The sequence below is a fragment of the Thioclava sp. SK-1 genome (assembly GCF_001705665.1).
Classification (GTDB): Bacteria; Pseudomonadota; Alphaproteobacteria; order Rhodobacterales; family Rhodobacteraceae; genus Thioclava.
The window spans coordinates 115,344-171,764 of sequence record NZ_MDHA01000025.1 but is presented as its reverse complement, the minus strand read 5'-3'; the positions used below and the strand labels follow the sequence as shown (position 1 = coordinate 171,764).

The window sequence follows — 56,421 nt, the reverse complement described above, 5'->3', positions numbered from 1 at the left end:
ACAGCACTGCGACCTCGGTCGTGCCGCCGCCGATATCGACCACCATTGACCCGGTGGGGTCCGTGATCGGCATCCCGGCACCAATCGCGGCAGCGATCGGTTCAGCAATCAGCCCAGCACGGCGCGCCCCGGCAGAGATAACGGATTGACGGATTGCACGTTTTTCTACTGGCGTGGCGCCATGTGGCACGCAGACGATGATTTTGGGTTTGGACAGGGTCGACCGACGATGCACCTTGCGAATGAAATGTTTGATCATCTCTTCCGCACTGTCGAAATCCGCGATCACACCATCACGCATTGGACGGATGGCTTCAATAGAGCCGGGCGTGCGGCCCAGCATCAGTTTTGCGTCCTCGCCCACGGCCAGAACTTGTTTCTTGCCGTCCTTGACATGGTAGGCCACCACCGAGGGCTCGTTCAAGACGATCCCTTTGCCCTTTACATAGACCAGCGTATTCGCCGTGCCGAGGTCGATCGCCATGTCCGAGGAAAAGATCCCGCCGAATGTTACCATGTCCTATCCCACAATATTTAGTCGTTCCACGACTCGAAAACCGGGCCGCAGTTGAGTTTGTTCTATAGTGCGTGGGGTTCCAACGGGAAAGGTGATTTCCCTATGGTTCTGGGCCTCCTGCGGCATTCCGCCAGTCACAACCCGGTGACATTTCATTTTTCAACTTATTTCTGACTATGCCGGTGATTGAACCGCAAAATATGTCATTTTTACGATATGCACGATTTTCCTCTTCGAAAAGAATTTCCTGAGCTGACAGCGCGAGGCGGTCAGAGCGGGCCGGCAAGCACCCATTTGTCGCAGGCCGCCGGGCGGCCAAATCGGGTCTCGAATCGCGGGATCGGTGTGGAGGGCGTAAAAAAGCGGCCCGGTTTGGGCCGCTTTGATGTCATGGAAACGGTCTCGTTACTCTTTGAAAGAGACCGTTTTCATATCTGCGTCGGGTGCGGTTTTTGTGCGCCGCACGATCAGGCGGTTCAACGCCCCAACATAGGCTTTGACCGAGGCAAGGATGGTATCTGTATCGGCCGCCGACCCGGTGACGATACGGCCATCTTCTTCCAGACGAACCGAAACAGTGGCCTGCGCATCGGTGCCATCGGTGACAGCTTGCACCTGATACAGCTTCAACCGGGCGCCATGCGGAAAGATTTCTTTGACGGCGTTAAAGCAGGCATCGACAGGGCCGTCGCCTTCACATGTGGCGGAAATTTCTTCGCCACCAACGCTCATGGTCAGGGCGGCTTCCTGACCGCCGGTGCCACAGATGACACGCAGCTTTTTCACCTGCAACTGATCTTCGCCAGTGTTCGCGGCGCTGTCGGTCATCAAGGCGATGATATCTTCGTCATAGACCTCTTTTTTGCGATCCGCCAACGCCTTGAAGCGCACGAACACATCTTGCAGCTGGTTGTCGGCCAGCTCATAGCCCAGATCTTTCAGCTTGGAGCGCAGCGCGGCACGGCCTGAATGTTTGCCCATCGCGATATTGCTATCGGTGATGCCGATATCGGAGGGGCGCATGATTTCAAATGTCTCGACATTTTTCAAAACGCCGTCCTGGTGAATGCCGGATTCATGCAAGAATGCGTTTTTGCCGACGATGGCTTTGTTAAACTGCACAGGAAAACCTGAAACCTGCGCGACGCGGCGCGACAAGTTCATGATCTTGGTCGTATCGATCTGGGTGGCATAGGGCATCAGATCGCGGCGCACACGCATGGCCATCACGACCTCTTCCAAGGCGGTATTCCCGGCACGTTCGCCCAAGCCATTGATTGTGCATTCGATCTGGCGTGCGCCCGCATTGACCGCGGCCAAGGAATTCGCGGTCGCCATGCCAAGGTCGTTGTGGCAATGGGTTGCGAAGATCACCTGATCTGCACCGGGGACACGTTCCACCAGTTCGCGGATAATCTCGGCCGATTCTTCGGGCAGCGTATAGCCGACCGTATCAGGGATATTGATCGTCGTCGCGCCGGCTTTGATCGCACATTCCACCACACGGGCCAGATAGTCGCGCTCTGTCCTGATCGCATCCATTGCGGACCATTGCACATCTTCACACAGGTTGCGCGCATGGGTCACGGTCTCGTGGATCCGCTCGATCATTTCTTCTTGTGTCAGCTTGGTAATTTCGCGGTGGCTGGGCGAGGTGCCGATGAATGTGTGGATCCGTGGTTTGGCGGCGTGTTTAACCGCCTCCCAGCAGCGGTCGATATCTTTGAAATTGGCGCGGCTTAGTCCACAGATCACCGAATTCTTAGAATTTTTTGCGATTTCAGAGACAGCGGCGAAATCGCCCTCGGATGCGATCGGAAAGCCTGCTTCGATTACATCAACGCCCATGTCATCCAGCAGCGTGGCGATTTCCAGCTTTTCAGCATGGGTCATGGTGGCGCCGGGCGATTGTTCGCCATCACGCAGGGTTGTGTCAAAAATCAATACGCGGGATGTGTCGGTCATGTTCGCAGCCATTTTGGAAATTCCTTACGTCGGGCTCTTAGCGTGATTGGACACCAGATTCCAGCAATCGCGTGGAGATCCGGGGAATGGGCGCTGTCTACCTCCGAGCGGTCGCGCCCGTAAGGCACGCTCAGAGGAGGCTAAGAAGGAGGAGGCCACGAAGCGACAGGCCGCGCGCCGTGGCGTGGGCAGTCAGCTGAACATATGCAGGGCTTCGTGTCATGGCGGTGACTATACGGGCGCAATCGTGAATGAAAAGTAGAAAATGACCACATCGGCCCTTTTTTCTGATGCAAGCTGCAGGGGAAGGTACAGGAGGACAGTCAGATGCGATCATTGGTGATCGGAGATAGCGGCGGCATTGGTGCGGCGTTGCGCAATCGGTTGGCCGCACAGGGGGAGGTGATTGGCTTGTCGCGCTCACGCGATGGTCTGGAGATCACCTCTGAGGAAAGTGTGGCGCAGGCTTTGGGTGCGCTGAGCGGTGAATTTCAGATGGTTTTTATCGCTACCGGGCAGTTGGGGCAGCCAGAAAAGTCACTTTTGCAACTTTCGTCGGAAAGCTTGTTGGCGCAATTTTCGGTGAATGCCATCGGGCCGGCACTGGTGCTGAAGCATCTGTCGCGGTTATTGCCACGTGCTGAGCCATGTCATGTTGGGGTGCTGTCAGCGCGGGTCGGCTCTATCGGGGATAATGGGCTTGGCGGGTGGTACAGCTATCGAACGTCGAAAGCCGCGTTGAATCAGCTGGTGCATACAGCGGCGGTTGAGCTGAAACGCAAACACCCGCATGGCGTCATGGCCTGTTTGCATCCCGGCACGGTGGATACCGAGTTTACCGCAGGCTACACGCGCGACAAGATTGCGCCCAATGTGGTGGCGCAGATGTTGATTGATGTTCTATCGGGTTTGTCTGCGGCGCAGTCGGGTGGGTTTTTCGATTACCAAGGTAAGCGGGTGATGTGGTGAGATGGCAATGGGGCGCTGCCCCACCCCGATCCACGGGGCAAAGCCCCTCGGTTCGGGGCTCCCCGGGATATTTTTGGCAAGATGAAAAGGGATCACAGCCCCAAGACATCCATCATGTCATATTGACCCGGTGTGCGGTCTTGTCCCCAGAGTGCGGCCTTGAGCGCGCCACGGGCGAAGATGGCGCGGTCGGTCGCGACATGGCGTAGCACGATGCGTTCACCCAGACCCGCGAAGAGCACATCATGTTCGCCCACGATATCGCCGCCGCGAATGGCGGAGAAACCGATGGCGCCGGGGGCGCGCGCCCCGGTGATGCCATCGCGGCCCGATTCCGTATTTTCAGCCAAGGCAATGCCGCGCCCCTCGGCGGCCGCTTCGCCCAGCATCAAGGCCGTACCTGATGGCGCGTCGACCTTGCGGTTGTGATGGGCCTCGATCACTTCGATATCCCAGTCGGCATCAAGGGCCTGTGCGACCTTTTTGGTGAGCTGGGTGAGCAGGTTCACGCCCAGGCTCATGTTGCCGGCGCGGATCTGCACCGAGTGGCGTGCGGCGGGTTTGAGCGCCTCCAGTTGCGCATCGCTGAAGCCTGTGGTGCCGATGACATGGGCGGCGCGGGCCTGCGCGGCCAGCTCGGCAAAGCCAAGTGTGGCTTCGGGGGCGGTAAAGTCGATGACAGCTTGCGCGGTTGAGAAGGCTTCGAGCGGGTCATCGGTGACTGTTACGCCGCGTGCACATCCCATGATATCGGCCAGATCCTGTCCCACCCACGCATGTGCGCTGCGTTCAACGGCACCGACCAATCGGGCCTTGTCGGAGGCTGCAATCGTGCTGATAAGCATTTGTCCCATCCGGCCAGAGGCCCCGACGATGACGATTCCGGGCAGGTTGCTCATTGTTTTACTCCTTCGTGATCGGGATCTGCTTATATTGGGTCAGTGGGGCGGGTAAAGCCCGTTGCAGTGTGCATTGGGAAGGACTATGTGCAGCCTATGTCAAAGAACCATTCTTCTTCGGGCCGCGGGCCCACTCAGCGGCAGCTTCGTGTAGGCGAATTGATCCGTCGGACTTTGTCCGATGTATTGGTGCGTGGCGATGTGCATGATCCGGATTTGGCGCGCGTGTCGGTGACCGTGGGCGAGGTGCGATGCTCCAATGACCTGAAGGTCGCAACGGTTTACGTTGCGCCACTGGGCGGGGGCGATGCCGAAGGGCTGATTAAGGCCCTGGCGCGCAACAAGGGGGAGCTGCGCCATGTTGTGGCCAAAAACCTGACGCTGAAATTCGCCCCCGATCTGCGGTTCCGTATCGATGAGACCTTTGATCGAATGGATGAGACACGGCGTTTGTTTGCCAATGAGACTGTGCAGCGCGATATCGCCCAACCCGATGACGACAGCCCGTCAGATGATGATCTGGGCGCCTAAGCTGCGGTTGATAACCAGCGCAATTGTGGCGCTTTTCTTGGGTGCTGCGGCATGGGCGCAAGATGCACCGTGCCACGATATGGTCTTTGATGACGCAACGTTCACGGTGTGTCAGGTTCAGGCAGGTGACGATGTGCAATTGTGGTTGGATGATCCCAATGGTGCCGTGATCGGCACCTTTGAGCGATTACAACAACAAATCCCGCAGGGGCAGCATTTGGTCTTTGCGATGAATGCAGGGATGTATCATGCGGATCGGGCCCCGGTTGGGTTGTTCGCGGAAGATGGGATTGAGCAGCACAGGCTTGTGACCTCGGCAGGGCCGGGAAATTTCGGCCTGTTGCCCAATGGTGTGTTTTGTATCTCTGATCGTTTGCGGGTGATCGAATCGCGCGCCTTTGCCGCCGATCCACCCATGTGTCGCTATGCCACGCAATCTGGTCCGATGTTGGTGATCGACGGCGCGCTCCATCCGAAATTCATGCATGACAGCGATTCGGTTCACATCCGCAATGGTGTTGGCGTATCACCCGATGGGCAGGTTGCGTGGTTTGCAATTTCCGATCAACCGGTTAATTTCCACTTGTTTGCACGATTGTTCCGCGATGGCTTAGGGGCGCAAAACGCGCTGTATTTCGATGGAAAAATATCGCGGTTGACGGTTCCCGCCCTAGGCCGGGCGGATTTGGGTCTGCCGATGGGACCGATTGTTGGTTTGGTTGCGCCTGACGTGCCCTAAGTGGCTGGCTCATTGATTGACCGCAGCCACGGTTTTGGGTAGCAGGCCCGCCAGACATACCCAAGACACCAAGCATCTGGAAAAGGAGCGCTGGCCGATGGCACGCAAAAAAGGTCGTGATATTTCTGGTTGGTTGATCGTGGATAAGCCAGCGGACATGACTTCGACATCCGTGGTCAATAAAGTGCGCTGGGCGTTTGGGGCGAAAAAGGCAGGTCATGCGGGGACATTGGATCCGGCTGCTACCGGGGTGTTGGCCATCGCATTAGGGGAGGCGACGAAGACCGTTCCCTATATTACCGACGCATTGAAATGTTACCGGTTTCAGGTCCGCTTAGGGGCTGCAACCAATACCGATGATGCCGAGGGAGAGGTGATCGAAACCGCCGATGCGCGTCCGTCAGATGACGATATTCGCGCCGCGCTTGGGGCGTTCACGGGGGATATCATGCAGGTTCCGCCGCAATTTTCAGCGGTGAAGGTGGATGGTGAACGCGCCTATAAGCTGGCGCGTGCGGGCGAGGAGATGGAGCTGGCGGCGCGAGAGCTGTGGGTCGATAGCCTGGAGATGATCGCACGCCCTGATGCTGATACGGTGGAACTGGAAATGGTGTGCGGGAAAGGCGGCTATGTGCGGTCTATCGCGCGGGATCTGGGGCAGACGCTGGGGTGTTTGGGCCATGTTCTGTGGCTGCGGCGCACATGGTCTGGCCCGTTTGAGGCAGAGGATGGTTTGACAATGGCGCAGGTGGAGGAGCTGGCAAAGACGCCAGAGCTGGACGCCAAACTGCTGCCGCTTGAACTGGGGTTGGAGGATCTGCCAGAGCTGAAATGCACACCTGAGGGGGCGGTTCGGTTGAAAAACGGCAATCCGGGGATGGTTTTGGCCTCTGACGTTGAATATGGCGATGAGGCATGGGTGTCTTATCAAGGTCAGCCGATCGCCGTGGGCATCTATAAATCCGGAGAGGTGCATCCCAGCCGTGTGTTCAACCTGTAACACCTGTCTGCGGCGGGCTGGCACGGAGGTTAGCCGATGATCACGCGTGAACATCTGAAGGGGGATGCAGCGTCCATCGCGGTCTATTCAGACTGCGAGTCCTATCGTTATCTTCTGACACGTGTCTGGGACGGGGATCTGCCGCGGGCGTTGTTTATCATGCTTAACCCCTCTACCGCGACAGAGGTGCAAAATGATCCTACCGTGGAACGCTGCGAGCGGCGGGCGCGGGCGTTGGGATTTGGTGGTTTCCGTGTAACCAATATTTTTGCTTATCGTGCAACTGATCCCAAGGTGATGCGCGCGCAGGCCGATCCGGTTGGGCCTGAAAATGATCAGGCGATTTTGGACAGTTTGGATTGGGTCAACGGGACACAGGACCGTGTAATCTGTGCGTGGGGGGCGCATGGGGCGCATGGGGCGCGTGGCGCGACGGTCGAGGCACTTTTGCGTGCTTCCGGACATCGGCTGTATCACTTGGGGCTGACCAAGGCCGGCGCGCCCAAGCATCCGCTGTATATTGGCTATGAAACGCAGCCGCAGATCTGGGCCTGACCTATATTGAAATTTGCACCATAAATTGGCGCAGATGTTTCCGAAGCGTCAACAATGTTCATGTAATGTCCTGTTTGTCGAAAGGGGCATTACATGTTGTTGCTATCTGGTCTGTTGGGGCTTTTGGTTGCTGGCGTCTCATTGGGGCTGGTGTTTGACCGTGTCATTGGCGATGGCGATGGCGACGACGCCGATGCGATGTTGCAACGCGATGCGCCTTTGGACACGTCCGAAGCGGACGACACCGGCGACAGCGATGCGCAAAACGATGCAACCGCCGCCATTTTCGCTGGGCCGCCTCGTGGCGCCTCTGATGCCACCAGTGATGCAGGCGATGTGCTGTGGGGGGATGAGGGCGCCGATACACTGGCCGGCGGGGCAGGCGGTGATCAGATAAACGGATATGCGGGGGATGATCTGATTGCGGGCGAAGATGGTGGCGACAGCCTGTGGGGCGATACCGGGGACGACACGTTGATTGGCGCGCAAGATGCTGACTTGCTACAGGGTGAGGATGGCGATGACATGGTGTTGGGCGGTGCGGCCAATGACACGCTATCGGGTGGCTTTGGGGGCGATGTTTTGCACGGTGGCAAGGGTGATGACAGCGTCCTGGGTGGGGCCGGGGTCGACAGGCTTTTGGGCGACGAGGGGGACGACAGCCTATGCGGTGGCGACGGCGATGATATCTTGATCGGCGGGCTTGGCGCGGATGAATTGGACGGCAATGCGGGCGACGATTTTTTGGTCGGGCTTGTGCGGGGTGCGGAAACTGGCGAAAGTGACGTAGATCAGGCGGATTATTTGAACGGCGGCAGGGGTGCGGACACGTTAATGGTGGGGACGGGGGATTGGGCGTCCGGGGGCGAAGGTGGTGATCTGTTTGCCCTGGGGGAGTGGACAGACCCGGACAACCCACCGGTCATTGTGGATTATGATAGGGCGGTTGACCAGATTGCGGTGATCTATGACCCTGATGAAGGGGCTGCGCCCGATCTTACAATAGAGCCGTCGCAGGAAACAGAAAACGCTGCGTGGATTGTGCTGAACGGGCTGCGCATGGCGCAGGTTTTGAACGCTGCGGATCTAACGATCAAGGATGTGATGTTGGTCACACCAGCAGATTTTGCCTATTTGTGAACAGGGGAGCGGGGCGCATTTAGGCTTGCTTTTTTATCCAATTTGCCGTAGCTGCGCGCATCCGCACTTGTGGCGGTGCTTATGGACCTTGCTGGACGACATCCCGGCTTGTGCCCCAACCCTTTATCTAAGGAGATCCCGATGTCGATCACCGTTGAAGACAAAAATGCCCTGATCAAAGAATACGCAACCAAAGAAGGCGACACCGGCTCGCCCGAAGTTCAGGTTGCGATCTTGACCAAGCGCATCACCAACCTGACAGAGCATTTCAAAACCCACAAAAAAGACAACCACTCGCGTCGTGGTCTTTTGATGTTGGTTGCTCAGCGTCGTAAGCTGTTGGACTACACGAAAAACAAAAACGAAGCGCGCTACCAGTCGCTGATCCAGCGTCTTGGCATCCGCCGCTAAGCTATTCGGCCTGGCCGATTGAAACGCCCGCCTTCAGCAGAAGGCGGGCGTTTTTATATCTGCCTCTATTATGCGCATCACATCCTTGCTTAGTCGTCTTGCACATGGATGAATTCATGATGTTTCAGATCAGCGATTGGTTGCAAATTTTGAAAATGCCGCCGCGAGCATCTGTCACAGTGCCGATTGCGGTGCGTGGGCAATCGCTGCTTCCCTACAGCGCCGTTTTCGTGTATGGCCAGCCCTTATCTGAGACATGCGGCCCAAGCCCCCGGGCACATGCAAGAGGATAAGGGGGGCGGCGGCAATGGGGCCGCCATTCAAACGGGAGGCACGGGATACGCCTGTGACCTTCCAGACAGGATACGCTGAATGTTCAACGTTACGAAAAAATCCATCCAGTGGGGCGAAGAGACGCTTACGCTGGAAACCGGCAAGGTTGCACGTCAGGCCGACGGCTCTGTGATCGCCACTCTGGGCGAAACGAGCGTTATGGCCAACGTGACATTTGCCAAGGCACCGAAGCCGGGACAAGATTTCTTCCCGCTGACGGTCCACTACCAAGAGAAATATTACGCCGCCGGTAAAATTCCAGGCGGTTTCTTCAAGCGTGAAGCCCGCCCGACCGAAAAAGAAACACTGACGGCGCGTCTGATCGACCGTCCTTGCCGTCCGCTGTTCGTTCCGGGCTTCAAACATGAAGTGCTGGTGATGTGCACCGTGTTAAGCCACGATCTGGTCAATGAGCCGGACGTTGTTGCAATGATCGCCGCATCGGCTGCGCTGACGATTTCGGGCGTGCCTTTCATGGGCCCAATCGCCGCGGCCCGCGTTGGTTTTGCCGATGGTGAATATATCCTCAACCCTGAAGTTGAAGATATGACACAGCTGCGCAACAACCCTGAGCAGCGTCTTGATCTGGTCGTTGCCGGCACCAAAGACGCCGTGATGATGGTTGAATCCGAAGCCTATGAGCTGTCGGAAGAAGAGATGCTGGGCGCGGTCAAATTTGGCCATGACGCGATGCAGCCCGTTTTGGACCTGATCATCGATCTGGCCGAAGCCTGTGCAAAAGAGCCCTTTGATTTCCAGCCGCCAGAATATTCGGCGCTGTTTGATAAGGTCAAAGCAGCAGGTGAGACGCAGATGCGTGCAGCCTTTGCTTTGAAAGACAAGCAAGAGCGTTCGAACGCAATTTCGGCTGCGGTTGACACGATCAAAGCGGCGTTGTCCGAAGACGATCTGGCAGATGCGAACCTGGGTTCGGCTATCAAAAAGCTGGAATCGGGCATCTTGCGCGGTGACATCATCAATGGTGGCGCGCGTATCGACGGCCGTGACAATACGACCGTACGTCCGATCCTGTCGGAAGTTGGCATTTTGCCACGCACCCACGGATCGGCGCTGTTCACCCGTGGTGAAACGCAGGGCTTGGTCGTGACCACGTTGGGCACGGGCGATGATGAACAATTCATCGACGCGCTGGATGGCAACTACAAATCCAACTTCATGCTGCATTACAACTTCCCTCCCTATTCGGTGGGTGAGGTTGGTCGCGTAAGCGGTCCGGGTCGTCGTGAAATCGGTCATGGTAAATTGGCATGGCGTGCGCTGCAGGCTGTATTGCCAGCCGCGACCGACTTCCCCTACACCATCCGCGTTGTCTCTGAGATCACCGAGTCGAACGGCTCGTCCTCGATGGCATCGGTTTGCGGTGGCTCCTTGGCGATGATGGATGCGGGCGTTCCGCTGAAAGCACCGGTAGCGGGTGTCGCGATGGGCCTGATCTTGGAAGATGATGGCCGCTATGCCGTCTTGACCGATATCTTGGGTGACGAAGATCACCTTGGCGATATGGACTTCAAGGTAGCAGGCACCGAAGCCGGGATCACCTCGTTGCAGATGGATATCAAGGTTGCAGGCATCACGCCGTCGATCATGGAGCAGGCGCTTGCGCAGGCGAAAGACGGTCGTTTGCACATCTTGGGCGAGATGAACAAGGCGCTGGCCGCTGGCCGGACCGAATTCTCAGAGCACGCTCCGCGTATCGAAACCATGCAGATCCCAACCGACAAGATCCGTGAAGTGATCGGTTCGGGCGGTAAAGTCATCCGTGAGATCGTGGAAGTGTCGGGCGCGAAAGTCGACATCAACGACGATGGTGTCATCAAGATTGCCTCCGCCAATGGTGAAGCGATCAAGAAGGCCTATGAGATGATCCACTCGATCGTCGCAGAGCCGGAAGAAGGCGCGATCTACACCGGTAAAGTCGTGAAACTCGTCGATTTCGGCGCGTTCGTGAACTTCTTCGGTAAGCGTGATGGTCTGGTCCATGTGTCGCAAATCGCAAACAAGCGTCTGAACCACCCGTCCGATCTGCTGAAAGAAGGCCAGGAAGTGAAAGTCAAGCTGCTGGGCTTTGACGATCGCGGCAAGGTCCGCTTGGGCATGAAAATGGTCGATCAGGAAACTGGCGAAGAAGTCGTTGCTGAAAAAGCCGAATAATTTTCGCTAGAACTGACTGTTGAGGGGCCCTTCGGGGCCCTTTTTCCTGACCAGAGGTCCGCTTTCGGGATTGCTCTGGCGCGGGCCGCCGGGCAGAAGGTTTAAAACGTCACATAAATCTTTGCCCTGGAATGTTGCCTATGATCCCTGCCTGGAAAGTCAAACGCGAGATCCTTCGGTTCGGAAAGCAATTCAAAGCTGTAGTCCCCATACTGAAGGGGTGGCCGGACCGAGTTCGCTATGATGTGCAGATGCGCCCTCAGGTGATCCGCACAGAGGGAAAGCTGGTGTTGGGCGATCATGTCGCGATCGTTCTGATGTATCAGCCCAGCGGGCTGCTGCCGTCATTCCTGCGTCACCTAGACCATCTGCGCGACAAGGGTTTCAACCCGCTGATCGTGTCAAATGCGCCAATTGCGCCAAGTGATCTTGAACGGCTTAAGGATCACGCGGCATTGATCGTTCAACGCCCCAATTTCGGTTATGATTTCGGCGGTTATCGCGAGGGGGTCATGACCCTTGCGGACCGCGGGCCAATGCCTTCTACGCTGATCATTATGAATGACAGTAATTGGTTTCCGCTGCGTGATAATTGCACCTTGATCGAGACCGCGATGGCTGATCCGGCCGATCTATATGGCATTTTCTATAATACCAAGCACATCAAGGTTAATCACCGCCATGTGCAGTCCTATTTTTATCGTTTTGGGGAGAGGGTTCTGCACTCACCTAATTTCCTGACCTATTGGCGACGTATGCCGTTGTATAACGACAAGTTTCTGGTGGTGCGGCGCGGCGAGGTCAGGCTGAGCGGCTGGTTTGCAGAGCGAGGTTTCACGATCAACACTTTGCTCAAGCCCGAGGCAATCCGTGATGCAGCCATTCAAATGTCCGATGATGAGGTGCGCCGGGTTATTGATATGTCGATGAAGAGCGATCTGCGCGAGGCTCATATTTTTGCGGGGGTCATAGCTAGGATTGAGGCAGGGCAACCTTGGCGCGAAGAAGCTGATCGTGTTTTGCAAAACAGTCGCTTTGCATATTATCTGATGAATGCGCACCCGGCGTTGTTCCTTGGTCGGCTGAACATGCCTGTGATGAAAAAAAGCCGTGAGCTGGTCTTTTGGAACCAGCGCCGTGTGGTGATTGAAGAAGGTTGGCTTTCGCAGATTTCACCGATGCTGCGAGACGAGGTTCTCCATTGGGATGACGATTTTGTGCCGCCCGAACTGTCGGCGCAAGAGGTGGTCAAAGGACAGCACGGTGTCATTTCGTCAAGGACTTGACCTTGGCTGCAATCTGCTGGCCCAGATCATCGGGCAGATCATCGTAGCGCCCGTGGACCAGATAGTCATTCCATAGGTAGCCGATGAATTGCCGCGCCAGCTCGGGGTCGGGCTGCCAGTTGGCCCGCAGTGTGGCATCCAGCGCGGCCGGGGTCTCTGCGTGCTGCACCAGCCCGTCAATATTGTAGCAGGCATGGCCCAGCGTGATTACCGGGGTGCCGATCAGCAGCGCCTCAATCCCGACGGTGGAATTAAGGGTGATGACGGCGCGGGCGTCGCGGATCAGGTCAGAGGTGGTGTTGCCATTGGCAAAAATAACCCGCGGATGATCGGGGCGGGTCCCAATGACCGAGCGTTTGAAGCTGGGATGTTCCTTGATCACAAAGGTCTGGTCGGGGTTGCGCTGTGCAGCGGCCAGGATCGCGTCATAGAACTGTGCCATGTCACGGATCCACGGGCTATGCAGCGTGACCTGCATATCTGAAGGCACCTGAAACGGAACAAAAACATAATCAGTTGGCAAGGTGACGGGCGCAAAGCTGGATTTGGACGGGCGGTTGTTCACAGCCTGTGGCAGGCCATTTGCTGCAAAATCACGGCTTGGGTCCAGATAGAATTGTGGATCACGCGGCACCGAATTGGCACCATTCAATCCGTTGGGGTCAATCTGCAATGTGGCGGGGAAAAAACCGCCCTCTACGAACACGCGGGGCAGATCATGTGACACATCTGCCAACACGGATTCTGGAAAATTGGAGCCATTGAAAATGATAACAATCGGTGGGTCTTGGGCCAGTCGCAGGCGAAGGTAGCGATGTAAAAGTGCGGCCTGTACCAGCTTGACCCAGCCATAGATACCGCTGACGACGGGGTTGCCAAACAGGCCGGGCAGGCGAATGCGTTTGCGGGTCAAATTGCCTGCTATCATCGCGCGGTAACGGGTTTTGTCGCCCAGCACGGCGCAGCCCAATGCCTGTATCGCGGTGCTGATGCTGCGGTATTTGGCGATCCCCTTCAGTACGGCCAATGTGCCCGTGTGAACGGTTTCCACCTGGTCTTCCAAGACGGTATCAAACTGTCCGATGACGCCAGTGTCGAGCTTTAGAAACATGGGCCACCCCGCAGGTCAAATAAAGGCGGCGCGCGCGATCCCGCGCGCGCCATAGATCATCTAGGCGCGATCAGGCGGGTTTCTTGGCAAACCGCAGATAGGGCAGTTTGATGTCCAGGTCGCCGTATTTCGCCTTGGCGTCTTCATCTGACACAGACAGTGCAACGATGACATCCTGGCCCGGCACCCAGTTTGCGGGTGTCGCAAATGGGGCGCCATCTGTGGCCTGAACCGCGTCCAGCGCGCGCAAGATCTCTGCGAAATTGCGGCCCACGGACATTGGATATGTCATGGTCAGGCGCACTTTTTTGTCCGGGCCGATGATATAGACCGTGCGCACTGTCGCGGTATTCGCAGGGGTGCGCCCTTCGGGCAAATAGGCCTCTGCGGGAAGCATATCAAAAGCCTTGGACACGTTGAGTGATGTGTCATCAATGATCGGAAAGCCGGCAGGTTTCCCGGCAAAGCTTTGGATGTCCTCTTTCCATTTCGTATGCTCTGCCACAGTGTCGACGGACACGCCCAGAACCTTGGTGTTGCGGCTGGCCCATTCGTCCGCCAACTGCGCGACCGCGCCAAATTCGGTCGTGCAGACCGGGGTAAAATCTTTGGGGTGCGAGAACAACACCACATAGCTGTCACCGATCCAGTCATGAAACTTGATCTGGCCTTCGGTGGAGTCGGCGGTGAAATCGGGTGCAATATCGTTGATGCGCAGGCCCATGGGTCCCTCCTTTGAAAACTGTCCCAACCGATATAGGCCGCGTCAGCGCGGTTCGCCAGTGGGGGCGGGGGCGTTTTCCGTCTCTGCACAGCTGTCTGGTCTGTGGGCTGTGCTGCGGTCAAGCCGTGGGTTCAGCCGGATCATGGCCCATGCCATCAGCAATGCAATCAACCCTGCGCCCAGCCAGGCAAGCGGCTGATCGCTGAAATTGGCGATCAACTGCGTGACCAGATGCAATGCGCCGAAGGTCAATGCGATGTTGAATTGGACCCGGTCTCCCAAGCGCGCAGTTACGAAACCGCTTAGTGCCAATACCAAGGCCCAGACCACCGATGCGACCCATGCTGGCACAAACAAGATTATGTCTGTGCCAAGCAATGTCGCCGCCCATGCCCCGATATGCGCCGCAATACAGCCCATGATGCGCAGGGTTTGGGCGTGGCGTTGCACCTTTGGCGGCGCATGGCGTGTAAAAGCCGACGCGATCACGATCAATGCCAACGCCGGCGCGATAATCCGAAGCGGGTCGAATTCGGCAAATATTTGCGCAGCGGGCGGCGCACATGCGATCAGCAGCGGGACAATTGCCAAGGCGGTGACAAACCGAATATCGGTGGCCAGCCCGGCGGCAATCGCGATCCCAGTACCATAGAACCAGATTACGCCTGTAAGTTCGGTGTTTTCGGCGCTAAGCCCCAGCCCCAACAGATGCACGGCCACCCCGATCAGCAAACACAGCGATGCGATCAGACGATTGGGCCATGCCACACGGCGCGCGCCATAGGCCAACGCTGCAAATATTGCACCAGCGATCAAAAATCGTGGCGCGACCAGTTGCGACGGCAGATCACGCTGCGCCGCCATGACCCCGCCCACGCAGGTCATAATCCCCACGCAAATAAGGGACGTTGCCAAAAAGCCGCCCCTGGGCCGAGAGCGGACAAAGATCATCGCGCCAAGGGCGATAAGAACCGCGCCCAATCCGGCCACTGCCGTGGCATCTTTCATCCAGGCGACAATGCCACCTCCGACTGCCAAAATACCGGCGAATGTCACAACATTGATCGCCAGCCGGACCATCTCGGCGCGGGCCCTGACGCGGATCTCTTCGGCCTGTACGCGCGTTATAACCTTGTCTTGAACAAGCTTCTGGGTATCGATCAAAACGCGCATAGGGCCCTCAATACTGCCTTGCTCTATGTAGCTACTGAACCGCGCGGCGATGTAAAAGCATAATCTGCCGCAAAGCGGGATTGGATCAATCACGACTGCTGTGATCCCCGCCGAGTCTCACTTGCCCCAGCGCGGGGAACCTGTCACGCTCTCGCGCAAATCAGGAGGTCGACCATGATCGAGAAACGCGAATTTTATATTGATGGCCAGTGGGTCGCACCGCAGATGGCGCGTGACCATGCAGTGATTGATCCCGCCACGGAAGAACCCTGTGCGACCATCAGCCTTGGCACCGAAGCCGATGCAAATGCTGCAGTTGCCGCAGCCAAGGCAGCATTACCCGCATGGCGTGCCACCCCGCCGGCCGCCCGTTTGGCAATGGTTGAAAAGCTGTTGGAAATTTACCAGGCACGCGCCGAAGATATGGCGCAGGCGATTTCTCTGGAGATGGGCGCACCGATAGATTTCGCGTTGAAAAATCAGGTGGCCTCTGGGACTTGGCATATCACCAATTTCATCACTGCAGCGCGGGATTTTGAATGGATTCACCCGCTGGGCGATGGCACGCCGGGTGCGATGATTGCCTATGAACCGATTGGCGTTGTCGGGTTGATCACACCTTGGAACTGGCCGATGAACCAGATCACGCTGAAGGTCACGCCAGCATTGTTGGCGGGCTGTACCATGGTGCTGAAACCGTCCGAAGAATCGCCGCTTTCAGCCATGCTATTTGCGGAAATGGTGCATGAGGCGGGCATTCCAGCGGGCGTGTTCAACCTTGTGAATGGCGATGGTATGGGCGTTGGGTCAACCTTGTCTGGTCATGAAGATATTGAAATGATCTCGTTTACCGGCTCAACGCGGGCGGGGCGCGCAATCTCGAAGAATGCAGCGGAAACGTTAAAACGTGTGACGCTGGAACTGGGAGGCAAAGGGGCCAATCTGATCTTTGCTGATGCGGATGACGATGCCGTGGCGCGGGGCGTGAAACATTGCTTCAACAACTCGGGTCAAAGCTGCAACGCGCCAACGCGGATGTTGGTTGAACGCGCGATCTACCCTAAAGCGTTGGAAATCGCCAAAGCCACGGCGCAGGCCACAAAGGTTGGCAATCCGCGCGAACATGGTGCCTTTATCGGCCCGGTGATCAACAAGGCGCAGTTCGACAAAATCCAAGGCCTGATTGAAGCCGGGATCAAAGATGGCGCGACACTTCTGGCCGGCGGGCCGGGCTTGCCAGAGAATATGAACCGTGGCTATTTCGTGCGCCCGACCATCTTTGCTGATTGCACGCCGGACATGACCACAATGCGGGAAGAAATCTTTGGCCCTGTTTTGTCGATCATGCCATTCGATACCGAAGAAGAGGCAGTCGCAATCGCCAATGACACCGATTATGGTCTGACAAACTATGCGCAGACCCAGGACCCGGAGCGTTTGCGCCGGCTCGGGCGCGCTTTACATGCGGGGATGGTGGAACTGAATGGCGCGCCACGTGGAGCCGGGGCGCCATTTGGCGGGGTAAAGGCCTCGGGGCGTGCGCGTGAAGGTGGGCGTTTCGGGATCGAAGAATTCTGCGACATCAAATCCATCAGCGGCTGGGCACAAGAGGCCTGATCACAGCCACTGTCACGGTGAAATACAGCCAGCCCGGTGCGTTTGTCGCGCCGGGTTTTTTCTGGCGTGGATTGGTCGGCACCCCCCCCTAAAACAGTGATTCTTTTGCCCGTTTTTATGTCTGAACTAGGGTTGTTTGGGTAAGCGTTGTGGGCTGATCGTCCTATTTGCCTTGTGGATAACTATGCAAGCCGGGGTAGGCCTAGGGGTTATCCCCAGATATCGTGTTTAACTACAAAGTTATCCCCTACAATTTGCTTTACAGCCCTGCACAGCCATATCACGATATATGGTAGAGGACGGTCAGCAGAACGCCGTTAGTAGTAAGAAGACCAAATCTTGGGGCTCCGCCCGGGGTGCGGCAAATGCGAGCAAGGGACAGATCATGGCACTCAGCGACGATTATTTTGGCGGAGATGCGCACCCAATTGATGTGGTGGAGGATCTGGCCGAAGCTCATGCGTGGGAATTCAACCGTGTTGCTGATGATCAAATTGCGATGATGGTGGAAGGCCAGTGGCGCAGCTATTCTATCACGCTGGTATGGTCGGACCGTGATGAGATGCTGCGGCTGATCATGACCTTTGAAATGGATCCGCCAAGCGAACGTCTGCCCGTGCTTTATGACATGATGAACCGCGCCAATGATCAGGTCTGGTCTGGTGCATTCACCTATTGGCCCGATCAGCGATTGATGGCATGGCGCTATGGTCTGACGCTGACCGGCGGACAATGCGCGACGATTGAACAGCTGGACCATATGATTGGCGAAGCATTGATGTCGGCCGAACGCTATTACCCGGCGTTTCAGGTGGGATGCTGGGGCGACCAATCTGCGGAATCTGCGATCCGGGTGGCCATTGCGGATGCTGTCGGCCACGCTTAATCTGCACCCGAAACTGATCTGACGATCCGGTCAATAGGGGTGCCAATGACATTTTCCGATATTTCCGAGCGCGGGCTTGTTCTGCTGGGTTGTGGCAAGATGGGCTCTGCAATGCTGGCGGGCTGGCTGTCGGGTGGATTGGCGCCATCAGCGGTGCATGTGATTGACCCGAATCCCTCCGATTGGCTGAAATCGACCAATGTGAATATCAATGGCGACTTACCTGCAGCCCCGGCTGTGGTGTTGGTGGCGGTCAAGCCGCAGATGATGGCGCAGGCCTTGCCCGCATTGCAGGCGATGGGGCAGGGGAAGACCCTGTTCGTGTCTGTCGCGGCAGGGACCACACTGGCCCGATTTGAGGCGATGCTGGGCAACACCACACCGATCATCCGCGCAATGCCCAACACTCCGGCGGCCATTGGCCGTGGGATCACCGCGATTTGCGGCAACGCGGCCAGTGACTGTGATGATCTGGACACGGCGGAAGGCTTGCTTTCGGCGGTTGGGCAGGTGGTCCGGTTAACTGCCGAGGATCAGATGGACGCTGTGACCGCGGTGTCTGGCTCTGGCCCGGCTTATGTGTTCCATTTGATCGAATGTCTGGCACAGGCGGGCGTGGCCCAGGGCCTGCCAGCGGATCTGGCGCTGACCTTGGCGAAGGCTACAGTGGGCGGCGCCGGGCAATTGGCCGAAGATGCGACGGAAGATCCTGCGCAATTGCGGGTCAATGTGACCTCCCCCGGGGGCACAACGGCCGCGGCTTTGGCCGTGCTGATGGATCCTAATATCGGGTTCCCGGCGTTGCTGAACAAGGCGGTGAAGGCGGCTGCGGATCGCGGAAAGGAGCTGGGAAAATGACAATTGGATTTGATGATTTTTTGAAGGTTGATATTCGGGTGGGCGAGATTGTCCGCGCCGAACCCTTTCCCGAGGCACGCAAACCCGCAATCAAGCTTTGGGTGGATTTCGGCGCAGAGCTGGGGGTCAAGAAATCCTCGGCGCAGATCACCAAACATTATACGCCCGATGTGCTGATTGGTCGTCAGGTAATGGCTGTTGTGAATTTCCCCCCGCGTCAGATCGGCCCCGTGATGTCAGAGGTGCTGGTGCTGGGCGTGCCAGATGCGGATGGCGAGGTCGTGCTTTTAGGACCTGGGCATGATGTGCCGATCGGCGGTCGGCTGTTCTGACGTATCGTTTTCTTGCAGCAGGGGTTGACCCCTGTCGTTGCGGTCTTTGATAGTGATGGACCGCAGCGGAGGATGATTATGCACAGGCCAGCACTTACCGGCAGCGGGGTTTTTACCCCAGCCGACACGATCACCAATGATGAGCTGGTTACAAGCTTCAACGCCTATGTGGAGCGGTTCAACACAGATAACGCGGCCGAAATTACTGCGGGCCGCGCCACCGCACTGCAGCCTTCCAGTTCGGAGTTCATCCATAAGGCATCTGGCATCGAACAACGCTATGTCATGGATAAGGCCGGGGTTCTAGATCCGGCCCGCATGTATCCCCGGCTGGATCAACGCGGCGATGATCAACCGTCTATCATGGCGGAAATGTCTTTGGATGCGGCCAATAAGGCATTGTTGCAGGCTGGACGACGCGGGGCAGAGGTTGACCTGATCATCTGTGCGGCGTCGAATATGGAACGCGCTTATCCGGCAATCTCCATCGAGGTGCAGCAGCTTTTGGGGGCCACGGGTTTTGCCTTTGATATGCAGGTGGCCTGTTCCTCTGCGACATTTGGCATTCAGGCAGCGGCGGATATGATCCGCTCGGGGTCGGCACGGCGTGCGCTGGTGATCTCGCCCGAAATCACCTCGGGCCATTTGGAATGGCGCGACCGCGACTGCCATTTCATTTTTGGCGATGTCTGCACTGCCGTGTTGATTGAACCGCTGGACACGGCAATGGGCCGTGGGTTTGAGATCGTATCAACCAAATGTGCCACGCAATATTCCAATAATATCCGCAATAACGAAGGGTATCTACGCAAGACCCGACCTGATGGCTTGGCCGATCGCCGGGATATGCAATTTATGCAAAACGGGCGTCGGGTGTTCAAAGAGGTGCTGCCGATGGTCTGTGATCATATCCTGACGCATTTGAGCGACAGCGAGCTGTCGGCGTCGCAGATAAAACGTCTGTGGCTGCATCAGGCAAATAAGACCATGAATGATTTCATCGGACGCAAGGTTCTGGGCCGCGACCCGCTGCCCGGCGAGCAGCCAAATATTTTGCAAGATTATGCCAATACGTCATCGGCCGGGTCGATCATTGCTTTTGACGCTTTTCACGCGGATTTACAGGCCGGAGATCTGGGGCTGATCTGTTCCTTTGGCGCGGGATATTCCGTGGGGTCTGTGATCACACGCGCGTTTTAATGCCTTGCTATACCGTTCGCACAGATCGGGGCGCGCGGGGTTCACGGTGCATGTCATCAATTCGGACCAGGCATTCAAACGGATGAGCCAACACCGGATATCGCGTGATTTTCAATACGGAAAGATACAAGAACCTGCGCTGTGTTCCTTGCGGAGAACCTGAGCGACCCCATTCACCCAAGCGCAGGCCCTGAACAGAATCGACCGCAAAGGGGGAGGTGGCCGATCACTCATCTAACCTTAATTTACACGATTTTTGACTGACTCGCAAATTTTTAAATCTATCTGATGAATTCGGATATTTCACAACTATTGCGGGTATTTAGTTGCGATCCGCAGTATCAAGCCAAATTGTGATCGGCCCGTCATTGGTTAAATTCACCGCCATATCGGCTGCAAAAATACCGGTTTCGACGGGCAGCGACAGTTCACGCAGGGCCTGGGCGAAATGCTCGTAAAGATGTTTGCCCTGTTCCGGTGGGGCGGCGGTGGAAAACCCCGGACGATTCCCACTGGATGTATCGGCGGCCAAGGTGAATTGGCTGACCACAAGGCAGGCCCCGCCCACATCGGTAACAGAGCGGTTCATCTTACCTAGGTCATCTTCAAAAATGCGTAGCTTGGCGACACGCGCGGCGAGTTTCTCTGCCTGCTGCTCGCCGTCTCCGCGCATGGCACATATAAGTACCAACAGCCCGTGATCGATCTCACCGCAGACACTGCCGTCCACGGTGACCTTGGCATGGGTGACACGTTGTAAAAGGGCGCGCATCGCAGATATGTCCTGACAGTTGAAATGGGGGGGCAGCGTTTCACGCGGCATCGAGCCCCGTAAAACGCTGAAGCCTGGCCGGTGCGGCCATGCTTCGGGTGCGGGTGTTCAGCGGCTTACATAGAAGATCAGGGCGCCGATGACTGCGGCTGCGCCAATCGCCAAGGCAATTTTCCATGCTGACCACGGGCGGTCGCCTGAAACTTGGCCAGTTTGCGCATTGATAATGAAGCGGTAGCTTTGGCCGCGGAATTTATAGGCGGCGGTCCATAGCGGAAGCAGCACATGTTTGAACGTTTCCGCGGCGAAATGTGGATCAATCTGCGCGATCCTTTGTGTATCGCCGCCGATATCGCGGCGCACATCGCTTTGGATCACCCGCAGCATTTCGGCACGGGCCAATGTGTGGCCTTCCGGCAGTTCGACTGTGTAGCTTTCGGCGGAAAAGCCGGACAAGTAGTCGCTGCGATAGGGTTTCAGTGCGGCCAGATCCCACGGTTGCAGTCGCGTGATATGATCAGGGGGCAACGAGCGGGAGGCATAGATCAACACGTCATCAAACATGCGCGACACACGCCCTGTTACATGGGACCAGCGTGTTTTGCGCACGCGTTCCGTCCGGCTGCTGTCGCCCCTGCCGACACGGCGTGTTTCGTAATAGTAATCTCCGCGTTGCCCGACATATCGGGTTTGGCTTTGGGCGTCGAAGGTCCAGAACGGCGCATAGACCCCCGTCATCCGACGTCCCTTACGGGCAAATTGCGCAAGGCCATTTGGCGCGAACCAACGTGTTTTTAACCATAGTGCAAGGGCCTCGCGCGCGGCATTTTCGTCGATCATGAACGGGATGACGCCCTGTGGCTTCAACGCCCGCTGAGTGCCGGTGTCGATCACAACCGGCGTGGCGCAAAACGGGCATTGTGTGGCATGCTCATTGGGCGCAAGTTCAATTGAGGCCGCACAATTGGGGCATGTCAGGCTGTGGCCATCGGCTGTGGCTTGTGTTGGCGCCTCTGGACTGGGCTGTGCTAGGCCTTGGGCCAATGGCAGCTCTTGCAGTTGGGCGGCTCCGCGATGGGTTGCAGCGGGAATATCCTGCACATGTCCGCAGTGGTCACACACCAAGCGTGTTTGACCAGGGGCAAAGCGCAAGTCACCCCCGCAGGCATCACAAGGATAATGATGGTCTGTGTGTGCGACGGCGACCCGCTTGCGGGGCACTTTGGGCAATTGCATCAGCTTAGCTCATCGGTGGTGGGGGTGGTGGGGCAACGGTGAACAGGCGCGCAAGCTCTGGCACATCATCTGCGGGCACCCAACCTGCATATCCTGGCGCCCAGACCAATGTTGCGCGACTGAATTGACCGTTTGTTACCATCCGACCCAGATCGCCACGACCAAATGGGCCCTGCGTCTGACCGTTCACGGCGAGATGCCACACTGTTTCGACCGGAGGAGCGGGAGGAGGCACAGGCGCGCCGGCGCCCGCCGGCGCGCCTGTGCCTCCGGGCGCGTGGCGCATGCCAGGCGCAACCCCTGCCTGTGCAGGGGCCTGGCCCCATGGGCCAGTCATCTGACCGCCCATTGCCATGCCCATACCTGCACCTATACCGACCCCCATCGCCGCGCCCATACCAGAGGTGGCAGCCGAACCGGGCTGACCCATTGCCTGTGCGGCATTGAACTGCAAGAAAGCGTTCAGATCGCCCACAATTCCCATGGATGTGCGTTTATCCAACACCGCCTCTACCGCTTCGGGCAGGGACACGTTTTCAATGTAAAACTCTGCGATAGACAGCCCGTATTCAGCCACGGTTGGCGCAATCGCGGTGCTGACCAATTTGCCCAGATCCGCTGTGTTCGCCGCCATATCCAGTATGGGCAGGCCAGAGCTGGCAATCACGCGGGAAAATTCCTGCACAATGATATTTCGCAGCTGAAAACTGATCTCATCGGCGGTGAATTCCCCGTCTGTGCCAACAATTTCGGTCAGGAACAAGGCGGGATCCGCGACCCTCATCGCATAGGTGCCAAAGGCGCGCAGGCGCACCGGGCCAAATTCAGGATCACGCGCGATCACCGGATTCTTGGTGCCCCATTTCAAATCGCCCATACGGGTGGTGTTCACGAAATAGACTTCGGATTTGAACGGCGAGCGGAAGCCGTGATCCCAATGCTGCAAAGTGGTCAGAATCGGCATATTGTTAGTTTCCAACATATACAGACCCGGCCCAAACACATCGGCCACCTGACCTTCATGGACGAAAACAGCCGCTTGGCCCTCGCGTACCGTCAGCTTGGCGCCATATTTAATCGCATGGCCTTCACGTTCAAACCGCCAGACCATGGTGTCGCGCGTGTCATCCACCCAATGAATAACGTCAATGAATTCGCCGCTAAGAAAATCCAAAATGCCCATGTTGCGCTCCGCCTAATTCGTCAGTTCAACCCGTTGCTTCGGGTAATTCGGTGTCAATGAACCGCCGGTCATCGCGGCGTCCTGCAATATCAATCAACAGCCCGCTCAGCGCACCATCTTCGTCATAAAGTGGCACGGCCGCAAATCCACCATCCGTCCCGGTCGAGGCCAGAAACATCTGCGGTTGCTCCGGGTCGGTGATTCCCACCCAGCGGGCAAAATTAGGCATGTCAGGATCCAGATGCGAGGCCAGCCAGCTCCAGCTGTCTTTGCCTCCCTGATCTTGAAGCTGTGTATCAAAGGCCACGAAATCGCGGGCAACATCCAGATCGCATAGCGCAAAACATCCGGCATCCACGTTGAAATCCAGTTGCGGCCCTTTCAACGAGGGGCGCGTACCGCGCAGTTCCAGCCAGATGCACAGGTTGGTCTGGGCAAAATGCATCTCGGTCTCATCTGCGACGGTGAAGGACCAGATATCGATACTGCCCACCGGGAGGGGCAGGGGGTATCGGATCAGGTAATCATGGCCATTGGACGGATCATCACAGATCAATTCGCCCGATGGTAACGCCAAAGCGCCGTGATGGACCCATTGGGCCATGTGGCCAGAAACTTGCGCGATCCAGTCCCGCGCGCCTGTGCCATCACCATTCGCGCTGTCGGGGGGGGCGTCTTGCGCGGGCTGGGGCTGTTGATCGGGCGCTTGTTGCGTTTCAATGTCTTCGGCGGTTTCTGCTGGGGGGGGCAGATCCTGTGCCCCCTCATCGCCTCGCATGTTGTGGCGCCGGCCGATCAGACCGCTTAAACGTGATAGAAACCCGCTCATAATGTACCTGCTGCAATCTTTGCTGGTGCCTCGCCCATCAGCTCTTTCGCGATTTGTGACACGATGGGCCGCGCCTGCGCTTCATTCATGCCTGGCCGCAACCGGGGATCATATAGAATTTGCAGCAACAGCTCATCATGGCGTGTCAAAAGCGCAAACTCTTCATCATCATTGAAGATCGACGGACGGGCACGCGGATAATCATTGGCCAACCCAAGCCCCTGTGCCAGCTCTTCATGCAAGCAGCTTAAGCGCAGCGCGTCAGGGTGTTCGCCGCGGATCACGGCCACCGCGCGCGAATAGGTGGGCGCCGCGCCTTCGCTAAAGGCAAAGACCACGCAAAACGTGGTGGGCGGCAGATCTGTGATTGCCCGAACCGAGGTCGAATCGATCCCCGGCACCAGTTCTTGTAGCAAAGGGCCGGCGGCGCGGCGTTCATCTTCATTCATCACCAAGACGGTGAAATTCCCGCCGCGATTTACTGCAGTGACGGGGAAGTGGCTAGCGCGGGCCAATTGTCCGGCATATGCGGAAATAGTGGCACGGTCTTGTGCCTGGCGCTGCGATGGGATCGATGCGCTGAACTGCACGTCGATTTTCACCGGCTCGGCCCAGCGACGCAGATGCGACGGGCTTGCAGTGGCTACAAAAGCGCCGCCACGGTTCGAATACTCATCATAAAGCGCAATGTGAATGAAGTCTTCTGTCAATTGCCGCGCTGTATAGGGGGCATCGCGGGGGGCGACATCACGGCGCAACAAGCCTTGACCAACAAGCGATTGCTCAACTTGCATGAAATAAGCTTCCATTGCCACGCTTTCCGCCGAACGCGGTGCGGTTGTTGCCAAATCCTGTGGCGCGGATTGTGGACGCGGGCTGCTCAATGGTCCCAGGCCCGCCCCAAGCGTGGGCAGCCCACCCTGGCAGGCCGCCAGGGCAAGCATCGCGGTGCTTGCCAACGCAATAGCCCCGCCACGTCCACGCGTCATGCGCATCTTCAGGACGCCTTATCCGCAGCAGCAGAGCGGCTGGATCGGGATGCGGCCAATGTTTCGCGCAATTTGCCCTCCATTTCGGCCAGCTCTTTCTCGGCCTCGACCCGGCGGCGCTTACCCTCATCCGCGATTTGCAGACTGTCTTCGATTGTGGCGATCAATGTCGCATTGGCGGTTTTCACAGCCGCGATATCGAAGATGCCGCGTTCCATCTCGGTGCGGACCATTGTATTGGCTTCACGCAGATTTTCGGCATTCGCGGTCAATAGGTCATTGGTCAGATCATTGGCGGCTTTGACCGCTTGCGCGGCCTCGGCCGACCGCTGGATGGTCACGGCTTGCGCCAGCTGCGTTTCCCACAGTGGGACGGTGTTGACCAAAGTCGAATTGATTTTCGACACCAAGGATTTGTCGTTTTCCTGCACCAACCGGATAGAGGGCAAAGACTGCATCGTGACTTGACGGGTCAGTTTCAGATCATGCACCCGGCGTTCCAGGTCATCGCGTGCGGCACGCAGATCGCGCAGCTCTTGGGCGCGCAAAACCTTGTCATTTTCGCTGGCGGCTTCCACTTCGGCCTCTTTGGCGGGGATCAGTTGCGTATCAGCCTGACCCAACTTCTCTTCTCCCGCCGCGATATACAGGCCCAGCTCGTCGTAAAACTTCAGGGTTTTATCATACAGCAGGTCCAGCGATTTGATGTCCTTGAGCAGCTTTGTCTCATGCGACAAAAGCTGATCGGTGATTTTGTCGATCTGGCCTTGGACCTCTTCGTAACGTGCCAGAAACTTAGCAAAAGGCGCGACGCGGCCGGTCAGCTTTTCCCACCATTTCTGATCGCGCCGCACATCGAGTTCGGATACGGAAAACCCGCGCAATGCCGTCACGATAGAGCGCAAACTGTCGCCTGCTGGCCCAACATCCTTATTCTTCACATCGACCAGCATCGCTTGCGAGATCTGCTGCAGCTCCCCTTGGGCGCGTGAGCCAAACCGGATGATTGAACCCGCGTCGCTCAATTCAATTTCTTCCATCCGCGACCTGATCTCTATCGCCGTTGGCGTTGCTGCGTCAGCCAGTGGCGTGACAGCCTCTTGTGGATCGACCAACACGACCGAGGCAACGGTCTCGATCTCGGCGACATTATTCGCAGCAGCTTCACGCACGGTATCGTTCATTCATTCCTCCTGGGCGCAGTGCAATCATGCACATGCTACCGACTGTCCTTTTGTTGCGCGGCTGGTGCAAGCCCTTCGCGCGCTAATCTCTCACGTAATACGTCAATTTCAATCTCAAGCCCTTCGCGGCCATTTTCAATCAGGCTTCGCGTGCGCGCTGTGAAATTTGCCTCCAGATCGGTCAAAAGCGCGTCATAAGCGGTCAATGCCTGTGGATCATGCGTTTGCGCCCAATGATCGGCGAATTTCACCGTGGCATCGCGCGCACCCTCTAAATACACACCCATATATCGCCGCGCGGCCGTCAGATCATTGGGATCGTCTTCGACCGCGCGAAACAGGTCACGGGCGTGGGTGGCAAACACCTCGATACGGCTGTTCATACGCGGCAGGTTGGCGCGAGTGATCGCGTCTTGCATGGCGCGCAGATGATCTTCGCCGATTTCAACCGCGCGTGCGACACGATCTTGTTGGAACGGATCAATCCCTTCCATCCCCTTGTCGCGCATCGGATCTGTGCCAAAGGCCAACAGAGCCAACGCCGTGCCGATCACTCCGGTCAGTCCTACGCCGACCATTCCCATAGACGGATCCTGCGCCCCGGCGGCAAGCCCACACCCCATCAGCACAGCGCCCAAGATTTTACGCGGCAAGACAGGCCTGCGTGCCACGCGGCGGGCATTAAATTCCGCTTGTGCGCGCAGGCCCTCGCGCAGGGTATAGGCCCCTCCCGCCACCAAAGCGAAGGAGATCAATGACAATGCTAGTGCGGTGGCACCATCGCCAAACGCGCCCAGCAGCAATGGTGCCGAACACAGCATGATCCAAAACGGGCGCCCCTCCAACGGATGTTCGGGTCGTGGCAGGCGCTCCGCAGGAATGTCGGCCTGTGTGGCGTCGCGGCGCGGTGCTGTTTGGGCATTGGGACTGAATTTGCCACCAAAACGCTTTGCCATAGGTCAGACCCCGCCCGTGAATGCGACCGAGAGTGTCAGCGCCAAAAGAAGGTAAAACGCGATACGTTGGACGGTCTTACTGGACATGAGGCCTCTTGAATTATCCCAGGCGGGCATCCGTAAAGGACCCCGCCTGGGACAAAGAATAGGCATTCACCACGCCCTATGCCAGTGGCTGTGATGTAGATTTCCGCGAATGGCGCGTTTCTTGCCGATGATTTACCGGCGAGGGGACGCGTTTTGATCAGTCGCGGCCGCGATAGGGCTTGCCTGATGGTTTGCCACCCGGCTTGCCGCCGGGCTTTGCGCGGAAGTTGCCGCCGGGGCCACCGCGCGGTTTAAATCCGCCATCACGATTTCCGCCAAAGGATTTTCCCTCGCCGCGTGGCTTGTCACCATCGCGTCCGCGATATCCTCCGCTGTCACCGTCACGGCGCGGTTTGAACCCGCCGTCGCGGTTTCCGCCAAAGGATTTTCCCTCGCCGCGTGGCTTGTCACCATCGCGCCCACGATATCCGCCGCTGTCACCGTCACGGCGCGGTTTGAACCCGCCATCACGGTTTCCGCCAAAGGATTTTCCCTCGCCGCGTGGCTTGTCACCATCGCGCCCACGATATCCGCCGCTGTCACCGTCACGGCGCGGTTTGAACCCGCCATCACGGTTTCCGCCAAAGGATTTCCCCTCGCCAAAGGGTTTCCGAGGGGCACGGTCTGGGCGTTCCCCGCGATCCGGACGTTCCCCATAGGACGGTTTGCGATCATCGCGCCCAGCGAACCGTCCACCCGGACGCTCGCTACGAAAACGGTCACCGCGGGGCTGATCGCGCCCAGAGCGGTCATACCGGCCGCGGTCATCATCCGCATCTGTGCCGGTCGGTGTCTCTTCCAGCAGCGTACCAAGTTGATCACGCAAGACGCGGCGTCGAATTTCGGTCACGTCACCCGCAATCATGTCATTTAAACGGAACGGGCCATAGCTCAAACGGATCAGCCGGTTTACCGTCATGCCAACTTCAGACATGGCGCGGCGAATTTCGCGATTTTTGCCTTCACGTAACCCAACCGTCAGCCAGGCATTCGCGCCTTGCTGACGGTCCAGCGTGACCTCCATCGGTTGAAAATCCTCACCATCAATGGTGATGCCACGGCGCAGCGGATCAAACGTAGCCTCATTCGGGCGCCCGTTGACGCGCACGCGATATTTACGCAGCCAGCCGGTTTCGGGCAGCTCCAATCGGCGTTTTAATCCGCCGTCGTTGGTCAACAGCAACAACCCTTCGGAATTCATATCTAGTCGGCCGATGTTTAGAACGCGCGGCATTCCTTCGGGCAGTTCGTCGAAGATTGTGCGACGGCCCTGCTCGTCCTTCTCTGTCGTTACTAGACCCAGCGGTTTGTAATACAGCCACAGTCGGGTTTCCTGCGGCGCGTCAATGGGCTGTCCGTCGATCGTGATCTTGTCTTTGATGCCGACATCCAGCGCGGGACTATTGATGGTCTTGCCATTCACCGCAACGCGGCCGGCAATGATCATCTTTTCAGCGTCACGGCGCGAGGCAACACCAGAGCGCGCAATGGTTTTCGCAATGCGCTCGGAAATAAGCGCCGGTTTGGCGGGGCTGTCGCTCATATGTCTGGTCCTTCTGGGGGAATGGCGCGCGAGAATCTCGGGCGCAAGGACAAATCTATACAGCGCGCTCCTCGTCAAATAAAGTGCCTAGCGAAGAATTGATTTACAGATTGGCCAAGAATGCAGTTCACATCCTTCATGGCGCAAGCTCTGGAAGAAGCCCGCGCCGCAGGCACGCGCGGAGAAGTGCCCGTCGGGGCGGTTATTGTCGGCCCTGATGGGACAATCTTAGCGCGTGCCGGAAACCGTACCCGCGAATTGAAAGACCCAACTGCACATGCGGAAATACTTGCATTGCGTGCGGCGTGCAAAACCATGCAGTCAGAGCGTCTGCCGGCATGTGATGTCTATGTGACGCTCGAACCTTGCCCAATGTGCGCCTCAGCCCTTTCCCAGGCGCGGATCGCTCGGATCTACTATGGTGCCGCAGACCCGAAATCGGGAGGGATTGCACAAGGTCCGCAAATTTTTGTACATCCTCAGTGCCATCATCGCCCCGAGGTCTATGATGAAATCTCTGCGTCAGAGAGCCGGCATCTCCTGGAAATGTTTTTCAAAGCGCGACGCTGAAATCAAGTGGGCGGGGGCCAGCCCCCGCAGGCCTCCGGCCTTGCCCCCGGGATATTTTGGGCAAGCTGAATAAGTGGCCAGTTTCATCTTGCGATAAATATCCCAGGGTGAATTTCGGCCTTGCCGAAAGAGGGGCAGCGCCCCTTTTTTCTAAGCCTTACAAATCTATCGCGGTTAGTATTTTCGGTTCGACAACTCTTATGTGTGGTAACGCTGCGATCATTGTTTGTGCACTTTGTTCAAGAAGAGGGAAGGTTTTGTAATGGCATGGGATCACTACCTTGAAGTCGAAATATTTTTTGGCTGCGAAGGCTGCGCGTTTCATGTCCATCGTGAAATGGCCACCAGCGCACAGGATGCCGATGTCGGGCTGATGGTATTCCGCCATCCATTCCATATCTGCCATGATATCTGTGTCGCCTGACGCATAAATCACATGACCATCACCGGCAATCATAAAGCCTGCCGGTTGCCCAGCATAGATAGGTGTGCCGCCCTGGTAGTCGATCGACGAAGAATGGGTCGCATTCACCATCGTCACCTGCGCACCATTTAGCTCAACCGTGCCGCCTTTTCCAAATCCGACAACCTCCAGCCCCTCTTCTGCCAGCAGGAGGGAAAGCTCGTGGATGCAGTAGATCGGGATCGATAGCTCGCGGGCAATGGCAACCGCGTCAGCGCAATGATCGCCATGTCCGTGGCTGATCAAGAGATGTGTCGCGCCTTGTATTGCCTCGGCGCGGCGATCATCGGGAAAGCTTGGATTTCCAGATAAAAACGGGTCCAGCAAAATGACAGCATTTTCGATTTCGATCCGAAAGCCGGAATGGCCAAGCCAAGTGAGTTTCATGTCGTAGGTCCCATCTTCAGTTCCGTTGAAGTCAGCTCAAAAGCTAGGGCGTGGTGCCGTGTCCTTCAAGCCGAGTATAGTCTTAAGGCCACAGCTTCTTGAAAGCCTGCGCGACAGCCGCTAAACCAACCTCAAAGTCAGCGGAGACACATATGTCCATCGACATCGATACCGCCCGTAAGGTGGCACATCTTGCCCGGATCAACGTGGCAGACGAAAAACTTCCAGAGCTCGCATCAGAGCTGTCGGGGATTTTGAATTTCATGGAACAATTGAGCGAGGTTGATGTCGACGGCATTGAGCCGATGACATCTGTCACGCCCATGCGTTTGAAGCGCCGCAAAGACATCGTTACGGATGGCGGGTATCAAGATAAAGTCTTGAAAAACGCGCCCGATGCCCGTGAAGGGTTCTTTGCTGTGCCGAAGGTGGTCGAATGACGTTGAATACATTTAAAATTTCTCAGGCGCGTGATGCACTGCGCAGCGGTGAAACAACCGCAGTGTCTTTGACCGAAGCCTGTATTTCCGCGATTGAGGCGGCGGGCCAATTGAACGCTTATTGCGCCCAAACGCCGGAGATCGCGCTGGAGCAGGCCAAGGCTGCTGATGAACGGATTCAGGCCGGTGATGCGCCCAATATGTGCGGTATCCCGCTGGGCATCAAAGATGTTTTCGCGACCAAGGGTGTTTCGACGCAAGCCGGGTCCAATATTTTGAAAGGGTTCAAGCCGGAATACGAATCCACAGTGACACAAAACTTGTGGGATGCCGGTGCGGTTATGCTTGGCAAGCTTAGCATGGATGAATTCGCGATGGGATCGTCGAATGAAACCGCATGCTATGGCCCGGCGGTGAACCCGTGGAAGGTGGACGATCAGCTGCGCACACCAGGCGGCTCTTCGGGCGGGTCTGCAGCGGCTGTGGCTGCGGATCTGTGCCTTGCGGCCACAGGAACGGATACCGGCGGTTCAATACGCCAACCTGCGGCCTTTACCGGTATCACTGGGATCAAGCCAACCTATGGGCGATGCTCGCGCTGGGGCGTGGTGGCCTATGCGTCATCACTGGATCAGGCGGGTCCGATGACAAAGGACGTTCGCGATGCGGCGATCATGCTGAGCGCGATGTGCAGTTATGATGCCAAAGATTCGACCAGCGCCGATATCGTGGTGCCGGATTTTGAAGCCGCATTGACCGGCGATATCCGCGGCCAAAAGATCGGCATCCCCCGCGAATATCGTCTTGATGGCATGTCGGATGAAATTGCAAAGCTGTGGGACAATGGCATCGCAATGTTGAAGGATGCCGGGGCCGAGATCGTGGATATCTCATTGCCGCATGCGAAATACGCGCTGCCGGCCTATTACGTCATTGCCCCTGCCGAGGCATCTTCGAACCTCGCGCGCTATGATGGGGTGCGCTACGGTCACCGCGCCACCTTGGGCAAGGGCGATGGTATCGACGATATGTATGCTAAAACCCGTGCGGAAGGCTTCGGCCCCGAGGTGCAGCGCCGCGTAATGGTTGGGGCCTATGTCCTGTCCGCCGGTTTCTACGACGCCTACTATAATCGTGCCCGCAAGGTGCGCGCATTGATCAAGCGTGATTTCGAACAGGCCTTTGCCTCAGGGATCGATGCGATCCTGGCACCAACGACCCCATCATCGGCATTCGGATTGGGTGAGATGCGATCGGCAGACCCTGTTGCGATGTATCTAAATGACGTATTCACAGTGACGTTGAACTTGGCAGGCCTGCCGGGGATCTCGGTCCCGGTTGGGCTGGATGCCAAGGGCTTGCCACTTGGGTTGCAGCTGATCGGTCGCCCTTGGGAAGAGGGTGCCTTGCTCAATCAGGCGCTGGTGTTAGAGCAGGCGGCAGGCTTCACAGCCAAGCCTGAAAAATGGTGGTAAGGAGATAAACCTATGCGGATCCTCATCTGTGCCCTGCCTATGGTGCTGCTGGCGGCTTGCCAGCCCAGCGTGCCCAATTCCGGCGCAGGTGTAGGCTTCGGCAGCTATGAGGAATATCTGGCCGCGCGCGAAGCAGAGCTGCGCGGTCAGCAAACGCCTCCAGCCGTAACGCCAACCGGTGCACCGCTGGATGCTACACATGGTCCGGCCTATGGGGGCGCGGGCTATGGGGCATCGGTTGCTGACCCAGCGCAAATTGGCTCGGTTGCACCCACACAGCCGATGAATGACGCGCAACAATTGGGCGCCGATACATTGGCCGCATTGAATGCCACGGCGGCAGAGCCGATCACGGTGCAACCATCACCTTCAGTGCCGCCTGCAGCATCCTCTACTGCGCTGCCTCAGCTCGATGTTCAATCTCAGGTCGTCGGTCAGGCAGGGCCAAATCTTGCGGCCTATGCACTGTCTGTCAACAACCAGCCCGGCCAATCGGTCTATCGTCGTGGTGGGATCAAATTGACCTCAACAGCGCGCGCCTGCGCAAAATATGTCGCGCCCGATCTGGCGCAGATCGCTTTCTTGGATCGCGGCGGCCCTGAACGTGATCCGGGCAATTTGGACCCTGACGGCGATGGCTTTGCCTGTGGCTGGGATCCCAGCGCATTTCAAAACGCACGCGGAAACTAAACAGTGGCCTATCCTTCGCCGAATTTCACTGTGCGGCGCAATGGGCTGACCCCAACATTAATCGTGCTGCACTACACCGCTATGCGTAGCTTTCAAGATGCGTATGACCGGCTATGCGACCCACAGGCCGAAGTCTCGGCTCATTGGCTCATCGGTGCTGACGGCAGTTCCCACCCGCTCGTGGATGAGGCCGCGCGCGCGTGGCATGCCGGCGTCGGGGCATGGCGCGGTCAAAACGACATCAACTCGCGCTCGATCGGGATCGAACTCGACAACCGGGGCACCCACCCGTTTCCGGCGGCACAAATGACAGCACTAGAGCAGCTCTTGCGCGCGCTGATGGCGCGCTGGAACATCCGCCCCGATCAGATTATCGGCCATTCCGATATGGCCCCTGACCGCAAATCCGATCCCGGCCCGCGCTTTGACTGGGCCCGGCTCGCCCGCCAGGGCCTCAGCATTCAACCCCGGATCACCCGCTATTGCGGTCCGTCAGATGCCGCGCATTTCTACACTCTCGCGCGCCGCTTCGGCTACCCCGATGCAACAGCGGCTGATCTACTCACCGCAATGCGTCTACGTTTTCGCCAGGGTCATGATGGACCGCTGGACAGATGTGATATGGCGATTATCACCGATCTGGCCACGCGATACGGGTCGGATCATCCTGGCGATCTATAGCTTTCATCTTGCTCTAAATATCCAAAACTCCGCACTGTCAGCCGCGACTACGCTAAAGGGCTTGACCCGACCAGATGACCTGCGTATGGCGCTGTCTTGCGCGGATGGCTGGATGACCGCGGTGCCCCGTAGCTCTGCCTCAAAGCAGATAGCCGGATCACCGAGGAAAGTCCGGACTCCATGAAGTAACGGTGCCGGGTAACGCCCGGCGGGGGCAACCCCAGGGAAAGCGCCACAGAAAACAAACCGCCCCGTGGATGGCCCGTTGGCCGTCACACACACGCGGGTCAGGGTGAAACGGTGGGGTAAGAGCCCACCGCGGGACTGGCAACAGGACCGGCACGGCAAGCCCCACCGGGAGCAACGCCGAATAGGGATCGCGTGCTTGTGGGCAACCACATAGCAGGGGAACTTCGCCCCGAGCGGTCCGGGTTGGCAGCTAGACCCTACAGGCAACTGTAGGGCCAGAGGAATGGTCATCCAAAGGGGGCAGCCCCTTGGACAAAATCCGGCTTATAGGCCGTCCGCGCATCTTCGTTTCCCGCTGCCGATACGTCATTTGGCAAAAAACGCTAGGCGGATCGCGGTTTTCAGGCCAGTTTACCCCTTGAGGATTGGCAAAACCAAAGGGGGGACTACGATGAGCTTTGTCAAAATACTGGCCACGCTGTCGGTCGGCATCGCCGCCATCAAAGGTACGGAAAAATTCAAAACGCTCGGCGGTATCGACGGGATGAAATCAAAATTGGCCGAGGCGCTGCCGGGAGCGGGGGCGATGGCGGATCAGATGTCGTCACAGATGACCAGCATGGCGCAATCCTTCGGTATGGCGGATATGCAAACCGGTCTGCGCGACATGTTTGATAAGGTTAGCGCGCAAAGCAAATCATCGGGTGCCGCCGCCGAAGCAGGCCTTGGCGCAATGATGTCAGCGATGACGGCAGCCGCGACAACCGGCGCGGCGGGCCTGTCGGACATGGTCACGACCCTAACCAAGGGCACACCCGCCAGTACGATGGCCGAAGACCATGCGCGGCTGATGATTACGGCGATGATTCAGGCTGCCAAAGCCGATGGCAGCATTGACGCGCAAGAACGTGCGCAAATTTTGGATCATCTGGGCGATGCCTCTGACGAAGAGATCGCCTTCGTCGAGGCACAGCTGGATGCGCCCGTAGATGTCGCAGCCTTGGCAGGGCAGGTTGCGCAAAGCGCCAAGGCGCAGGTCTATTCTGCCGCGTTGATGGTGATTTCCGTCGATACCGAAGCAGAGCGGAGTTATCTTGCCAACCTCGCCGCAGCAATCGGGCTGGAGGCGGAAAAAGTCCTTCAGATCCATAAATCCATGGGCAAGCCGATCACCTGACCTGTGCAGGCGAAAAATATGTCGTGTTTTGGAACAAAAAACGCCGCATATTCGGATTCTCTGTTGACTCCACCCCCTGTCTAGCTAAAAGGCGGCATTCAAGGATTTCGGGGTGATCAGGCAGACGCGCCGATCACTCAGCTGAGGAGTTATAAAATGGCGAAGCCGACGACGATCAAGATCCGTCTGAACTCGACGGCGGGCACCGGGCACTTCTATGTGACCAAGAAGAATGCCCGCACCATGACTGAAAAGATGACCGTGAACAAATACGATCCGGTTGTCCGTAAGCACGTCGAATACAAAGAAGGCAAGATCAAGTAAGATCTTCCCTGACTTTGACAGATTTAAAAGCCGTCCTGTTTCAGGGCGGCTTTTTACTATGCTCGCACGGGGGAGGGCGGGGCGGGCTGCGCCACCCTATACGCTGATAAGATGACCGTGGAAGCCCCACCTGTGCTGCCGCAGCTCCTTCCCCCCCCAGACACAGCCCAGGATATGGGCCTGAAATAAGCGGTGATGACCGCGCCGGACCAGAGCTGCCCAAATACCTTATAAAAAAAATCAAGTTTACTTTTTCGACTATTTGCGTCAGTTACCCAATAACAGAAATCTAAGACCTGAGGACACCATGACCCGGATGATGACCGCCCTTTTGGCCGGAACCGCCCTGACTGTCGCGCCTTTGGCTGTTTTGGCCGATGCCCCTTCAAATGCGGATGTGTTGGAAAATTACGCCAATATCGCACATGCGGGCTATGACGACAGCTTGACCACTGCCCAGGCGTTGAAAACCGCGATTGACGCCTTTGTGGCCAATCCCACGGCAGACACCCAAGCGGCAGCAAAATCGGCATGGATTGCCGCCCGCGCCCCGTATCAGCAAACCGAAGCTTTCCGTTTTGGCAATGCGATTGTGGACGATTGGGAAGGTCGCGTGAATGCCTGGCCGCTGGACGAAGGTTTGATCGACTATGTCGATATGGATTCTGCGGCCGTGAACGAAGAAAACGACCTTGCCTTGCTTAATGTGGTGGCCAATGCCTCGATCACGGTTGGCGGCGAAACCATTGATGCTTCTACCATCACGCCAGAGCTGCTGTCGGGCACGTTGCAAGAGGCTGAAGGCATCGAATCCAACGTGGCGACCGGCTATCACGCGATTGAATTCCTGCTGTGGGGGCAGGATCTGAATGGCACCGATGCTGGCGCGGGCGAACGGTCCTATACCGATTACCTGTCGGGTGAGGGTTGCACCAATGGCCATTGTGACCGCCGCGGTCAGTATCTGACAGCTGCGACAGATCTGCTTGTCGCGGACCTTGAAGAGATGGTTGCGAATTGGACGCAAGACGGCGAGGCGCGCAAGACCCTTCTGGCCGATCCGGCAGCAGGTATTACCGCCATCCTGACCGGCATGGGGTCGCTGTCCTATGGTGAGTTGGCGGGTGAGCGGATCAAGCTTGGCCTGATGCTGCATGACCCGGAAGAAGAGCATGATTGCTTCTCGGATATGACGCATATCTCGCATTACTACGACACTGTCGGCATCCAGAATGTCTATACCGGTAGCTATGCGCGTGTAGATGGTTCCACCGTCGAAGGCCCATCCTTGTCGGATCTGGTCGCAGCACAAGACGAGGCGATTGACGCGCAGCTGACCTCGGATCTGCAGGCTTCGGTTAAGGCAGCCGATGCGCTGAAAGCGGCGGCGGAAAACGGTATGGCCTATGACCAGATGCTGGCGATGGGCAATGACGAAGGTGCCGCGCTGATCAACGGCGTTGTTGATGCGCTTGTGGCGCAGACGCGGACCATTGAACGTGCGGTTGCCGTTCTGGGCACCGAGGTCGAAATCGAAGGCTCCGACAGCTTGGATGACCCGGACGCGGTCTTCCAATAAGATCGGCAGGACTTACTGTTTTTGCCTCTACATTGTGCCCCTGCGGATCTCTGCGGGGGCGCTTTCTTTGGGATTGCCTTTGGGCTGTGGCTGCGGCATTTGGCGGTGATGATGCGCTTTGGGGTTCTTCTTGCGGTGACGGCTGTGGCCCTGCCTGTAACGGCGCAGGTTTTGCCACCGCCAGCGCATAACCCGGCCGATCAGCCCCGCGTACAAGACGTGATCCGGCCCGCCCAGACCTTTACGGCTGCAGAACGGTTTGAGGCCAGACCGGCAGGGGCTGGCACATCGCGCGGCACCGCCTTTTCCCAGCCCTTGACCGGGCTGGATGACACGCTGGATTTTCGGCTGGGCGAGGCATTGTTTGATAAGCTGTGGGTACCATCGCCGTCTTCAACGCGCGGGTCAGACGGGCTTGGGCCGCTGTTCAATGCACGGGCCTGTGCCAATTGTCATCCTGCCGATGCACGTGGTGCACCACCTGCTGTCCCGGGGCAGCTTTCGGGCATGGTGCTAAAACTGTCTGGCGCGGGGCGGGGCGTGGGGCATCCGCTGGCCGATCAGCCCGGTTTCCATCCCGTTGCCCCGGATCCGCAACTGGGCCTCCAGTTGCAAGACCGTGCTTTGCCCAGCTTGATGCCTGAAGGGGCACTGCAACTGTCATGGGTGGAACATGACGTTGGGATCAATGGGGCGACCGTGTTACTGCGCAGACCTCTCGTACAGCGGCCTGACAGGCTCGCCCCTGACAGTGTGACCAGTCTGCGGGTTGCGCCACAGTTGATCGGCCTAGGGCTGTTACAGGCGGTGCCCGCCGCACAGATCACCGTCCGTGCCGATCCCGATGATACCGACGATGATGGCGTGTCCGGGCGGGCGCAATTGGCATGGTCGCCCAGTGCGGGGCGCGCGATGTTGGGCCGGTTTGGTCATAAGGCGGACGCGGCCAGCCTGCGGGATATGGCGGCTGCGGCATTTGTCACGGATATGGGCCTGTCCAGCCCCGCAGCCCCCTTTCCACAGGGTGATTGCACCTTGGCCCAGCCGGCCTGCCTTGCGCTGCCCAATGGCGAAGATGCGGGCCTGCGCGACGGGCATGAGGTGTCAGCGTCCACGCTTGATCTGGTGGCGCTTTATGCGCGGTCTTTGGCGGTGCCTGCGCGGCGCGATGTGGCTGATCCGCAGGTGCTGCGGGGTAAGGCGGCGTTTTACGGTGCGGGATGTACCGCATGCCATACCCCAAAATATGTGACAGCACGCGGCGATGTGGCCGCGACGAGTTTCCAATTGATCTGGCCCTATACCGACATGTTGCTGCACGATATGGGGCCGGGCCTTGCGGATGGGCGTACAGAAGGGCTGGCCAGCGGTGCGGAATGGCGCACCGCACCGCTATGGGGCATTGGCCTGACCCAAGCCAACACTGGACAGCCCGCCACATATTTGCATGACGGCCGTGCCCGCACCCTGTTAGAGGCCATATTATGGCATGGTGGCGAGGCCACCCAAGCCCGTGATAAGGTCGCCGAAATGTCCCCCGCCATGCGCGATGATTTGATCCGTTTTCTGGAGAGCCTGTAATGCGTTATGCTGCCCGCTTGCCCCTATGCCTGTTGCCCTTGGTTCTTGGGCTGCCTGCCCAAGCCGATGTGCCAGAGGTGATCCATAAACAGATTGAACCCGGATATGCGGCCTTTGCCGATGCCACCGTCGATCTGGCACGCACGGCGCAAGAGGATTGTACAGTCGCAGCGATGCGCGCCCCTTGGGATGCAGCCTTTGACGCATGGTTGGGGGTGCAGCACGTGCGTTTGGGCCCGGTTGAAGAAAACGGCCGTGCGTTGGCGATCTCATTTTGGCCTGACCCAAAGGCAATTGGCCGGCGTCAGCTGCGTACACTGTTGTCCGGGCACGATCCGCAATTCCTGACACCAGAGGGGATCAGTGCAGGCTCTGTCGCGGTGCGCGGGCTTTTCGCGCTGGACACGTTGCTGCATGGGGATATGGCCGATGACGGCACCTATGCGTGCGATTTGCGGCGTGCAATCGCGACGGATCTGGCGGATATGGCGGGTGATATATCTGCCGCGTGGGTCGATGGGTTCGACCAGATGCTGCTGGCGCCGGGGACCGGTGGCAATACGCTGTATCTGGACAGTTCAGAGGCGCGGCAGGCGTTGTTCACACAATTGGTGTCGGGGTTGGAATTCAATGCGACTGCACGGCTGGGCCGTCCCTTGGGGACGTTTGACCATCCACGCCCCGAACGCGCCGAGCTGATCGAGACCGGGCGCAGCCTGCACAATCTGCGGCTGTCGATGCAGGCACTGCACGCCTATGCGCAGTCACTGGCGCAGGGCCTGGGCGCAATCCCCGATACCGAAGCCGCTTTTGCCCGCAGCTTTGATCTGATCGACGATTTTGATGATCCGGTCTTCGCCTCGGTCGCAGACCCGATGGCGCGGCTGCGTGTGGAGATTATTCAACAACAGATCCAAGCGATCGTTGAAAATGTTGAGGTGGAGCTGGGCGCAGTGTTGGGTGTGACCACCGGTTTCAATGCCGCCGATGGGGATTAAGCGATGAAACGACGCGCATTTTTGGCATCTTTGGCTGCGGTTGGTGCGGTGCCCCGTGCCACCTGGGCCGATGTCGGCAGCCCGGCGTATCTGGCGGCTGCCAAAGCGGCGGATGGTGCCTTTTCCATCTGGGGGCTGTCGGCTAGCGGTGAGCGGCTGTTCCAACAACCGCTACCCGCACGCGGGCATGCGGCCACGGCCCATCCTATGCGACCAGAGGCCGTGGCCTTTGCCCGCCGCCCTGGCACATTCGCGTTGGTCATAGATTGCGTCAGCGGGGCCGTGACCGCCCGCCTGACCCCGCCGATGGGACGACAGTTCAATGGGCATGGCGCGTTCTCCGGCGATGGCCGGGTGCTTTATACCTCTGAGGTGGTCGCGCAAGGCTCTGCCGGGCGCATTGGTCTGTGGGATGCGGCGCGCGGCTATCGCCGTATCGCCGAGATCACGTCGAACGGCGTCGGCCCGCATGAAATTCACCGCCTGCCGGGATCGGAAACCCTTGTGGTGGCGAATGGCGGTATTCAGACTGACCCGCAAGACCGCACACCCCTGAACCTTGATGTGATGCGGCCTAACCTTAGCTATCTTTCTGCCGATGGTGCGGTGCTGGATATGGTCGAGCTGCCAGAGCTATCGCAAAATTCGATCCGGCATCTGGCGCTGCGATCGGATGGGTTGGTGGCCTTTTGCATGCAATGGCAGGGGGATCTGTCGCAATCTGTGCCATTGCTGGGGTTGCATCGGATGGGGCAGGGCGTGACGCTGTGCCATTCCAGACCGGGCGAAGACTATGCGATGAAAGGCTACGCCGGTTCGGTGGCTTTTGCGGCAGGGGGGGCGCAGATCGGCATCACCTCGCCGCGGGGCGGTTTGGTGCAGGTGTTTGAAGATACCGGCAGCCCGGTATGGTCTGTGCGCCGGGCGGATGTCTGCGGGCTTGGAACGGCGCCTGCGGGCCTTGGCGGCGGGTTCGTCGCCACGGATGGGCAGGGGCTGGTGGCCCATTTGCGCGATGGGGGCCTGACGCCATTGTCACGCGCCGATCTGGCATGGGACAATCATCTTGTGGCGCTGCGCTGATCGCTACAGCTGATATTCCCAGCTAAGGCTCAGCCCGACAGTGTCCAGCGGTGCGCCTTCGGCGCCGTCAATGCCCAGCTCGGTGCGTAAGATGCCAAACGTGTCATCCTCATAATCCAGCCCGATTTCAAAGCGCGAGCTATACCCGTCGGAGCGGGGCATGATTGTCGCCGCCAAAGCCGTGCCTTGACTGCGCTGCGCATTCAGGGACAGCCCGCCTTTGACAGTGATGGCACCCAAAGCCCGGACAGGGACGGAGCGATCAAAATCCAGCCCCGCGCTGAGTTGAGAGATCTGCACGCGTTGCGCGGGAATGATGGCCCCGGCGCGGTTGCGCATTTTGGGTGTGCGCCCTGAAACCTGTAGTGCCAGAATATTCGGCGTCAGTTCCAGCGCGCCCAGCTCCAGCGAACCTTCGATCCTGCCTCGCACAAAGGTCCGATTGGATGTTGCACGGGTGGCTTGCTGCCCCAAGGGAGAGGTCGCAACACGGCCCTGCCCTGTGAGGGCCTGCATTGACCAAGACAGCTCTGTCCCCGGGATTTGCCCCACCAGATAGGGTCCCAACATCCACCCATCGCCCTGGGTCTGGGATGGGCTGACATCACGCAACGCATGTTCAATCTGCACCATCGCGCCGCCTTTCCAATGTTTGCCCATCGGCACATGGCGTCCGGCTGCGGCAAAGGCATAGCGTGTGCTGGTTGTGTCGCTGCGCGCCCAATGTGTGGTCAGCACCGACCACACTGGCTTGCCCGGGCGGGTGCCGAAATCAACCGTGCCGCTGCTGTCATTCACGGCCGCGTCAAAATGCGATTGATCGGACCCAAAGGCCAGGCGGATCAGATCAGGTTGCTGAGTGATCTGCCGCTGATGGCGCATTTTTTCAAACCGCGCGAGTGTGGCGGCGTTTTGGGCCGCGGTTGCGATGCTCTCGCTCGCATAGGCTGGGCTGAGGGCGGATAGCAGCAGTGTGACCGTACTGATCACGCGTGAGAGGCCGGGCAGGGGCATGTCTGGTCCTTTCATCGCCATCGCGCATAGGTAATTCCCCCGGCCAAGGCCGCTTTTGGGGGAGGTTTCGGTGTTCGTGTTACCTGATATTACCCATGCTCAGGCCGGGCTGGCAAGAATTTGCTGACCCAAAGCGGAAATTGTGAACAGGTTTCAATAAATGCGATGTGTGAATGCGGCAGATGCCGCAGTTACAGCCGTCATCTGGCACATATGCGCCAAATGGCGACTGTCGACACCATGCGTTGTATCACCGATTCAGCGCATCCAGACGGGCACGCACAGACAGCCCATGTGCCTCAAGGCTTTCAGATTGTGCCAATTGTGCGGCGGCTGGACCGATTTGGCGCAATGCCTCCGGCGTCATCGACGCCAATGTCGTGCGTTTGACGAAATCCAAAACTGACAGCCCAGAAGAGAAGCGCGCAGAGCGCGCCGTGGGCAACACATGGTTAGGCCCGCCGATGTAATCGCCAATCGCCTCCGGCGTCCATGCGCCAAGGAAGATTGCCCCCGCATGGGTGATCTTGGCGCTTAGCGCATCGGGGTCGGCCACGCAAAGTTCAAGATGCTCTGGCGCAAACTGGTTGGAAATTTCGGCGGCCTCATCCAGATCACGGCATAGGATGACGGTGCCAAAATCACGCCAGCTTGCCCCGGCAATCGTGCGGCGTTCTAACGTTTCCAACCGAGCCTCTACTGCGGCAATGACCTTATCGGCAAAGGCCGCATCAGGGGTGATCAGGATGGATTGGGCGGATTCGTCATGCTCGGCCTGGCTTAACAGATCCAGCGCGATCCAATCGGGATCATTTTGCGCATCGGCAATCACCAAAATCTCTGACGGGCCGGCGATCATATCAATGCCGACCTTACCAAAGACACGGCGTTTGGCGGCGGCGACAAACGCATTGCCCGGGCCGGTGATCTTATCGACCGGGGCGATCGTATCCGTTCCATAGGCCAATGCGGCTACAGCCTGCGCGCCGCCGATGCGATAAATTTCATCCACGCCGGCGATTTGACATGCCAGCAGAACCAGCGGATTGACCTTGCCATTCGGGGTTGGACACACCACGGCCAGCCGTTGCACACCCGCAACCTTGGCTGGGATCGCATTCATCAGCACCGATGACGGATAGCTGGCAAGCCCGCCGGGCACATAAAGCCCTGCGGCAGAGACCGGGGTGAATCGCCAGCCCAGCTTTGCGCCACTATCTTCTTCCCACAGCGCATCTTCGGGGATTTGACGTGCGTGATAGCCGCGGATCCGCTCTGCCGCCAATTCCAACGCGGCCCGTTCGGCGGCGGGCACACGTGCAATTTGCTGCGCGATCTCCTGGTCTGAAAAGGCCAATGTGTCGGGTGTCAGATCCAGCTTGTCGAATTTTGATGTCAGCTCGATCACGGCGGCATCCCCGCGCGCGCGGACATCTGCGATGATATCGGCCACAGCCGTATCCACATCCGGGCTGTCTTCGCGTTTCATACCCAAAACTGCGGTAAGGCGGGTTTGAAAATCAGCGTCAGAACTATTGAGGATATGCGGCATGATCGGTCTCCTTATCGGGCAACCGTGTAGACAAGGATAGGGCGCGAGACAAGAGCGCGCACTACGCACGCGCCCGTTCACCGGCTACAGGGGATGGGCCGGGGCCTTGCCCGATACCGCCTTATAGGGGCGGGTGACATCGCGCAGATCTATCGACAGGGTTTCGGCGCTGACACGGATTGCTCCATCGCCCGCCAAGGTCAGCAGTAAATCACCGGTGCCATCTTCGCCCGGTAGCCACTCCATATTGAGGATGGACAAGATAACGTCCTTCTCCGCGCGGTCCACACCCTGACTGCATACGGCCGTTACATCGCTTATGGTCAGCAATGTTTGGACACGTTCAAACGGGCGGTTTTCGGCTTCGGCATTGTCCTTATCTTCCCAGCGGAACCGGTTGATCAAGGACACAAAGCGGCGGGTTTTGCGATCCCACAGGATTTCTGTCACCGGTAAGACGGCATCTTGCACCAGCGCCGCGATGATCGGCAGATCCTCTGTGGTTTGCGCGCGCAAGCTAAGCGCACGTTCAGCACCGTCTTCAAATTTTGCATCCATTACCGCACTCCATCTGTCGTCTTGCAGCAAAGGTAAGCACCTGCCCGGCGGATACAAGGCCGGGCAGGTCGAAGGTTTATTCGTGGATACGTTCGATATCGGCGCCAACTGCGCTGAGCTTGCGCACCAGCCGTTCATAGCCGCGATCCAGGTGATAGACGCGGCGGACTTCGGTTTCGCCCTCGGCGGCCAGCGCGGCAAGGATCAATGATACAGAGGCCCGAAGATCGGTGGCCATCACGGGCGCACCTTTCATCTTCGAAACCCCATGCACGGTTGCATGCCCGCCGTGGACCTCAATATTGGCGCCCATACGCATCAGTTCCGGTGCATGCATAAAGCGGTTTTCAAAGATTTTCTCTTCCAAAACCGAGGTGCCTTCAGCGGTGCAAAGCGCTGCCATAAGCTGGGCTTGCAAATCGGTTGGAAAACCGGGGAAGGGTTCGGTGACAACATCCACAGCCTTGATGCGGTCGCCGCGGTTCTTCACCTTTAGGCCTTTGTCAGTTTCGGTTACCGAAATCCCAGCCAGATCTAACTTTTCACAGAAGGCCGCGATCAGATCGATCCGACCGCCAATGCATTCGACCTCGCCGCCCGCGATCACCGGGGCCAGCATATATGTGCCCAATTCGATCCGGTCTGTCACAACAGGGTGGGTTGCCCCATGCAAAAGGTCCACGCCCTGAATTTCGATCGTCGAGGTGCCATCACCGGAAATCTGCGCCCCCATCGCACGCAGGCAATTGGCCAGATCCACGATTTCGGGCTCACGCGCGGCGTTTTTCAGCACCGATGTGCCTTTGGCGAGTGATGCGGCCATCAAGAAATTCTCGGTCGCGCCGACAGAAGCGAAGCGCATTTCGTGAACGGCCCCTTTTAGGCCGCCTTGGGTTTTGGCGTGAAGATAGCCTTCCTTCAGCTCAATCTGTGCACCAAGGGCCTCCAGCGCCTCAATATGGATGTCCATCGGGCGCGCGCCAATCGCACAGCCGCCGGGCAGCGACACGACCGCATGGCCCAGACGCGCCAAAAGCGGCCCAAGCACCAGATTGGACGCCCGCATCTTGCGCACGATTTCATAGTCGGCCACCGGATTGATTTCGCCGTGGCAGCCCGATGCCAACACTTTGCCGCCTTGCAGCTGCGTGACCTCAGCCCCAAGGCTCGCAAGCAGCTCGGTCATTGTACGAATGTCTGACAGCCGCGGCGCGTTGGTCAGGGTCAACGGTTCTTCTGATAAAAGCGTCGCCGGCATCAGGGCAAGACAGGCGTTTTTTGCGCCGGCAATCGGGATTTGCCCTGACAAGGGCCCGTTGCCCCGTACGATAATGCGATCCATTTAAGCGTCCTTCTTTTCCGGCCCATCCGCTTGAGGGGCTGCCTTACGTGCCCGTGCCTGTGATTTGCGCTTTTGCAAGTTTGCGCGCAAGGCCTGACGCAGCCGTTCTTCACGGTTTGGTTTGGCAGGCTTCGCGCCATCGCTTGGGGGGGTGGTTTTCTCTGTCATGGCACCTTCTGTAACGTCATTGCAATTTTCTGTCGAGAGATGCTGTTTTTCCTCTTGCCCCGCGCGACATATACGTCTAAATCCGCGCCACGGTCCAAGGGGCAGCGAAAACCATCCGCGCCAAATTGACCAAGATGCTGCCGTAGCTCAGGGGTAGAGCACTCCCTTGGTAAGGGAGAGGTCGAGAGTTCAAATCTCTCCGGCAGCACCATAAAAATAATCATTATAATCAGTTGATAAGTCAGAACGCTGGGGCGTCCATCCACCTTACAGTTCGCTTTCGGGATCGCGGCATATTTTGCCGCCTTGACTGTAATTTGGAGTCTCTCCACAGCTCGCTGGGCAAATTCTAAAGCCGGCGGCGCGCTGGCTCGGTAATCCCCCGCGTTCGGGTGGGGGCCCGGCGGACGAGGCTAACTTCAGCTTGACCCCGGTTTGGGCGAGAAGATGCGCCAACCTTCGGTGGTAGTTTTTAGTCGCCTCAAATTCGATCCTCACTGGCTGCCACCGCTGGCAATAGCCTGAAACAAGTGTTGGAAGTCTTTCAACGTGTTCATGTCCGTCATGCGTCGACGACGCTTCGTGCCTGGGACGCCGATCGGGACCTCATCGCGACGCTTAAAAATATCAATGCTGACCGCCAGGCCGAATGGCATTACATTGCGCCGGTAAACCTATGCAAAACGGTGTCGTGGAGCGCTGCTCAACGACACCATGTTTCGCAACCTGACCCATGCCCGCATCGTGATCTAAGCGCGGGACAAAGACTACGACACCGAACGCCCGCATTCGGCCTTAGGTTCCGAGGCCCCGGCCAACTACGTGCGGACCCTGACCACAGCAATCGCCAAATAGCGTAAAAAATAATTGGGCTAAGGTCGCGGCTGGAGGAACGTTCAGTGGCAGGTCAAAGGCGCCCCCTCAAGAGATATCTTGGGACTGCGAACTGATTTTGCAGGCTTCGACCGGGGGAGGGGACGTCACAGACGTTGCCGCAGATCGCAACCGTTCAGATCAACGCAGGGGCGGGTATAAATCAAAGACAATATGGCTTTGCGCGATATTATACGGTGATTTGTATTTAAATGGTGCCCGAAGGCGGACTCGAACCACCGACACGCGGATTTTCAATCCGCTGCTCTACCAACTGAGCTATTCGGGCACCGGAGAAGATTTGGCGTTGCCTTATCTTCGGTGAGGGGTGTTTAGACAAGGGCGGCGGGGCTGTCCAGAGGGTTTATGAAGTTTTTTCGACTTTCTTCAATTCGCCCGCCAAGCCGTTGGAAAACTTGTTAATGTGGCCTGTCGTCCAGCGGCAGATCTGTAGAGAGCTGTTCATCTTCCTCGGCCAAATCGCCCGGAATCACATAGGACCCGTTCAGCCATTTGGCCAAGTCGATATCGGCGCATCGACGCGAGCAAAACGGACGATACTCTGGGTTGGGATCTTTGTTGCAAATTGGACAGGCCATCACGCACCTGCTCCAGACAACAAGACCTCCAGTGTGATCCGGTCGCGCTTGCGTTGCATCTCGTGATTGCCCAAAGGTGTCCAGCCGGACAGGTTCGTCTCGGCCTCCCCTTTGATGGCGCGGCGCAATTGCTGTTCCAGGGCTTGCCGGTCTTTCTTCGGCATCGGTGCGAAATCAACCGTGATCTGGCCGCCAAGGCCACGCAGGCGCAATTGCCGGGGTAGGGCGCGTGCGGCAGCAATATTGGCCTTTAGTGCCGCTGCCGGAGAGGTGTCTCCCCCGGTGTTCACATCCACCGCAATCAGTGCGCGGGTCGGTTCGATCCACATATGTGCGGAACCTTGCAGCGCGACACGCGGCGTCAGAAGTTTTTCGACTTCATCCAGAACACCATGCTGGGCGAAATCCCCTGTAATCACCTCATCCGGTTCCGGGTCGGCCCAATCGCGCCATGCTTCTTCATGTGGCCCAGGCACATCAACCAACAGCTCTGGCGCGCCTTGTGTGTCGGCCAACACCGCTTCGGCCAATTCGCGCATGGCATTGATGTCTTCGGCTAAATCACCGTCATCGGCACCTGCAGCCGCCGATCGCACGATCAGCCCCATATCCGAGCCATCCATGACCACATCGGCCAGTCCTTGCAGCCGTTCGCGCAGATCCTCGTCGCGGATCCGGCGCGAAATATTCAACCCCGGCGCGCCGGGCGTCACAATCGCATAGCGCGACTTGAACAAGACACGCAAAGAGATAGGCAAGGCCTTGCCGGGTTCCGCCCCGCCAGAGACCATGCAAATGATCGGCTGTCCGGGCGCAAGCCCCTTCACTTCGCGTAAGAACCCGCGCTGACCGGCAGGAAGGTCGACGAAGACACCGCCTTGGCCCTTCATCTGTCGGCCCACTTTGCCGCGGCAGATTGCGCCGGGCTGCAGCGGTGTATGTGCGGAGGCATCGACGATCAGATCCTCGAGCTCCCCGTCAATCATCAGCGCGGCGGCTTCAAGCCCGCGCAGTTCACCCAGAACGACGACACGTCCCTTCATGATGTCACTCCTTGCGGATGCCTGCGGATTTCAAAAGTGTCCAGGTCTCGGCCAGCGGCAACCCGACAACCCCGGTAAAGCTACCTTGGATCCAAGGCACGAATGCGCCCCCCAGACCCTGAATGGCATAGCCACCAGCCTTGCCCTCCCATTCGCCGGAGGCAAGATACATATTCACATCTTCGTCTGAAAGCGGGCGGAATTTCACCACCGTATCCACCAGACGTTCGCGCACACCTGATGCGGTGCGCACAGCCACGGCGGTCAGCACATGATGGCGCCGCCCAGACAAAAGCCACAGAAATTCTGCCGCCTCGCCAGCGTTTTCAGGTTTGCCCAAAATGCGTCGGCCACAGGCCACGGTGGTATCGGCGCATAGCACCACCTCATCCCCATCACAGTCAAGCGCCGCCGCCTTTTCACGTGCCATACGGGCAACGTAATCGCGGGCCAGCTCACCTTTTGTAGGGGTTTCGTCAATGTCGGGGGCGCGGATGGCGTCAGGCACCAAGCCAAGCTGCCCCAGAAGCTCGCGCCGCCGGGGGCTCGCAGAGCCGAGGATCAGCTTCACGGATTTACTTGAAGCGGTAATTGATGCGACCCTTCGACAGATCGTATGTGTTCATTTCCACCTGAACTTTGTCGCCAGCCAGAACGCGGATGCGGTTCTTACGCATCTTTCCTGCCATATGCGCGATGATCTCGTGGCCGTTTTCCAGCTCGACCCGAAACGTCGCATTCGGCAAGAGTTCCTTCACGACGCCGGGGAATTCGAGCATTTCTTCCTTGGCCATGATCACTCCATGTTTGATTTCGCACGAATAGTCCGAGCGCGGGCATTAAATGCGCCCGGTTGCGACAAAATTCAAGCGCTATGTCAAGCAACCGGAGGGTTTTCCTGCGCAAACAGGCCGGATTTCCGCCCCTCGCCGGGTTTGAGCCGATATATTTTGGGTGAAACAGGCCGTTTTGCACCAAAGCACGGCGGTGAGCTCTTACCGCTGAGTCGCTGTCTGGGCCGGCGAAGTACGCCGAAACAGCACAAATTCCAGCGTATAAGATCAGTGCGCGGCTAGAAAATCGGTTGGCCGAATTTGCCGATCAGGCGATCACGGATTTGGTCGCGGGTTTGGCGATAGGCGGTCAGGCGGGCCTCGCGTCCTTCGCCCATGCCCGTAGGATCCATAATGGGCCAATATTCTATGTCCATATGGAACACACGGGTCAAATCCAGCACTTTGCGTTGTGATGCGGGGGAAAGGGCGACGACCAGATCGAAGGTCGATAGATCATCCCCCCATTCTTGCATATCGTCAAAGCTGCGGGCGCGGTGTTGTTCCATATCGATGCCGATTTCATGCATCACGGCAATGGTGAAACCGTCGATCTCCAGATCCGATTTCACGCCCGCCGATTGCACATAGACATCGCGGCCATAGAAACGCTTCATCATCCCCTCTGCCATAGGCGAGCGCGTGGCATTATAGTCACAACAAAACAGGACCGAATGCGGGAAAGCTGCCATTATTTCACCGGCGAAAGCACACAGACCAAGGTGAACAGGCGACGGGCGGTGTCTAGATCCAGCGCAACCTTGCCTTCCAGCCGTTCTTGCAGCACGCGCGCCCCTTCGTTGTGAATGCCGCGCCGCGCCATGTCGATCGCCTCAATCTGGCTGGGCGACAGCTTTTTCACGGCTTCAAAATAGCTTTCGCAGATTTGGAAGTAATCCTTGATCACCTGGCGGAAGGGGCCAAAAGACAGATGGAATACGGCCACGGCGGACCCGTCTTCTGCCGTGGTGTCGAACACCAATCGCCCGTCGCGCACGGCCAGATGCAGATGGAACGGCCCTTCGGGTGCAGGTTGATCGGGGCGACCGGGCAAGACATAGCTGTTGTCTTCCAGCAAATCGAATACAGCGACGCGGCGTTCTTGTTCAATTTCGGCAGAGGCGGCAGGCAAGCCGGCGTCGTCAATCTCCAGCTTTACAATCCGGGACATGGCGTGCTCCTTCGTTACCCGCAGGCATGCAGTTATTACAGGCATAGCCTTGGTCATGTCCTATGGCAATCAGGGATCTTGCCGCAGTCCGCCCATGATCTGCGCTTCGACAAGATCTGGCTTAATTTGCCGGACGTTCGGCCCAGCCTGCGAAGATTTTTTCAAGCGCTACTACGGCATAATACAGCACGATCCCCAGCACCGCGAGCGCGATTAGAACTGCAAACATCAATGGGTAATCCCCATTCGTTTCACCAGATTTGAACAGCGCACCCAGGCCACGGCCATGAGGCGAGACGATCTCAACCAGGTTCGTGCCAATAAAGGCCAGGGTCACAGACACTTTCAGCGCCCCGAAAAATTCTGGCAGGGTTTTGGGCAGGGCGATCTTCCAAAATATCGTGACTTTGGACGCCCCCAGCGCACGCAAAATGTCACGATATTCCGGCTCTAATGTCGACAGGCCGATCCCCACTGACACGGCAATCGGAAAAAAGCTGATCAAAAACGCCATCAACACGGTGTTGAAATCATGCTGGCCGATGAACAGTAACGCAATGACAGGGACCAATGTTGCCTTGGGCACAGCATTAAAGCCGACCAACAGCGGATACAGCCCTTGCCGTGCGATTTGGGAAAACCCCATAATCATCCCGATGACGGTTCCGAAAATCACCGCCAAAACCAGCCCCAAAACAGTACGCCACAGCGTTTGCCATCCCATCACAAGGAATAATTTCCAAAACCGTTCATAGGCGGCAGGCAGATCAGAGGGCGACGCCATCACATAATTGGGCCAATCATTGATCCAGACGATGCCTTCCCAAAACAGTAAAAACAAAATCACCGCCACCAAGGGCACGCCGAATTTTTGCAAACGGTTCATCAATGCGCCTCCCGGCCTTGGGCAATGCGGATCTGATCGCGTAATATATGCAGCATTTCAGAGGCTTTGGGTTCATACAGCACATCAATCGTACGATCCGCAGGCAAATCGACATTCAGCACGAATTGGGCTTTGGCCGGGCGGCCAGACAGGACGACAACCTGATCGCCTAAAAAGACGCTTTCGCGCAGATCATGGGTGATCAAGACGCAGGTGAACGGCTCTGCCGCGCGCAGCTCTCGCATGGTTTGCCACAGATCTTCGCGGGTGAAATTGTCCAATGCGCCAAAAGGCTCATCCATGATCAGCACATCTGGCTTATGCACAATCGCACGGCATAATGAGGCGCGTTGGCGCATCCCCCCCGATAATTCCGATGGGCGTTTGTGTTCAAACCCATCCAGCCCGACCATTGCCAGAAGATGATGCGCGCGGGCCTCACGTTCGGCGCGGGGCATCTTTGGTGCAACGATTTCCAGCGGCAAAATCACATTTTCCAAAATGCTGCGCCATTCCAGAAGGACAGGGTTTTGAAACGCCATACCGACAGTTTTGCGCGGGCTGGTGATCTGCTCCCCATGCAGCCAAACTTCGCCCTGATCAGGTTTCATCAATCCTGCAATCAATCGGGTCAGCGTGGATTTCCCACAGCCAGAGGGGCCAACAACGGCGCAAAACTCCCCCTTTGGAACGCATAGGTCTAATCTATCTAAAACCGGTAAAGGACCGTTTTTCGTGCGATAGGCGTGGGTGACGCCCTTAATCTCGATCAAGTTTTGCATATAGATCCTGCTATGGAAACGGCGGGCAGGGGGCACGCCCCGCCCGCCGGATGTCTTAATGTGAGGTTATTCCAGCATCAGCCCATCAGCAGACAGGAAACTGCTGTCAAAATAGGCCGAGGCATCGGGGGCGTTTTGGAACTCATAAACCATCGCAGTTTGCTCAATGGCGCTGGTCATCCGTGCCTGATCAATTCCGCCCATCCCATTGGTTTTGACGTAATCGGTCAGCACATTGTCCCGGATCGCCATTTCCAGACGCTCTGTCTCAAGCCCTTTATCGGCGGCGACATTGCGCACCAAAAGCGCATCAATCGCGGCTGCGGGATCTGCAACCGCGTCTTTCCAGCCCATCGCGGTGGCTGCGATGAAATCTTTCACCGCTTGCGGATTATCGGCGGCGAAATCGGTATTGACGATCACTGCATTGCCGTAAAGATCGACGCCATAATCGGCCATTAGCAGGACCGTCTGTTCATCCAGCGGCACGCCAAGGCGTTTGAGATTCAACGTGGAAGAAAAGCTGAAGCCTGTAACCGCGTCGACCTTACCTTCTGCCAGCATCGGCTCACGCGTGGGGAAGCCTACCGGTTCAACGGTGATTTTCGTCATATCCAGTTCGTTTTGCGCGGCAAAGATCGGGAATTGGGCCCAGGCGCCATCAGGCGGCGGGGCGCCAAGAATTTTTCCTTCAAGATCCTTGGGCGCGGAGATGCCCAGATCCTTGCGGCCGACAATGGCGAAGGGCGGCTTGTCATAGACCATCATCACTGCGGTAACGGGCGCACCGGGGTTTTGATCCAGAAATTTCATCAATGAGTTGATATCGGCAAAGCCCACCGGGAAAGCGCCGGTGGCAACCTTTGGAATGGCGTCAAGCGAACCGGAGCCCTCTGAAATATCGACGGTTAACCCCTTATCGGCATAATAACCTTTGTCGAGCGCGACGAAATACGGCGCGGCTGGGCCTTCAAATTTCCAATCCAGCGCGAAAGGCATAGCCATATCTGCATGGGCTGCCCCCGCGCTGAGGGCGATCAGGCCGACCGCCGCGAAGCTTCTGAATTTGAACATATCTCTCCCCGTCACTTTCTTTGCTTTTGCTGACTGTGACGTGAGAAAATCATGCCGCAAACGGGCGTGTGATGTTGACGCTGTGGAATTGGGGATAATATTCTACAGAAGCACATTTTTTGCGCGAATATTCAAATATTGGCGCAAATCTGTGCGATTTTTCGCATATAAATAAGGCAAAACTAAAAGTTTAGCCGCATCTGCAAAAAGCCAGACGGTGTTAGGGCAAGCGGCGTAACCGTTTGCCCTGGCATCTGCGCAAGGAAATCGCGGGCGCGCGGCGATGTGTTAAACACTGCCGATGTGTTGGGATGGTGGGCAAATGTCCAAACATCGGCGGCTTGTGGCGCGATCTCTTCGCAGCGCTGTACATATTCAGAGACAAGGGCGCGCACCGTGATCGGTCGTCCCAAATTCAGCGTTTCAGCAGTCATGCCGGTAAAGGGCGTGCCAAGCCCGGCACGGTGATCATTGGTCGCGACCACAAATTTTTGTTCGGGGTCAATCGGTTGCCCCTGATAGCGTATATCATGGATGCGGTGGCAGCCAGGCCGCGTTAGATAGCCTGCATCATCATATCGGGCAGGTTGCGTCGGGTCGATTGTATAGGTCAGCCCAAACAGTGTGTCGAAATTATATATTGGGCAGGCGTTGTTTAAAAGAGACTGGTTTTCAATACCTTGGGTCAAGTGGGAAAAAATCCGGGCGGAGCGTTCTAACCATTCCTTCACATCCTGCCCCGTAGTGATAATCGTCGCGACACGATTGGGGAACGGCAGAATATCCATGATGTTACGCACTGATAACACGCCTGGCGCGATATCCAGAAAATAATCCGGCCCGCCGCGCCCGCCGCATTTGAAAGGGGAGGCCACGGCCAGCCGGGGTAGGGTGGCCTCTGGCCGGTCGCGCAGGGCGAAATCCAGATAGTCCAGCTTGGCAGAAGCAATAAGCGACAGCGCAGCATCGGGCTTGATCGCTGAAAAATAGCTGTGCAAATGCCCTTTCAACGTGCCGATGACGGTGCGCACATGGTCCAAAACCTCATTATGGGCAGTTTCGCTCAGCCGCAGAATCGCTGGGGATTCGGGGACGCGCTCTTGCGGCTCCCCGTTGGCGCTGCGTGTGAAGATCGGCTCCAGACGGCTTTGCGCGGTGGCGATTTTCCACCCGTCAGGGGCTTGTTCCAAAGTCAGATCAATCACGCCCAGATGTGACCCCCAACGGCCCGCGGATACGGCAGGCTTGCCCGCAAGGGTGCCGCGAAGCGGGTCGATCCCGTCTTGAACTGTGGCATCGGGCTGCGGGAAAGGCACATGGTCATGCCCGCATAGGACAACGTCGATATCGTCCAGTTGCGCCAGATGCAGCGCAACATTTTCCGCGCCCTGTGGGGGCAATCCGGGGGTGGATTGATCCGGCTCTATGCCGGTATGCGCCAAGGCGATGATCAGATCCACACCATTGGCCCGCATGCACGGCAAATGTGCCCGCGTGGCCTCTACCATGTCTTGTGCGCTGATACGGTCATCAAGCACCAACCGGTTCCAAAGGGTTACTTGTGGTGGCAACACGCCAATCACACCTATGCGCAGCAAATGCGTGTTGCCCCGATCATCCACCATATCGCGCTGCAAAATTACCCAAGGGGGCAAGACATGCTGCATGTTGCTCCGCTCCTCCGGATGCGCCGTCAGCACATTCGCGCAAACCATCGGATGGGCGGTATCGCGCAAAATACGCTGCAAAAACACCAAGCCATAGTCAAATTCATGGTTTCCCGGGGTTCCAGCATCGTAGCGCAGCGTGTTCATCGCAGCGATGAACGGGTGCACATCTGTGGCGGAAAGTGCACGTTCGCGGGCATAGAAATCTGTCAGGGGCGTGCCCTGAAGCGCATCGCCATTATCAAACAGCAATGTATTGGGATGATCGGCGCGCAGCTGTTCAACCAGTGTGGCGATGCGACTTAATCCGACCGAGGAATTGGGGCAATCGCGGGCATAATCATAGCCGCGCAAATGCCCGTGCAGATCTGTCGTTTCCATCAATCGCAACGCGATCCGCGCGCCTGCTTGGGCATGGACCGATGCATTTAACGAAGTCTGTTGGAAAGTTCCGCCATACACTCGGTAGGCTCCCTTCACGTATTGGCGTTAACCCAACTTCGGGAGAGCGAACTATTAAAAGGAATGTGCACAACTTATGGTTGAGCGGTATCGGTCTTTTTAACGGTGATACCAAGTCTGGTCAAGCAATGACCTTCATGACACAAGGGTTTAGTGATTTTGGCAAGCCTAATTCGGGTAAAAACATCTTAAGGTGGGACACAAGATATTGGTGGACGCTGAACTTGATACTCTTCGTGCGGCACAGCGCGCGCGCGGTCCGGGCAAGGCCCCTGGGGGCAAGGCCCTGGGCGGGGCCGCGATGGCATTTGCCGGCTCTGGCTTGGATCGTGCGGCACATCTGCGCAGAAATACCGCGGTGTTGGCCCAGTATCTGCGTGATCCGGCGACGTGCGTCTTGCCGCTTTGGCATGGGCGGCCACTATTTGCAGCCCCTGGGGCTGCGGTGGATCCGGTTTTGGGTCAGGGTCTGGCATCTGTGCCACCGGGGCATCATTTGTTGACCTCATCGCAGACAGCGCCACTGTTTTTAGGCCATTCGCAAGGCGTGCCGGTCTTCGCGCAGGATGTCACGGGCTGGGTGCCCAGTGGACCCTTGCCTGATGCTTCGGTGTTTTTGGACGCCAGCGAACAGGCCCATCCGGATTTGCCGGCCGGTGCGGTCTTCGCAGAGCTGCGCGGCCGGTTGACCTTCCTGGATGCCCGCGCGGGTGAGCTGGCAGCGACTGCACGCGGTTTGCTGTCGTGGCATTCCACCCATCGGTTTTGTGCCGCCTGCGGATCGCCCAGTGCGATTGAACAGGCCGGCTGGGTGCGGCGCTGCCCCGATTGCAGCACGCAGCATTTTCCGCGCACCGATCCCGTCGTCATCATGTTGGTCACGCAGGGCAATCAAGTTTTACTGGGGCGTTCGCCGGGCTGGCCAGAGGGGATGTATTCTTGCCTGGCCGGGTTCATGGAGCCAGGTGAATGTATCGAAGATGCCGTGCGCCGTGAGGTGATGGAAGAGACGGGTGTAAAAACCGGTGCCGTGCATATTATCGCATCACAGCCCTGGCCCTTTCCGGCCTCATTAATGTTGGGCTGCCGTGCCGAGGCCACCAGCACCACAATTGAGGTCGATCCGATTGAAATTGAAGATGCGCTTTGGGTCAGTCGAGAGCGGCTTTTGCAGATTTATTCTGGGGCGGATGGCGTGATCGCTGCGCCACGGGTTGGCGCGATTGCCGGGTGGTTGATGCGCGAATGGCTTGCAGATCGTCTGGATTGACGTAAGAACCCTTAAGACGTGCATAACGTTAGCTTTCGGTAAAGACCCGCAATCGTCGTGGGAAAGGAGTGTCAGATGAAATTCTCAACGCGTGAGGACATTACCGCTCCTATCGATTTCGTCTATGATCAACTGACGGATTTTACTGCGTTTGAACAGGCGGGGCGGGATCGGGGCATCGATTTCCGGCGCACCGATGATCTGACGGTCGCAGGGCTTGGTATGGGTTGGGATGTTGATTTCCACTTCCGTGGGAAGGCGCGCCAGATCTCGATGAAGGTCACACGGTTTGA

58 protein-coding genes, 2 tRNA genes, 1 other RNA gene and 1 pseudogene (2 of these 62 running past the window's edge) are annotated in these 56,421 nt (G+C 57.7%); 30 read left to right on the top strand and 32 right to left on the bottom strand.

What is annotated here, in order from left to right:
- Both BFP70_RS03690 and BFP70_RS03685 read right to left on the bottom strand, forming a co-directional pair.
- Positions 1-517, bottom strand: partial view of a rod shape-determining protein gene (locus BFP70_RS03690; RefSeq protein ID WP_066010010.1) — the 5' portion only. 521 nt of this gene lie to the left of the window's left edge; only the first 517 of its 1,038 coding nucleotides appear in the window; it begins with the start codon at positions 515-517; the stop codon falls past the left edge of the window.
- Between the two features lie 405 nt (positions 518-922).
- The gene (locus BFP70_RS03685; protein WP_066010110.1) at positions 923-2,482 is read right to left on the bottom strand and encodes a 2-isopropylmalate synthase; all 1,560 of its coding nucleotides are present in this window, start codon (positions 2,480-2,482) and stop codon (positions 923-925) included.
- A 327-nt stretch (positions 2,483-2,809) separates the two neighbouring features.
- Here BFP70_RS03685 and BFP70_RS03680 point away from each other — a divergent pair, with 327 nt between their 5' ends.
- Positions 2,810-3,451 carry an SDR family NAD(P)-dependent oxidoreductase gene (locus BFP70_RS03680; protein WP_066010009.1) on the top strand — a complete coding sequence of 214 codons (642 nt, stop codon included), beginning with the start codon at positions 2,810-2,812 and terminating at the stop codon, positions 3,449-3,451.
- A 92-nt stretch (positions 3,452-3,543) separates the two neighbouring features.
- On the opposite strand, the gene dapB is transcribed toward BFP70_RS03680, so the two are convergent.
- Positions 3,544-4,350 carry a 4-hydroxy-tetrahydrodipicolinate reductase gene (dapB, locus tag BFP70_RS03675; RefSeq protein WP_066010008.1) on the bottom strand — a complete coding sequence of 269 codons (807 nt, stop codon included), beginning with the start codon at positions 4,348-4,350 and terminating at the stop codon, positions 3,544-3,546.
- A gap of 96 nt (positions 4,351-4,446) precedes the next feature.
- Between dapB and rbfA the strand changes: the two genes are divergently transcribed.
- The 8 genes from rbfA (at position 4,447) to BFP70_RS03635 (ending at position 12,517) form a co-directional block, all read left to right on the top strand.
- Positions 4,447-4,881 carry a 30S ribosome-binding factor RbfA gene (gene rbfA, locus BFP70_RS03670; RefSeq protein ID WP_066010007.1) on the top strand — a complete coding sequence of 145 codons (435 nt, stop codon included), beginning with the start codon at positions 4,447-4,449 and terminating at the stop codon, positions 4,879-4,881.
- On the top strand, positions 4,844-5,620 hold the full coding sequence (locus BFP70_RS03665; protein WP_255356582.1) for a phosphodiester glycosidase family protein: 777 nt from the start codon (positions 4,844-4,846) through the stop codon (positions 5,618-5,620). The genes rbfA and BFP70_RS03665 overlap by 38 nt, the downstream gene beginning before the upstream one ends.
- A gap of 97 nt (positions 5,621-5,717) precedes the next feature.
- Positions 5,718-6,620: a tRNA pseudouridine(55) synthase TruB gene (gene truB / locus BFP70_RS03660; RefSeq protein WP_066010006.1), complete on the top strand. Its 903-nt coding sequence runs from the start codon at positions 5,718-5,720 to the stop codon at positions 6,618-6,620.
- 36 nt (positions 6,621-6,656) lie between these two features.
- Entirely contained in the window at positions 6,657-7,175 is a 519-nt protein-coding gene (locus tag BFP70_RS03655; protein WP_066010005.1) for a DUF1643 domain-containing protein, read from the top strand.
- A 93-nt stretch (positions 7,176-7,268) separates the two neighbouring features.
- Positions 7,269-8,315, top strand: coding sequence for a calcium-binding protein (locus tag BFP70_RS03650; protein ID WP_066010004.1), 1,047 nt, complete (start codon positions 7,269-7,271; stop codon positions 8,313-8,315).
- Positions 8,316-8,456: 141 nt separating this feature from the next.
- The gene (rpsO, locus tag BFP70_RS03645; protein ID WP_066010003.1) at positions 8,457-8,726 is read left to right on the top strand and encodes a 30S ribosomal protein S15; all 270 of its coding nucleotides are present in this window, start codon (positions 8,457-8,459) and stop codon (positions 8,724-8,726) included.
- A gap of 372 nt (positions 8,727-9,098) precedes the next feature.
- Positions 9,099-11,231, top strand: coding sequence for a polyribonucleotide nucleotidyltransferase (gene pnp / locus BFP70_RS03640; RefSeq protein ID WP_066010002.1), 2,133 nt, complete (start codon positions 9,099-9,101; stop codon positions 11,229-11,231).
- 140 nt (positions 11,232-11,371) lie between these two features.
- Entirely contained in the window at positions 11,372-12,517 is a 1,146-nt protein-coding gene (locus BFP70_RS03635) for a rhamnan synthesis F family protein (protein ID WP_066010001.1), read from the top strand.
- Here BFP70_RS03635 and BFP70_RS03630 read toward each other — a convergent pair.
- From BFP70_RS03630 to BFP70_RS03620, 3 genes are all read right to left on the bottom strand, one after another.
- The gene (locus tag BFP70_RS03630) at positions 12,498-13,628 is read right to left on the bottom strand and encodes a nitrogen fixation protein FixF (RefSeq protein ID WP_066010000.1); all 1,131 of its coding nucleotides are present in this window, start codon (positions 13,626-13,628) and stop codon (positions 12,498-12,500) included. The genes BFP70_RS03635 and BFP70_RS03630 overlap by 20 nt on opposite strands.
- 70 nt (positions 13,629-13,698) lie before the next feature.
- A complete protein-coding gene (locus tag BFP70_RS03625; protein ID WP_066009999.1) occupies positions 13,699-14,352 on the bottom strand; it encodes a peroxiredoxin in 654 nt (217 codons plus the stop codon).
- A gap of 42 nt (positions 14,353-14,394) precedes the next feature.
- Positions 14,395-15,525, bottom strand: coding sequence for a hypothetical protein (locus tag BFP70_RS03620; RefSeq protein WP_066009998.1), 1,131 nt, complete (start codon positions 15,523-15,525; stop codon positions 14,395-14,397).
- Positions 15,526-15,699: 174 nt separating this feature from the next.
- Between BFP70_RS03620 and BFP70_RS03615 the strand changes: the two genes are divergently transcribed.
- From BFP70_RS03615 to BFP70_RS03595, 5 genes are all read left to right on the top strand, one after another.
- Positions 15,700-17,142 (top strand): aldehyde dehydrogenase family protein, encoded by a 1,443-nt coding sequence (locus tag BFP70_RS03615; protein WP_066009997.1) that lies wholly within the window; start codon positions 15,700-15,702, stop codon positions 17,140-17,142.
- A 385-nt stretch (positions 17,143-17,527) separates the two neighbouring features.
- Positions 17,528-18,028 carry a YbjN domain-containing protein gene (locus BFP70_RS03610; protein WP_066009996.1) on the top strand — a complete coding sequence of 167 codons (501 nt, stop codon included), beginning with the start codon at positions 17,528-17,530 and terminating at the stop codon, positions 18,026-18,028.
- A 45-nt stretch (positions 18,029-18,073) separates the two neighbouring features.
- Positions 18,074-18,886, top strand: a complete 813-nt coding sequence (gene proC / locus BFP70_RS03605) for a pyrroline-5-carboxylate reductase (protein ID WP_066009995.1) — start codon at positions 18,074-18,076, stop codon at positions 18,884-18,886.
- A complete protein-coding gene (locus BFP70_RS03600; protein WP_066009994.1) occupies positions 18,883-19,218 on the top strand; it encodes a tRNA-binding protein in 336 nt (111 codons plus the stop codon). Before proC ends, BFP70_RS03600 begins: the two co-directional genes overlap by 4 nt.
- Before the next feature lie 78 nt (positions 19,219-19,296).
- Positions 19,297-20,418: a beta-ketoacyl-ACP synthase III gene (locus BFP70_RS03595; RefSeq protein ID WP_066009993.1), complete on the top strand. Its 1,122-nt coding sequence runs from the start codon at positions 19,297-19,299 to the stop codon at positions 20,416-20,418.
- A 322-nt stretch (positions 20,419-20,740) separates the two neighbouring features.
- Here the strand turns inward: BFP70_RS03595 and dtd are convergent, their stop codons facing one another.
- From dtd to BFP70_RS03555, 8 genes are all read right to left on the bottom strand, one after another.
- Positions 20,741-21,190 carry a D-aminoacyl-tRNA deacylase gene (gene dtd / locus BFP70_RS03590; protein WP_066010108.1) on the bottom strand — a complete coding sequence of 150 codons (450 nt, stop codon included), beginning with the start codon at positions 21,188-21,190 and terminating at the stop codon, positions 20,741-20,743.
- Between the two features lie 108 nt (positions 21,191-21,298).
- The gene (locus BFP70_RS03585) at positions 21,299-22,426 is read right to left on the bottom strand and encodes a zinc ribbon domain-containing protein (RefSeq protein WP_066009992.1); all 1,128 of its coding nucleotides are present in this window, start codon (positions 22,424-22,426) and stop codon (positions 21,299-21,301) included.
- Positions 22,427-22,430: 4 nt separating this feature from the next.
- A complete protein-coding gene (locus BFP70_RS03580) occupies positions 22,431-23,609 on the bottom strand; it encodes an SPFH domain-containing protein (RefSeq protein WP_066009991.1) in 1,179 nt (392 codons plus the stop codon).
- 25 nt (positions 23,610-23,634) lie between these two features.
- On the bottom strand, positions 23,635-24,438 hold the full coding sequence (locus BFP70_RS03575) for a hypothetical protein (protein ID WP_066009990.1): 804 nt from the start codon (positions 24,436-24,438) through the stop codon (positions 23,635-23,637).
- Positions 24,435-25,433 (bottom strand): DUF2927 domain-containing protein, encoded by a 999-nt coding sequence (locus BFP70_RS03570; protein WP_066009989.1) that lies wholly within the window; start codon positions 25,431-25,433, stop codon positions 24,435-24,437. Before BFP70_RS03570 ends, BFP70_RS03575 begins: the two co-directional genes overlap by 4 nt.
- Before the next feature lie 2 nt (positions 25,434-25,435).
- On the bottom strand, positions 25,436-26,611 hold the full coding sequence (locus BFP70_RS03565) for a toxic anion resistance protein (protein ID WP_066009988.1): 1,176 nt from the start codon (positions 26,609-26,611) through the stop codon (positions 25,436-25,438).
- Between the two features lie 35 nt (positions 26,612-26,646).
- A complete protein-coding gene (locus BFP70_RS03560) occupies positions 26,647-27,567 on the bottom strand; it encodes a 5-bromo-4-chloroindolyl phosphate hydrolysis family protein (RefSeq protein ID WP_066009987.1) in 921 nt (306 codons plus the stop codon).
- A 244-nt stretch (positions 27,568-27,811) separates the two neighbouring features.
- Positions 27,812-29,197, bottom strand: a complete 1,386-nt coding sequence (locus tag BFP70_RS03555) for a pseudouridine synthase (RefSeq protein WP_066009986.1) — start codon at positions 29,195-29,197, stop codon at positions 27,812-27,814.
- A 120-nt stretch (positions 29,198-29,317) separates the two neighbouring features.
- Here BFP70_RS03555 and BFP70_RS03550 point away from each other — a divergent pair, with 120 nt between their 5' ends.
- On the top strand, positions 29,318-29,767 hold the full coding sequence (locus tag BFP70_RS03550) for a nucleoside deaminase (RefSeq protein WP_066009985.1): 450 nt from the start codon (positions 29,318-29,320) through the stop codon (positions 29,765-29,767).
- Positions 29,768-29,924: 157 nt separating this feature from the next.
- Here the strand turns inward: BFP70_RS03550 and BFP70_RS03545 are convergent, their stop codons facing one another.
- Positions 29,925-30,617: a metal-dependent hydrolase gene (locus BFP70_RS03545; protein ID WP_066009984.1), complete on the bottom strand. Its 693-nt coding sequence runs from the start codon at positions 30,615-30,617 to the stop codon at positions 29,925-29,927.
- A gap of 152 nt (positions 30,618-30,769) precedes the next feature.
- Here BFP70_RS03545 and gatC point away from each other — a divergent pair, with 152 nt between their 5' ends.
- The 11 genes from gatC to BFP70_RS03490 all read left to right on the top strand — a co-directional run bounded on the left by gatC (position 30,770) and on the right by BFP70_RS03490 (position 40,834).
- Complete coding sequence (gene gatC, locus BFP70_RS03540) at positions 30,770-31,057, top strand: Asp-tRNA(Asn)/Glu-tRNA(Gln) amidotransferase subunit GatC (protein WP_066009983.1); 288 nt, start codon at positions 30,770-30,772, stop codon at positions 31,055-31,057.
- Positions 31,054-32,532 (top strand): Asp-tRNA(Asn)/Glu-tRNA(Gln) amidotransferase subunit GatA, encoded by a 1,479-nt coding sequence (gene gatA / locus BFP70_RS03535; protein WP_066009982.1) that lies wholly within the window; start codon positions 31,054-31,056, stop codon positions 32,530-32,532. The genes gatC and gatA overlap by 4 nt, the downstream gene beginning before the upstream one ends.
- A gap of 12 nt (positions 32,533-32,544) precedes the next feature.
- A complete protein-coding gene (locus BFP70_RS03530) occupies positions 32,545-33,222 on the top strand; it encodes a hypothetical protein (protein WP_066009981.1) in 678 nt (225 codons plus the stop codon).
- Between the two features lie 3 nt (positions 33,223-33,225).
- Positions 33,226-33,903 (top strand): N-acetylmuramoyl-L-alanine amidase, encoded by a 678-nt coding sequence (locus tag BFP70_RS03525; RefSeq protein WP_066009980.1) that lies wholly within the window; start codon positions 33,226-33,228, stop codon positions 33,901-33,903.
- A 100-nt stretch (positions 33,904-34,003) separates the two neighbouring features.
- Positions 34,004-34,435, top strand: an RNA gene (rnpB, locus tag BFP70_RS03520) — RNase P RNA component class A.
- 108 nt (positions 34,436-34,543) lie between these two features.
- Complete coding sequence (locus BFP70_RS03515) at positions 34,544-35,269, top strand: DUF533 domain-containing protein (RefSeq protein WP_066009979.1); 726 nt, start codon at positions 34,544-34,546, stop codon at positions 35,267-35,269.
- A 156-nt stretch (positions 35,270-35,425) separates the two neighbouring features.
- A complete protein-coding gene (gene rpmG, locus BFP70_RS03510) occupies positions 35,426-35,593 on the top strand; it encodes a 50S ribosomal protein L33 (protein ID WP_011750518.1) in 168 nt (55 codons plus the stop codon).
- 307 nt (positions 35,594-35,900) lie between these two features.
- Positions 35,901-37,172 carry an imelysin family protein gene (locus BFP70_RS03505; protein WP_176715484.1) on the top strand — a complete coding sequence of 424 codons (1,272 nt, stop codon included), beginning with the start codon at positions 35,901-35,903 and terminating at the stop codon, positions 37,170-37,172.
- Between the two features lie 108 nt (positions 37,173-37,280).
- Complete coding sequence (locus tag BFP70_RS03500) at positions 37,281-38,753, top strand: di-heme oxidoredictase family protein (RefSeq protein WP_066010106.1); 1,473 nt, start codon at positions 37,281-37,283, stop codon at positions 38,751-38,753.
- Positions 38,753-39,751: an imelysin family protein gene (locus BFP70_RS03495; protein WP_066009978.1), complete on the top strand. Its 999-nt coding sequence runs from the start codon at positions 38,753-38,755 to the stop codon at positions 39,749-39,751. Before BFP70_RS03500 ends, BFP70_RS03495 begins: the two co-directional genes overlap by 1 nt.
- A gap of 3 nt (positions 39,752-39,754) precedes the next feature.
- Positions 39,755-40,834: a DUF1513 domain-containing protein gene (locus tag BFP70_RS03490; RefSeq protein ID WP_066009977.1), complete on the top strand. Its 1,080-nt coding sequence runs from the start codon at positions 39,755-39,757 to the stop codon at positions 40,832-40,834.
- A gap of 3 nt (positions 40,835-40,837) precedes the next feature.
- On the opposite strand, the gene BFP70_RS03485 is transcribed toward BFP70_RS03490, so the two are convergent.
- The 5 genes from BFP70_RS03485 to BFP70_RS20940 form a co-directional block, all read right to left on the bottom strand.
- On the bottom strand, positions 40,838-41,848 hold the full coding sequence (locus BFP70_RS03485; protein WP_066009976.1) for an autotransporter domain-containing protein: 1,011 nt from the start codon (positions 41,846-41,848) through the stop codon (positions 40,838-40,840).
- A gap of 250 nt (positions 41,849-42,098) precedes the next feature.
- Positions 42,099-43,400, bottom strand: coding sequence for a histidinol dehydrogenase (gene hisD / locus BFP70_RS03480; RefSeq protein WP_066009975.1), 1,302 nt, complete (start codon positions 43,398-43,400; stop codon positions 42,099-42,101).
- An 84-nt stretch (positions 43,401-43,484) separates the two neighbouring features.
- A complete protein-coding gene (locus BFP70_RS03475; RefSeq protein WP_066009974.1) occupies positions 43,485-43,958 on the bottom strand; it encodes a DUF2948 family protein in 474 nt (157 codons plus the stop codon).
- 76 nt (positions 43,959-44,034) lie between these two features.
- On the bottom strand, positions 44,035-45,300 hold the full coding sequence (murA, locus tag BFP70_RS03470) for a UDP-N-acetylglucosamine 1-carboxyvinyltransferase (RefSeq protein ID WP_066009973.1): 1,266 nt from the start codon (positions 45,298-45,300) through the stop codon (positions 44,035-44,037).
- The gene (locus tag BFP70_RS20940) at positions 45,301-45,468 is read right to left on the bottom strand and encodes a hypothetical protein (RefSeq protein WP_176715483.1); all 168 of its coding nucleotides are present in this window, start codon (positions 45,466-45,468) and stop codon (positions 45,301-45,303) included.
- A 136-nt stretch (positions 45,469-45,604) separates the two neighbouring features.
- Between BFP70_RS20940 and BFP70_RS03465 the strand changes: the two genes are divergently transcribed.
- A tRNA-Thr gene (locus tag BFP70_RS03465) sits at positions 45,605-45,679 on the top strand.
- Between the two features lie 283 nt (positions 45,680-45,962).
- Here BFP70_RS03465 and BFP70_RS20935 read toward each other — a convergent pair.
- Positions 45,963-46,124 carry a hypothetical protein gene (locus BFP70_RS20935; RefSeq protein WP_176715482.1) on the bottom strand — a complete coding sequence of 54 codons (162 nt, stop codon included), beginning with the start codon at positions 46,122-46,124 and terminating at the stop codon, positions 45,963-45,965.
- Here BFP70_RS20935 and BFP70_RS21305 point away from each other — a divergent pair.
- Positions 46,101-46,320, top strand: a pseudogene (locus BFP70_RS21305) (transposase); the annotation flags it as partial. The gene BFP70_RS20935 and the pseudogene BFP70_RS21305 overlap by 24 nt on opposite strands.
- A gap of 234 nt (positions 46,321-46,554) precedes the next feature.
- Here BFP70_RS21305 and BFP70_RS03460 read toward each other — a convergent pair.
- The 11 genes from BFP70_RS03460 to BFP70_RS03410 form a co-directional block, all read right to left on the bottom strand.
- A tRNA-Phe gene (locus BFP70_RS03460) sits at positions 46,555-46,630 on the bottom strand.
- A gap of 130 nt (positions 46,631-46,760) precedes the next feature.
- Positions 46,761-46,940, bottom strand: a complete 180-nt coding sequence (locus BFP70_RS03455) for a DNA gyrase inhibitor YacG (protein ID WP_066009972.1) — start codon at positions 46,938-46,940, stop codon at positions 46,761-46,763.
- Entirely contained in the window at positions 46,940-47,983 is a 1,044-nt protein-coding gene (locus BFP70_RS03450; protein WP_066009971.1) for a ribonuclease E/G, read from the bottom strand. The genes BFP70_RS03455 and BFP70_RS03450 overlap by 1 nt, the downstream gene beginning before the upstream one ends.
- A gap of 4 nt (positions 47,984-47,987) precedes the next feature.
- Positions 47,988-48,554, bottom strand: a complete 567-nt coding sequence (locus BFP70_RS03445; RefSeq protein WP_066009970.1) for a nucleoside triphosphate pyrophosphatase — start codon at positions 48,552-48,554, stop codon at positions 47,988-47,990.
- A gap of 4 nt (positions 48,555-48,558) precedes the next feature.
- A complete protein-coding gene (gene infA / locus BFP70_RS03440) occupies positions 48,559-48,777 on the bottom strand; it encodes a translation initiation factor IF-1 (protein ID WP_036636451.1) in 219 nt (72 codons plus the stop codon).
- Between the two features lie 278 nt (positions 48,778-49,055).
- A complete protein-coding gene (locus BFP70_RS03435) occupies positions 49,056-49,508 on the bottom strand; it encodes a low molecular weight phosphatase family protein (protein WP_066009969.1) in 453 nt (150 codons plus the stop codon).
- On the bottom strand, positions 49,508-49,987 hold the full coding sequence (locus BFP70_RS03430; protein ID WP_066009968.1) for a UPF0262 family protein: 480 nt from the start codon (positions 49,985-49,987) through the stop codon (positions 49,508-49,510). The genes BFP70_RS03435 and BFP70_RS03430 overlap by 1 nt, the downstream gene beginning before the upstream one ends.
- A gap of 121 nt (positions 49,988-50,108) precedes the next feature.
- The gene (locus tag BFP70_RS03425) at positions 50,109-50,873 is read right to left on the bottom strand and encodes an ABC transporter permease (RefSeq protein ID WP_066009967.1); all 765 of its coding nucleotides are present in this window, start codon (positions 50,871-50,873) and stop codon (positions 50,109-50,111) included.
- Positions 50,873-51,655, bottom strand: coding sequence for an ABC transporter ATP-binding protein (locus BFP70_RS03420; RefSeq protein ID WP_066009966.1), 783 nt, complete (start codon positions 51,653-51,655; stop codon positions 50,873-50,875). Before BFP70_RS03420 ends, BFP70_RS03425 begins: the two co-directional genes overlap by 1 nt.
- Before the next feature lie 66 nt (positions 51,656-51,721).
- Positions 51,722-52,729, bottom strand: a complete 1,008-nt coding sequence (locus BFP70_RS03415; protein ID WP_066009965.1) for an ABC transporter substrate-binding protein — start codon at positions 52,727-52,729, stop codon at positions 51,722-51,724.
- A 182-nt stretch (positions 52,730-52,911) separates the two neighbouring features.
- A complete protein-coding gene (locus tag BFP70_RS03410) occupies positions 52,912-54,858 on the bottom strand; it encodes a bifunctional 2',3'-cyclic-nucleotide 2'-phosphodiesterase/3'-nucleotidase (protein ID WP_176715481.1) in 1,947 nt (648 codons plus the stop codon).
- Between the two features lie 193 nt (positions 54,859-55,051).
- Between BFP70_RS03410 and nudC the strand changes: the two genes are divergently transcribed.
- Positions 55,052-56,128 (top strand): NAD(+) diphosphatase, encoded by a 1,077-nt coding sequence (gene nudC, locus BFP70_RS03405; RefSeq protein WP_255356581.1) that lies wholly within the window; start codon positions 55,052-55,054, stop codon positions 56,126-56,128.
- Positions 56,129-56,203: 75 nt separating this feature from the next.
- On the top strand, positions 56,204-56,421 hold the 5' portion of the coding sequence (locus tag BFP70_RS03400; protein WP_066009963.1) for an SRPBCC family protein. 253 nt of this gene lie beyond the right edge of the window; 218 of the gene's 471 nt are visible here — the first part of the coding sequence; its start codon is at positions 56,204-56,206; the stop codon falls past the right edge of the window.

Bases quoted from the DNA above. Each gene is read 5' to 3' on its own strand.
- BFP70_RS03515 (WP_066009979.1), top strand. From the start codon at position 34,544: ATGAGCTTTGTCAAAATACTGGCCACGCTGTCGGTCGGCATCGCCGCC.
- dtd (WP_066010108.1), bottom strand. From the start codon at position 21,190: ATGCGCGCCCTTTTACAACGTGTCACCCATGCCAAGGTCACCGTGGAC.
- BFP70_RS03500 (WP_066010106.1), top strand. From the start codon at position 37,281: ATGATGCGCTTTGGGGTTCTTCTTGCGGTGACGGCTGTGGCCCTGCCT.
- BFP70_RS03635 (WP_066010001.1), top strand. From the start codon at position 11,372: ATGATCCCTGCCTGGAAAGTCAAACGCGAGATCCTTCGGTTCGGAAAG.
- BFP70_RS03530 (WP_066009981.1), top strand. From the start codon at position 32,545: ATGCGGATCCTCATCTGTGCCCTGCCTATGGTGCTGCTGGCGGCTTGC.
- BFP70_RS03485 (WP_066009976.1), bottom strand. From the start codon at position 41,848: ATGCCCCTGCCCGGCCTCTCACGCGTGATCAGTACGGTCACACTGCTG.
- rbfA (WP_066010007.1), top strand. From the start codon at position 4,447: ATGTCAAAGAACCATTCTTCTTCGGGCCGCGGGCCCACTCAGCGGCAG.
- truB (WP_066010006.1), top strand. From the start codon at position 5,718: ATGGCACGCAAAAAAGGTCGTGATATTTCTGGTTGGTTGATCGTGGAT.
- BFP70_RS03650 (WP_066010004.1), top strand. From the start codon at position 7,269: ATGTTGTTGCTATCTGGTCTGTTGGGGCTTTTGGTTGCTGGCGTCTCA.
- BFP70_RS03555 (WP_066009986.1), bottom strand. From the start codon at position 29,197: ATGAGCGACAGCCCCGCCAAACCGGCGCTTATTTCCGAGCGCATTGCG.
- BFP70_RS03680 (WP_066010009.1), top strand. From the start codon at position 2,810: ATGCGATCATTGGTGATCGGAGATAGCGGCGGCATTGGTGCGGCGTTG.
- BFP70_RS03495 (WP_066009978.1), top strand. From the start codon at position 38,753: ATGCGTTATGCTGCCCGCTTGCCCCTATGCCTGTTGCCCTTGGTTCTT.
- BFP70_RS03505 (WP_176715484.1), top strand. From the start codon at position 35,901: ATGACCCGGATGATGACCGCCCTTTTGGCCGGAACCGCCCTGACTGTC.
- BFP70_RS03550 (WP_066009985.1), top strand. From the start codon at position 29,318: ATGCAGTTCACATCCTTCATGGCGCAAGCTCTGGAAGAAGCCCGCGCC.
- BFP70_RS03630 (WP_066010000.1), bottom strand. From the start codon at position 13,628: ATGTTTCTAAAGCTCGACACTGGCGTCATCGGACAGTTTGATACCGTC.
- BFP70_RS03545 (WP_066009984.1), bottom strand. From the start codon at position 30,617: ATGAAACTCACTTGGCTTGGCCATTCCGGCTTTCGGATCGAAATCGAA.
- hisD (WP_066009975.1), bottom strand. From the start codon at position 43,400: ATGCCGCATATCCTCAATAGTTCTGACGCTGATTTTCAAACCCGCCTT.
- BFP70_RS03475 (WP_066009974.1), bottom strand. From the start codon at position 43,958: ATGGATGCAAAATTTGAAGACGGTGCTGAACGTGCGCTTAGCTTGCGC.
- pnp (WP_066010002.1), top strand. From the start codon at position 9,099: ATGTTCAACGTTACGAAAAAATCCATCCAGTGGGGCGAAGAGACGCTT.
- BFP70_RS03420 (WP_066009966.1), bottom strand. From the start codon at position 51,655: ATGCAAAACTTGATCGAGATTAAGGGCGTCACCCACGCCTATCGCACG.
- BFP70_RS03565 (WP_066009988.1), bottom strand. From the start codon at position 26,611: ATGAACGATACCGTGCGTGAAGCTGCTGCGAATAATGTCGCCGAGATC.
- murA (WP_066009973.1), bottom strand. From the start codon at position 45,300: ATGGATCGCATTATCGTACGGGGCAACGGGCCCTTGTCAGGGCAAATC.
- infA (WP_036636451.1), bottom strand. From the start codon at position 48,777: ATGGCCAAGGAAGAAATGCTCGAATTCCCCGGCGTCGTGAAGGAACTC.
- BFP70_RS03585 (WP_066009992.1), bottom strand. From the start codon at position 22,426: ATGCAATTGCCCAAAGTGCCCCGCAAGCGGGTCGCCGTCGCACACACA.
- dapB (WP_066010008.1), bottom strand. From the start codon at position 4,350: ATGAGCAACCTGCCCGGAATCGTCATCGTCGGGGCCTCTGGCCGGATG.
- BFP70_RS03455 (WP_066009972.1), bottom strand. From the start codon at position 46,940: ATGGCCTGTCCAATTTGCAACAAAGATCCCAACCCAGAGTATCGTCCG.
- BFP70_RS03655 (WP_066010005.1), top strand. From the start codon at position 6,657: ATGATCACGCGTGAACATCTGAAGGGGGATGCAGCGTCCATCGCGGTC.
- BFP70_RS03425 (WP_066009967.1), bottom strand. From the start codon at position 50,873: ATGAACCGTTTGCAAAAATTCGGCGTGCCCTTGGTGGCGGTGATTTTG.
- BFP70_RS03435 (WP_066009969.1), bottom strand. From the start codon at position 49,508: ATGGCAGCTTTCCCGCATTCGGTCCTGTTTTGTTGTGACTATAATGCC.
- BFP70_RS03430 (WP_066009968.1), bottom strand. From the start codon at position 49,987: ATGTCCCGGATTGTAAAGCTGGAGATTGACGACGCCGGCTTGCCTGCC.
- BFP70_RS03665 (WP_255356582.1), top strand. From the start codon at position 4,844: ATGACGACAGCCCGTCAGATGATGATCTGGGCGCCTAAGCTGCGGTTG.
- gatA (WP_066009982.1), top strand. From the start codon at position 31,054: ATGACGTTGAATACATTTAAAATTTCTCAGGCGCGTGATGCACTGCGC.
- BFP70_RS03625 (WP_066009999.1), bottom strand. From the start codon at position 14,352: ATGGGCCTGCGCATCAACGATATTGCACCCGATTTCACCGCCGACTCC.
- gatC (WP_066009983.1), top strand. From the start codon at position 30,770: ATGTCCATCGACATCGATACCGCCCGTAAGGTGGCACATCTTGCCCGG.
- BFP70_RS03490 (WP_066009977.1), top strand. From the start codon at position 39,755: ATGAAACGACGCGCATTTTTGGCATCTTTGGCTGCGGTTGGTGCGGTG.
- BFP70_RS03600 (WP_066009994.1), top strand. From the start codon at position 18,883: ATGACAATTGGATTTGATGATTTTTTGAAGGTTGATATTCGGGTGGGC.
- BFP70_RS03450 (WP_066009971.1), bottom strand. From the start codon at position 47,983: ATGAAGGGACGTGTCGTCGTTCTGGGTGAACTGCGCGGGCTTGAAGCC.
- BFP70_RS20935 (WP_176715482.1), bottom strand. From the start codon at position 46,124: ATGCCATTCGGCCTGGCGGTCAGCATTGATATTTTTAAGCGTCGCGAT.
- BFP70_RS03580 (WP_066009991.1), bottom strand. From the start codon at position 23,609: ATGGGCATTTTGGATTTTCTTAGCGGCGAATTCATTGACGTTATTCAT.
- rpsO (WP_066010003.1), top strand. From the start codon at position 8,457: ATGTCGATCACCGTTGAAGACAAAAATGCCCTGATCAAAGAATACGCA.
- BFP70_RS03610 (WP_066009996.1), top strand. From the start codon at position 17,528: ATGGCACTCAGCGACGATTATTTTGGCGGAGATGCGCACCCAATTGAT.
- BFP70_RS03620 (WP_066009998.1), bottom strand. From the start codon at position 15,525: ATGCGCGTTTTGATCGATACCCAGAAGCTTGTTCAAGACAAGGTTATA.
- BFP70_RS03570 (WP_066009989.1), bottom strand. From the start codon at position 25,433: ATGCGCATGACGCGTGGACGTGGCGGGGCTATTGCGTTGGCAAGCACC.
- BFP70_RS03595 (WP_066009993.1), top strand. From the start codon at position 19,297: ATGCACAGGCCAGCACTTACCGGCAGCGGGGTTTTTACCCCAGCCGAC.
- rpmG (WP_011750518.1), top strand. From the start codon at position 35,426: ATGGCGAAGCCGACGACGATCAAGATCCGTCTGAACTCGACGGCGGGC.
- BFP70_RS20940 (WP_176715483.1), bottom strand. From the start codon at position 45,468: ATGACAGAGAAAACCACCCCCCCAAGCGATGGCGCGAAGCCTGCCAAA.
- BFP70_RS03615 (WP_066009997.1), top strand. From the start codon at position 15,700: ATGATCGAGAAACGCGAATTTTATATTGATGGCCAGTGGGTCGCACCG.
- proC (WP_066009995.1), top strand. From the start codon at position 18,074: ATGACATTTTCCGATATTTCCGAGCGCGGGCTTGTTCTGCTGGGTTGT.
- BFP70_RS03415 (WP_066009965.1), bottom strand. From the start codon at position 52,729: ATGTTCAAATTCAGAAGCTTCGCGGCGGTCGGCCTGATCGCCCTCAGC.
- BFP70_RS03575 (WP_066009990.1), bottom strand. From the start codon at position 24,438: ATGAGCGGGTTTCTATCACGTTTAAGCGGTCTGATCGGCCGGCGCCAC.
- BFP70_RS03685 (WP_066010110.1), bottom strand. From the start codon at position 2,482: ATGACCGACACATCCCGCGTATTGATTTTTGACACAACCCTGCGTGAT.
- BFP70_RS03560 (WP_066009987.1), bottom strand. From the start codon at position 27,567: ATGGCAAAGCGTTTTGGTGGCAAATTCAGTCCCAATGCCCAAACAGCA.